Source organism: Flavobacterium sp. ZB4P23 (genome assembly GCF_003970375.1).
GTDB lineage: Bacteria > Bacteroidota > Bacteroidia > Flavobacteriales > Flavobacteriaceae > Flavobacterium.
Genome location: NZ_RYDK01000002.1, coordinates 457,453 through 515,123 on the forward strand (window position 1 = coordinate 457,453; position 57,671 = coordinate 515,123).

General features: G+C 34.9%; 51 protein-coding genes and 1 tRNA gene (2 of these 52 only partly in view). 22 read left to right on the plus strand and 30 right to left on the minus strand.

Annotated features, from left to right (window positions below):
• From pyk to EKL99_RS05235, 5 genes are all read right to left on the minus strand, one after another.
• Positions 1-1,232, minus strand: the 5' portion of a protein-coding gene (gene pyk, locus EKL99_RS05215) for a pyruvate kinase (protein ID WP_126562657.1). The gene continues 199 nt to the left of window position 1, outside the view; the window shows 1,232 of its 1,431 coding nt (coding positions 1-1,232); its start codon is at positions 1,230-1,232; its stop codon lies beyond the left edge, outside the window.
• 5 nt (positions 1,233-1,237) lie between these two features.
• Positions 1,238-1,726 carry an IPExxxVDY family protein gene (locus EKL99_RS05220; RefSeq protein ID WP_126568996.1) on the minus strand — a complete coding sequence of 163 codons (489 nt, stop codon included), beginning with the start codon at positions 1,724-1,726 and terminating at the stop codon, positions 1,238-1,240.
• A 113-nt stretch (positions 1,727-1,839) separates the two neighbouring features.
• Positions 1,840-2,580 (minus strand): ribonuclease III family protein, encoded by a 741-nt coding sequence (locus tag EKL99_RS05225; protein WP_126461796.1) that lies wholly within the window; start codon positions 2,578-2,580, stop codon positions 1,840-1,842.
• Positions 2,581-2,586: 6 nt separating this feature from the next.
• Positions 2,587-3,840, minus strand: a complete 1,254-nt coding sequence (fabF, locus tag EKL99_RS05230; RefSeq protein WP_126461793.1) for a beta-ketoacyl-ACP synthase II — start codon at positions 3,838-3,840, stop codon at positions 2,587-2,589.
• A gap of 178 nt (positions 3,841-4,018) precedes the next feature.
• A complete protein-coding gene (locus tag EKL99_RS05235; protein ID WP_007137004.1) occupies positions 4,019-4,255 on the minus strand; it encodes an acyl carrier protein in 237 nt (78 codons plus the stop codon).
• A 176-nt stretch (positions 4,256-4,431) separates the two neighbouring features.
• On the opposite strand from EKL99_RS05235, the gene EKL99_RS05240 reads away from it, so the two are divergent.
• Together EKL99_RS05240 and rnhA are read left to right on the plus strand one after the other, a co-directional pair.
• Positions 4,432-5,001: a phosphoribosylglycinamide formyltransferase gene (locus EKL99_RS05240; protein ID WP_126568997.1), complete on the plus strand. Its 570-nt coding sequence runs from the start codon at positions 4,432-4,434 to the stop codon at positions 4,999-5,001.
• Positions 5,002-5,003: 2 nt separating this feature from the next.
• Positions 5,004-5,477, plus strand: a complete 474-nt coding sequence (gene rnhA / locus EKL99_RS05245) for a ribonuclease HI (RefSeq protein WP_126461787.1) — start codon at positions 5,004-5,006, stop codon at positions 5,475-5,477.
• A 3-nt stretch (positions 5,478-5,480) separates the two neighbouring features.
• Here the strand turns inward: rnhA and EKL99_RS05250 are convergent, their stop codons facing one another.
• The gene (locus EKL99_RS05250) at positions 5,481-6,419 is read right to left on the minus strand and encodes a hydrogen peroxide-inducible genes activator (protein ID WP_126563800.1); all 939 of its coding nucleotides are present in this window, start codon (positions 6,417-6,419) and stop codon (positions 5,481-5,483) included.
• A gap of 96 nt (positions 6,420-6,515) precedes the next feature.
• On the opposite strand from EKL99_RS05250, the gene EKL99_RS05255 reads away from it, so the two are divergent.
• The 4 genes from EKL99_RS05255 to EKL99_RS05270 all read left to right on the plus strand — a co-directional run bounded on the left by EKL99_RS05255 (position 6,516) and on the right by EKL99_RS05270 (position 11,737).
• The gene (locus EKL99_RS05255; protein ID WP_126563799.1) at positions 6,516-8,039 is read left to right on the plus strand and encodes a catalase; all 1,524 of its coding nucleotides are present in this window, start codon (positions 6,516-6,518) and stop codon (positions 8,037-8,039) included.
• A gap of 62 nt (positions 8,040-8,101) precedes the next feature.
• Positions 8,102-8,638, plus strand: coding sequence for an ankyrin repeat domain-containing protein (locus tag EKL99_RS05260; protein ID WP_126461781.1), 537 nt, complete (start codon positions 8,102-8,104; stop codon positions 8,636-8,638).
• A 144-nt stretch (positions 8,639-8,782) separates the two neighbouring features.
• Positions 8,783-9,706 carry a PfkB family carbohydrate kinase gene (locus EKL99_RS05265; protein WP_126461778.1) on the plus strand — a complete coding sequence of 308 codons (924 nt, stop codon included), beginning with the start codon at positions 8,783-8,785 and terminating at the stop codon, positions 9,704-9,706.
• 132 nt (positions 9,707-9,838) lie between these two features.
• Entirely contained in the window at positions 9,839-11,737 is a 1,899-nt protein-coding gene (locus EKL99_RS05270; RefSeq protein ID WP_126452719.1) for an amidophosphoribosyltransferase, read from the plus strand.
• 304 nt (positions 11,738-12,041) lie between these two features.
• Here EKL99_RS05270 and EKL99_RS05275 read toward each other — a convergent pair whose 3' ends face one another.
• Both EKL99_RS05275 and EKL99_RS05280 read right to left on the minus strand, forming a co-directional pair.
• Positions 12,042-12,650 carry a superoxide dismutase gene (locus EKL99_RS05275; RefSeq protein ID WP_126461769.1) on the minus strand — a complete coding sequence of 203 codons (609 nt, stop codon included), beginning with the start codon at positions 12,648-12,650 and terminating at the stop codon, positions 12,042-12,044.
• A 330-nt stretch (positions 12,651-12,980) separates the two neighbouring features.
• A complete protein-coding gene (locus tag EKL99_RS05280; protein ID WP_126461765.1) occupies positions 12,981-13,664 on the minus strand; it encodes a ComF family protein in 684 nt (227 codons plus the stop codon).
• Between the two features lie 97 nt (positions 13,665-13,761).
• Here EKL99_RS05280 and EKL99_RS05285 point away from each other — a divergent pair, with 97 nt between their 5' ends.
• Positions 13,762-15,303: a glycine--tRNA ligase gene (locus tag EKL99_RS05285; RefSeq protein WP_126576519.1), complete on the plus strand. Its 1,542-nt coding sequence runs from the start codon at positions 13,762-13,764 to the stop codon at positions 15,301-15,303.
• A 52-nt stretch (positions 15,304-15,355) separates the two neighbouring features.
• Here the strand turns inward: EKL99_RS05285 and EKL99_RS05290 are convergent, their stop codons facing one another.
• The gene (locus EKL99_RS05290; protein WP_126569000.1) at positions 15,356-15,892 is read right to left on the minus strand and encodes a DUF3575 domain-containing protein; all 537 of its coding nucleotides are present in this window, start codon (positions 15,890-15,892) and stop codon (positions 15,356-15,358) included.
• A 472-nt stretch (positions 15,893-16,364) separates the two neighbouring features.
• On the opposite strand from EKL99_RS05290, the gene EKL99_RS05295 reads away from it, so the two are divergent.
• From EKL99_RS05295 to EKL99_RS05310, 4 genes are all read left to right on the plus strand, one after another.
• Positions 16,365-17,177: a LytTR family DNA-binding domain-containing protein gene (locus tag EKL99_RS05295; RefSeq protein ID WP_126461756.1), complete on the plus strand. Its 813-nt coding sequence runs from the start codon at positions 16,365-16,367 to the stop codon at positions 17,175-17,177.
• 174 nt (positions 17,178-17,351) lie between these two features.
• A complete protein-coding gene (locus EKL99_RS05300; protein WP_126563796.1) occupies positions 17,352-17,537 on the plus strand; it encodes a hypothetical protein in 186 nt (61 codons plus the stop codon).
• Positions 17,538-17,641: 104 nt separating this feature from the next.
• Positions 17,642-19,666, plus strand: a complete 2,025-nt coding sequence (locus EKL99_RS05305) for a tetratricopeptide repeat-containing sensor histidine kinase (protein ID WP_231507375.1) — start codon at positions 17,642-17,644, stop codon at positions 19,664-19,666.
• A 24-nt stretch (positions 19,667-19,690) separates the two neighbouring features.
• The gene (locus tag EKL99_RS05310; protein WP_126461750.1) at positions 19,691-20,386 is read left to right on the plus strand and encodes a response regulator; all 696 of its coding nucleotides are present in this window, start codon (positions 19,691-19,693) and stop codon (positions 20,384-20,386) included.
• Positions 20,387-20,447: 61 nt separating this feature from the next.
• Here the strand turns inward: EKL99_RS05310 and thiL are convergent, their stop codons facing one another.
• The 16 genes from thiL to mraZ all read right to left on the minus strand — a co-directional run bounded on the left by thiL (position 20,448) and on the right by mraZ (position 38,797).
• Entirely contained in the window at positions 20,448-21,494 is a 1,047-nt protein-coding gene (gene thiL, locus EKL99_RS05315) for a thiamine-phosphate kinase (protein WP_126461746.1), read from the minus strand.
• A gap of 508 nt (positions 21,495-22,002) precedes the next feature.
• Positions 22,003-22,076: transfer RNA gene (locus EKL99_RS05320), tRNA-Arg, on the minus strand.
• 71 nt (positions 22,077-22,147) lie between these two features.
• The gene (locus EKL99_RS05325) at positions 22,148-22,597 is read right to left on the minus strand and encodes a GatB/YqeY domain-containing protein (protein ID WP_126461743.1); all 450 of its coding nucleotides are present in this window, start codon (positions 22,595-22,597) and stop codon (positions 22,148-22,150) included.
• Positions 22,598-22,865: 268 nt separating this feature from the next.
• A complete protein-coding gene (gene ftsZ / locus EKL99_RS05330) occupies positions 22,866-24,809 on the minus strand; it encodes a cell division protein FtsZ (RefSeq protein WP_126461740.1) in 1,944 nt (647 codons plus the stop codon).
• Positions 24,810-24,860: 51 nt separating this feature from the next.
• Positions 24,861-26,249: a cell division protein FtsA gene (ftsA, locus tag EKL99_RS05335; protein WP_126554666.1), complete on the minus strand. Its 1,389-nt coding sequence runs from the start codon at positions 26,247-26,249 to the stop codon at positions 24,861-24,863.
• Between the two features lie 6 nt (positions 26,250-26,255).
• On the minus strand, positions 26,256-26,978 hold the full coding sequence (locus tag EKL99_RS05340) for a cell division protein FtsQ/DivIB (protein WP_126569002.1): 723 nt from the start codon (positions 26,976-26,978) through the stop codon (positions 26,256-26,258).
• The gene (gene murC, locus EKL99_RS05345) at positions 26,965-28,314 is read right to left on the minus strand and encodes a UDP-N-acetylmuramate--L-alanine ligase (protein ID WP_126562848.1); all 1,350 of its coding nucleotides are present in this window, start codon (positions 28,312-28,314) and stop codon (positions 26,965-26,967) included. Before murC ends, EKL99_RS05340 begins: the two co-directional genes overlap by 14 nt.
• A 51-nt stretch (positions 28,315-28,365) precedes the next feature.
• Positions 28,366-29,469: an undecaprenyldiphospho-muramoylpentapeptide beta-N-acetylglucosaminyltransferase gene (gene murG / locus EKL99_RS05350; protein ID WP_126461729.1), complete on the minus strand. Its 1,104-nt coding sequence runs from the start codon at positions 29,467-29,469 to the stop codon at positions 28,366-28,368.
• Positions 29,470-29,510: 41 nt separating this feature from the next.
• A complete protein-coding gene (locus EKL99_RS05355) occupies positions 29,511-30,800 on the minus strand; it encodes an FtsW/RodA/SpoVE family cell cycle protein (protein WP_126461726.1) in 1,290 nt (429 codons plus the stop codon).
• A 72-nt stretch (positions 30,801-30,872) separates the two neighbouring features.
• Entirely contained in the window at positions 30,873-32,204 is a 1,332-nt protein-coding gene (gene murD / locus EKL99_RS05360) for a UDP-N-acetylmuramoyl-L-alanine--D-glutamate ligase (protein ID WP_126461723.1), read from the minus strand.
• A 1-nt stretch (position 32,205) separates the two neighbouring features.
• The gene (mraY, locus tag EKL99_RS05365; protein ID WP_126461720.1) at positions 32,206-33,435 is read right to left on the minus strand and encodes a phospho-N-acetylmuramoyl-pentapeptide-transferase; all 1,230 of its coding nucleotides are present in this window, start codon (positions 33,433-33,435) and stop codon (positions 32,206-32,208) included.
• A 98-nt stretch (positions 33,436-33,533) separates the two neighbouring features.
• On the minus strand, positions 33,534-34,997 hold the full coding sequence (locus tag EKL99_RS05370) for a UDP-N-acetylmuramoyl-L-alanyl-D-glutamate--2,6-diaminopimelate ligase (protein ID WP_126576520.1): 1,464 nt from the start codon (positions 34,995-34,997) through the stop codon (positions 33,534-33,536).
• A complete protein-coding gene (locus EKL99_RS05375) occupies positions 34,994-36,997 on the minus strand; it encodes a penicillin-binding protein 2 (protein ID WP_126576521.1) in 2,004 nt (667 codons plus the stop codon). The genes EKL99_RS05370 and EKL99_RS05375 overlap by 4 nt, the downstream gene beginning before the upstream one ends.
• Positions 36,988-37,335: an FtsL-like putative cell division protein gene (locus EKL99_RS05380; RefSeq protein WP_126452681.1), complete on the minus strand. Its 348-nt coding sequence runs from the start codon at positions 37,333-37,335 to the stop codon at positions 36,988-36,990. Before EKL99_RS05380 ends, EKL99_RS05375 begins: the two co-directional genes overlap by 10 nt.
• Before the next feature lie 105 nt (positions 37,336-37,440).
• Positions 37,441-38,349 carry a 16S rRNA (cytosine(1402)-N(4))-methyltransferase RsmH gene (gene rsmH / locus EKL99_RS05385; RefSeq protein ID WP_197037212.1) on the minus strand — a complete coding sequence of 303 codons (909 nt, stop codon included), beginning with the start codon at positions 38,347-38,349 and terminating at the stop codon, positions 37,441-37,443.
• Positions 38,324-38,797, minus strand: a complete 474-nt coding sequence (gene mraZ / locus EKL99_RS05390) for a division/cell wall cluster transcriptional repressor MraZ (protein ID WP_126562845.1) — start codon at positions 38,795-38,797, stop codon at positions 38,324-38,326. Before mraZ ends, rsmH begins: the two co-directional genes overlap by 26 nt.
• Positions 38,798-39,175: 378 nt before the next feature.
• On the opposite strand from mraZ, the gene EKL99_RS05395 reads away from it, so the two are divergent.
• Positions 39,176-39,955, plus strand: coding sequence for an alpha/beta fold hydrolase (locus tag EKL99_RS05395; RefSeq protein ID WP_126461705.1), 780 nt, complete (start codon positions 39,176-39,178; stop codon positions 39,953-39,955).
• 25 nt (positions 39,956-39,980) lie between these two features.
• Positions 39,981-40,601 carry a ribosome biogenesis GTP-binding protein YihA/YsxC gene (gene yihA / locus EKL99_RS05400; RefSeq protein ID WP_126554653.1) on the plus strand — a complete coding sequence of 207 codons (621 nt, stop codon included), beginning with the start codon at positions 39,981-39,983 and terminating at the stop codon, positions 40,599-40,601.
• A gap of 80 nt (positions 40,602-40,681) precedes the next feature.
• Here yihA and gldC read toward each other — a convergent pair whose 3' ends face one another.
• A complete protein-coding gene (gene gldC / locus EKL99_RS05405; protein WP_126554651.1) occupies positions 40,682-41,017 on the minus strand; it encodes a gliding motility protein GldC in 336 nt (111 codons plus the stop codon).
• Entirely contained in the window at positions 41,017-41,973 is a 957-nt protein-coding gene (gldB, locus tag EKL99_RS05410) for a gliding motility lipoprotein GldB (RefSeq protein WP_126461699.1), read from the minus strand. Before gldB ends, gldC begins: the two co-directional genes overlap by 1 nt.
• Before the next feature lie 100 nt (positions 41,974-42,073).
• Between gldB and nadE the strand changes: the two genes are divergently transcribed.
• The gene (nadE, locus tag EKL99_RS05415; protein ID WP_126576522.1) at positions 42,074-42,877 is read left to right on the plus strand and encodes an NAD(+) synthase; all 804 of its coding nucleotides are present in this window, start codon (positions 42,074-42,076) and stop codon (positions 42,875-42,877) included.
• A 94-nt stretch (positions 42,878-42,971) separates the two neighbouring features.
• Positions 42,972-43,601: a response regulator transcription factor gene (locus tag EKL99_RS05420; RefSeq protein WP_126461693.1), complete on the plus strand. Its 630-nt coding sequence runs from the start codon at positions 42,972-42,974 to the stop codon at positions 43,599-43,601.
• A 141-nt stretch (positions 43,602-43,742) separates the two neighbouring features.
• Here EKL99_RS05420 and dnaG read toward each other — a convergent pair whose 3' ends face one another.
• A complete protein-coding gene (dnaG, locus tag EKL99_RS05425) occupies positions 43,743-45,725 on the minus strand; it encodes a DNA primase (RefSeq protein WP_126461690.1) in 1,983 nt (660 codons plus the stop codon).
• Between the two features lie 343 nt (positions 45,726-46,068).
• On the opposite strand from dnaG, the gene EKL99_RS05430 reads away from it, so the two are divergent.
• Positions 46,069-49,620 (plus strand): PAS domain S-box protein, encoded by a 3,552-nt coding sequence (locus EKL99_RS05430; RefSeq protein WP_126576523.1) that lies wholly within the window; start codon positions 46,069-46,071, stop codon positions 49,618-49,620.
• 71 nt (positions 49,621-49,691) lie between these two features.
• On the opposite strand, the gene rsmG is transcribed toward EKL99_RS05430, so the two are convergent.
• Positions 49,692-50,321 carry a 16S rRNA (guanine(527)-N(7))-methyltransferase RsmG gene (gene rsmG / locus EKL99_RS05435; protein WP_126569159.1) on the minus strand — a complete coding sequence of 210 codons (630 nt, stop codon included), beginning with the start codon at positions 50,319-50,321 and terminating at the stop codon, positions 49,692-49,694.
• A 106-nt stretch (positions 50,322-50,427) separates the two neighbouring features.
• On the opposite strand from rsmG, the gene EKL99_RS05440 reads away from it, so the two are divergent.
• The 5 genes from EKL99_RS05440 to EKL99_RS05460 all read left to right on the plus strand — a co-directional run bounded on the left by EKL99_RS05440 (position 50,428) and on the right by EKL99_RS05460 (position 55,106).
• Positions 50,428-51,522 (plus strand): acyl-CoA desaturase, encoded by a 1,095-nt coding sequence (locus EKL99_RS05440; RefSeq protein ID WP_126461676.1) that lies wholly within the window; start codon positions 50,428-50,430, stop codon positions 51,520-51,522.
• 99 nt (positions 51,523-51,621) lie between these two features.
• The gene (locus tag EKL99_RS05445) at positions 51,622-52,824 is read left to right on the plus strand and encodes a pyridoxal phosphate-dependent aminotransferase (protein ID WP_126562842.1); all 1,203 of its coding nucleotides are present in this window, start codon (positions 51,622-51,624) and stop codon (positions 52,822-52,824) included.
• Between the two features lie 235 nt (positions 52,825-53,059).
• Positions 53,060-54,220 (plus strand): formate-dependent phosphoribosylglycinamide formyltransferase, encoded by a 1,161-nt coding sequence (gene purT, locus EKL99_RS05450; protein WP_126554641.1) that lies wholly within the window; start codon positions 53,060-53,062, stop codon positions 54,218-54,220.
• A 266-nt stretch (positions 54,221-54,486) separates the two neighbouring features.
• Positions 54,487-54,639, plus strand: a complete 153-nt coding sequence (locus EKL99_RS14630) for a hypothetical protein (RefSeq protein ID WP_231507376.1) — start codon at positions 54,487-54,489, stop codon at positions 54,637-54,639.
• Between the two features lie 143 nt (positions 54,640-54,782).
• Positions 54,783-55,106, plus strand: coding sequence for a DUF6370 family protein (locus EKL99_RS05460; protein WP_126461666.1), 324 nt, complete (start codon positions 54,783-54,785; stop codon positions 55,104-55,106).
• Between the two features lie 38 nt (positions 55,107-55,144).
• On the opposite strand, the gene EKL99_RS05465 is transcribed toward EKL99_RS05460, so the two are convergent.
• Positions 55,145-56,788, minus strand: a complete 1,644-nt coding sequence (locus EKL99_RS05465) for a hypothetical protein (protein ID WP_126576524.1) — start codon at positions 56,786-56,788, stop codon at positions 55,145-55,147.
• A gap of 174 nt (positions 56,789-56,962) precedes the next feature.
• Between EKL99_RS05465 and fabD the strand changes: the two genes are divergently transcribed.
• On the plus strand, positions 56,963-57,671 hold the 5' portion of the coding sequence (fabD, locus tag EKL99_RS05470; RefSeq protein ID WP_126576525.1) for an ACP S-malonyltransferase. It continues 167 nt past the right edge of the window; 709 of the gene's 876 nt are visible here — the first part of the coding sequence; the start codon lies at positions 56,963-56,965; the stop codon falls past the right edge of the window.

A 57,671-nucleotide genomic window follows, 5' to 3' on the forward strand; every position in this document is an offset into this window, starting at 1 on the left:
GTAAGGATTCTCTTATTTGAGGTAAACACTAAAATGTGTGCATTTGGTCTCCATGCAGAAATTTGAAATGCGGTATACCCACTATTTGTCAAAGTACAAATTGCTTTTGCTTTGATTATATTAGCCATGGAGGCAGCGTGGTGACAAATTGTTTTAGTGATAAATCGTTTTGTTTTTATCTGTGGCGTATTTTGTGGCACTTGGATTAGCGGTGAATCTTCTACAGCTTCAATGATTTGAGTCATTTTTTGAATTACCTGAACCGGATAATTTCCAGTTGCTGTTTCTCCCGAAAGCATTACGGCATCAGCACCATCCATAACGGAGTTAGCAACATCATTTACTTCGGCACGAGTTGGTGTAAGAGACGTAATCATTGTTTCCATCATTTGCGTGGCAACAATAACTGGAATTCTAGCCGTTTTGGCTCTGCGAATAAGTTCTTTTTGAACTAACGGTACTTCATGAGCAGGAAGTTCTACTCCTAAATCTCCTCTGGCAACCATCAGACCATCACAATAAGCAACAATTTTGTCAATGTTTTCTAGTGCTTCCGGCATTTCGATTTTGGCAATAATTGGAATTTTATGTTCTGAATGTTTGGCGATTAATTCTTGTAATTCTTGTAAATCTTGTGGTGTTTTCACGAAAGATAAGGCAATCCAATCTACATTTTGGCCAATGGCAAAAATGGCATCTGCAATATCTTTTTCGGTCATTGCCGGTAGGGATATTTTTGTATTAGGTAAATTTACTCCTTTTTTTGATTTCAATTCGCCACCTTGAATTACTCTTGCTATAACTTCTGATTTTTTATCCGTCTCCACGATTTCGAAAATGAGTTTACCATCATCAAGCAAAATTCTTTCTCCAGGATTTACATCATTTGGAAAGTTTTGATATTTCATGAATACTTTCTTAGCAGTTCCAAGAATATCTTCGGCAGTTGTAAATGTAATTAGATCCCCATCGTGTACGACGACACCTTCCTCCATAACTCCTACTCGAAGTTTTGGCCCTTGTAAATCGCCAAGAATAGCAGTTGTATAACCAAACTCTTCATTTAAACCTCGTATAAGGCTTATTTTTTCTTTTACATCATTGTAGTCCGCATGCGAGAAGTTTACTCGGAACACATTTACACCAGCTTCGATCATGTCTTTTATGATCTCTCTTGTACTGCATGCAGGCCCAAGTGTGGCTACAATTTTAGTTTTTTTGTTTGTAAGCATTTGTATTAAAAAATTAAATTGTTTTTAGATTTTATTTTATTTGTATCTACTATATAAACAGTAGATATGCTGTTTATGGTATTTAATAGGAGCTGCGTTTGGGACACGTTTATGGCATCTTCGTGATGTTCTATTTTTAAAAAATAATCTACTTTTTTGAATTCAGGAAGTAAAAAGACTTTTGTTGAAACTTCCATGGACACGTTAGAAAATAGATTTTGGTTATTTCCTTTATTATACTGGATGACCTCATTTTTATTTTGAATCAAATTCCAAGAAATACCGCTTTCGATGTCTTCATAATAAAATCTGGAAAAACCTGTTTCTCCTTCTTCAATATTAATTTGAATTTCACTTTTACTTTTACTTAGATTCACAGGCAGCATTTGATTAATAAAAAATGCCAATCGATAGTCCTCTAATGAAGTATGAATCGCAATAAGATAGTAATCTATTTCGTCAAATTCGCCCAGATCAAGTTTAAGAATAGCCATTTCATGAAAAAATAAGATGTAAATATAGTATTTCTATCGAAGTATTGACCGTTCAAAAGGTGATGTTTTTGTTAATTTATAAACGAAAACGATATAGTTTTATGTATATTAAATTATTTTCTGTCCATTTTTTCTTGAAATGCAAAATAAGCGCGTTGGGATGCTTTTTCTTCTGCTTTCTTTTTTGATGTGGCTCTTGCTTTAGCAATCACTTTATTGTCAATGCTAAGTTTTACACCAAACAGACGTTGCCCGTCAATGGCATTGTCCTCAAAAATATCATAATGAAATATTTTTTTTTCTTTTTGACACCATTCTATCACCAGACTTTTGTAGCTGATTACTTTTCCTTCGAGTCTTGCAATATCTACATAAGGCACTACTACTCTTTTTTGAATGAATTTTTCGCAATATACATAACCTCGGTCTAAGTAAATCGCTCCCACCAATGACTCAAAAATATTACCATGGATGTTCTCGCCAAAATGCTGAAGTGGCACTTTGCTTTCTATGTATTGCACTAAATTTAAGTCTTTCCCTAATTCGTTCAAATGCTCCCTACTCACAATTTTAGAACGCATTTTAGTCAAATATCCTTCGTCCCCAGCGGGTGCTTTATTGAATAGATGAGCCGCAATAACGGAGCTTAACATTGCGTCTCCCAAGAATTCTAACCGTTCGTAATTGATTGGATTTCCTAAAATATCAAGGCGATTAGAGGAACGATGGGTGAATGCTTTTTTATAAAAATCAAGATTTAAAGGGGCAAATCCTAAAATTTTCTGAATAGAATCAAAAAAAATCCCGTCTTCTGGAGAACGGGATTTTGAAAATATTTTTCTAATTATACGCATTTATAATTAGATTTCTAATTTTTTTACTAGTACACAAGCATTGTGACCTCCAAAACCGAAAGTATTACTCATCACTACATTCATTTCTCTTTTCTGAGCTTTGTTGAACGTAAAATTTAGTTTAGCGTCGATATTTTCATCATCTGTGAAATGATTTATTGTTGGTGGCACTAGTCCATGTTTTAAGGAAAGTATCGAAGAAATTGTTTCTACTGCTCCGGCTGCGCCAAGTAAATGGCCCGTCATAGATTTAGTCGAATTTAAATTCATCGTGTAAGCATGTTCCCCAAAAACATGAAGTATTGCTTTAGATTCTGCCATGTCACCAAGTGGCGTAGAGGTTCCGTGCATATTCACACCATCTACATCAGTTGCTTGTAAACCGGCATCTCTCAAACAGTTTAACATTACATTTTTAGCGCCTAATCCTTCAGGATGCGGTGCCGTAATATGGTAGGCATCAGCTGACATTCCGCCACCGCCAATTTCGCAGTAAATATTTGCTCCACGAGCAATAGCGTGTTCGTATTCTTCTAGGACTAATGCGCCAGCTCCTTCGCCTAAGATAAAACCATCTCGATCTTTATCCATTGGTCTTGAAGCGGTTTTAGGATCGTCATTTCTGGTAGATAAAGCATGCATGGCATTAAAGCCTCCCATTCCGGCTATTGTCACCGCAGCTTCAGAGCCTCCGGTTATCATAGCATCAGCATGACCTAATCTTATATAGTTGAAAGCATCAATAATAGCATTTGTAGAAGAAGCACAAGCAGAAACAGTGGTAAAATTTGGACCTCTGAATCCGTATTTTATAGAGATATGTCCTCCTGCGATATCCGAAATCATTTTTGGAATAAAGAAAGGATTAAATTTAGGAGTACCATCACCTGCAGCAAAGTTCAACATTTCAATTTGAAAAGTTTCTAATCCTCCAATTCCAGAGCCCCAGATAACACCTACTCTGTCTTTGTCTAATTTTTCAAAATTGAAACCGGCATCTACAACCGCTTCATCAGAGGCAACCATAGCATACTGCGCATAGCGATCCATTTTTCTGGCTTCTTTTCTGTCTAAGAAATCTTCAGCATTAAAATTTTTCAATTCGCACGCAAATTGAGTTTTAAATTTTGAAGCATCAAAATAAGTTATTGGTGCTGCTCCACTAACGCCATTAATAAGTCCATTCCAATATTCTTGAATGTTATTTCCAATAGGAGTAAGAGCACCTAAACCTGTTACAACAACTCGTCTTAATACCATAAATTCTTTATTTTTTGTTATCTTTAAACAAATAAAACCCATGCTTTCTTTACTGTATTTTTACAAAAAGAGCCATGGGTATTACAATAAATATCTTTTTGATTGAAATCCAATCTCGAATTTAATTTCAAAATAATAATAACACCCGCTTACAAGATTGTAAACGGGTGCGTATTTATTATTTTTTTGCTTCCTCGATGTAAGAGATTGCTTGACCTACAGTAGCGATGTTTTCTGCTTGATCATCTGGAATTTGAATGTCAAATTCTTTTTCGAATTCCATAATAAGCTCAACAGTGTCTAATGAGTCAGCTCCTAAATCATTAGTGAAGCTTGCTTCTGTTACAACTTCGTTTTCGTCAACACCTAATTTGTCTACGATAATCGCTTTTACTCTTGATGCAATGTCTGACATAATCTTTAATTTTAGAATTTAATTTGTTGGCAAAAATAAAAAACTTTATTTGAAAACAACTATTTAGTTAATAAATGTGACAACTAAATTATGAAATTTATTTTAACAAAGCTGCCACAATGTTATTTATTTTCATTTTTTATCCCTTTTTTTGCATCATTAAAACAAGCTAGGTTATGAAAAAAATTGTCGTTTTTGCTTCTGGATCGGGTACTAATGCTGAAAACATCATAAAGTATTTTGCAAAATCTAAACTTGCAACGGTTCAAGCAGTCTTTGCAAACAGCTCCATCGCCAAGGTGCTTGACAAAGCAAAAAACCATGGCGTTGCAACGAATATTTTTACTAAAGAACAATTTATTGAAGGGGAAGTATTACATAAAATAAATACAATTCAGCCTGATCTGATTGTTTTGGCTGGTTTTTTATTGAAATTCCCTGAAAATATCATCACATCCTATCCGGATAAGATCATAAACATACATCCTGCCTTGTTGCCAAAATATGGTGGTAAAGGAATGTACGGGATGAATATTCACCGAGCCATTGTGGAAAATAATGAAAAAGAAACCGGAATTACCATTCATTATGTTAATGAAAATTATGACGAAGGAAATATTCTTTTTCAAAAAAAAATAATTTTATCAGGGCATGAAACTCCAGAAGAAGTTGCCCAAAAAATTCATGAATTGGAACAAAAGTATTTTCCGGAAGTGATTGAAAGATTATTAACTCATAATTTATAATTTTGAATTCTCACGACGTACACATATACACAGACGGTGCTGCTAAAGGCAATCCAGGTAACGGTGGCTATGGCGTTGTTATGGAATGGGTAGGAAAACCTTATAAAAAGGAATTCTATGAAGGTTTTCGTCGAACCACTAATAACAGAATGGAGTTGTTGGCAGTAATTGTAGGTCTCGAAAAGCTAAAAAATCCTAATACTACCGTTTTGGTGATTTCGGATTCTAAATATGTGGTAGATTCAGTAGTAAAAAAATGGGTTTTGGGTTGGGAAAAAAAAGGTTTTGCAGACCGGAAAAATGCTGATTTGTGGAAACGATTTTTAATTGTATATAGAAAACACAAAGTAGATTTTAAGTGGATCAAAGGCCACAACAATCATGTCCAAAACGAAAGATGTGATGCCTTAGCTGTTATGGCTTCAATGCAAAAACAACTTTCTATAGATGCTTTTTACGAAAGTACTTGTGAGTGATTATTATATTTGAGTAATTGCTAATTCACTTTTTTTATATTTATTTGAAATCAAATCTTTGTTTATTGTGCTGTGAATGATTTTGGCTAGCGCTTCAATGGTTCTGATTTTTGCATAAGGACGGTGGTAAATAATACTCATTTCACGAACCGGAATAGGAGCGTTAAAAAAACTGACTTGTTTTTTTCTTTCGGTAGAAAGGGTGTTGTAATATAATTCGGGAATCAAAGTTAATCCGCCAAATTCGTCAATCATATTCAATAAAGTATCAAAAGAACTTGCTTCAAGTTTTAAATTTTCAACCATTTTTTCTTTTTTCTTTAAAGAACATAATTTAATAAATTGTTCTCTAAGGCAATGACCTTCTTCCAAAAGCCAGATTTTATGATTTCTAATTTCATCGGGTAAAATATAGTTCTGTACCGGGTCAATGTCGCCATACACCATTAAAGTTTCATAAAATAACACGATATCTTCAATTTCAGTGTCATGTAAAGGTGTCGCAACAATTCCCATGTCAAGTTGCCCTTCTTTCAGCTGTTTTGTAATGGAGTTGGTTGTTTGTTCTAAAATTTCTAGTTTTAAGTCAGGAAAGTTTTCTAAAATAGGTTTTAAAATTTTTGGAAGTAAAGAGTTTGCTATTGTCGGGATGATTCCAATTCTAATTTTTCCTTCAATTTTTCCAATACTCTTTTTGGCGTTGTCTTTTAAAAGCTGGCTATGAAGAACTACTTTTTTTGCATTTTCAATAGTTTCTATTCCAATTTCGGTTGTTTCAGTTGGATTTTTCTTTCGGTCAAAAATCACTATTCCAAGCTCTTGCTCTAATTTCTTGACCATTGCGCTCAATGTTGCTTGAGTTACATTGCAATACTCTGCGGCCTTAGTGAAATTTTTTAAGCGATCTACTGCAATTATATATTCTAATTGTTGGATATTCATATATAGATATTGTCTATAACAAAGATATAAAATTTCAGTTATGTCAATATTATTTTTGTCGATATTTTTGCATGAATTAAATAAAAAAATAATCTTATGAAACAAAAAGCATTAGTCTTATCAATAGCGATATTGATAACTCAGCTAACATTAGGTCAAACGTTGACAACAAATTCCGGAGCTCCAGTAGGAGACAATCAAAATTCAAAAACAATTGGACAAGATGGACAAGTCCTGCTTGAAGACATTCATTTGATTGAAAAACTAGCTACATTTGACCGCGAACGTATCCCGGAAAGAGTGGTTCATGCTCGAGGAACTGGTGCATTTGGAGAATTTGTTGCTGCCTCTGATTTTTCGGATGTTACGATGGCAGATTTCTTAAATAAAGCGGGTAAAAAAACACCATTATTGGTTCGGTTCTCAATGGTAATACATCAGGCAGGTTCTCCGGAAACGTACCGTGATCCTCGAGGTTTTGCAGTTAAATTTTATACTGAACAAGGAAATTATGATTTAGTAGGAAACAATTTGCCCGTTTTCTTTATCCGTGACGCAATGAAGTTTCCAGACATGGTTCATGCCTTTAAACCGTCCCCAATAACAAATGGCGCATCAGATCCGAACAGAGCATTCGATTTCTTTTCCAATGTACCAGAATCAACGCACATGTTTACTTGGGTATTTTCTGATTATGGAATCCCTGCTAATTTTCGCCAAATGGAAGGAAATGGAGTACATGCTTACAAATGGGTAAATGCGAAAGGCGAAGTAACCTACGTAAAATACAAATGGGTTCCGCAACAAGAAGTACGTAATTTATCGCAAGCCGAAGCTAATGCAATTCAATCCACACAAATTGAGCATGCTACTTTGGATTTGCGCAATGAAATTGAAAAAGGAAATTTTCCAAAATGGGATTTGTATGTTCAAATGTTGAAGAAAGAAGATTTTTTGGCTTTGGATTTTAATGCTGTTGATCCTACTAAAATTTGGCCTGAAAAAATTGCTAAACTGATAAAAGTAGGAACGATGACTTTGAATCAAAATCCATCAAATTATTTTCAACAAATAGAGCAAGCCGCTTTTTCGCCAGCAATTTTAGTTCCAGGTATTGAGCCTTCAGAAGATAAATTATTACAAGGGAGATTGTTCTCATATACTGATACACAACGCCATCGTTTAGGAGGGAATTTTCAACAAATTCCAGTAAACATGCCTAAAAACGGAGTGAACACCTACAATGAAAATGGGTATATGTCGTTGCGCCCTCAAACTGGTGATGTAAATTATCAGCCTTCAACAAATAAACCGGAGGTAAAGGATGATGCAAAATTCAAGTATTCAAAATCAGAATTTGCAAACGTAACTACTGCACAGTCAAAAATTTCGAAACCAAATGATTTTACACAAGCGGGAGATTTGTACCGTTCTTTTTCTAAGAAAGATCAAGATGCATTAATTTTTAATTTATCAGGTGCTTTAAAACAAGTAAAAAACAAAGTAATTGTTGCTAAGATGATTGCTCATTTTTATCAAGCGGATAGAGAATACGGAATGCGTTTAGCAAAAGAGCTTAAAATGGATCGTAAAGAATTAGAATCTTTAATGATGCAATAATTGTAAGGAAACTTGATAAAGGAGCGTTTTTAGCGCTCCTTTACTATTTAAATTTTAAAAAAATGAAAAAAATAATTTTCACCTTATTGATTTTAATTTCTGGTTTTTTGAATGCGCAAAACAGAGATGTTTTTGAGGCGGCAAGGACCAATGATCTAAAAACGATTGAAAAATTTGTACAGGAAGGGAATGATATAAATTTATTAAATTCCTCTGGTTATAGTTTGCTTATTCTGTCGGTTTACAATAATAATTATGAGGTTGCAACGTATTTGATTTCGCAAAAAGCAAATTTAGATATTCAGGATTCCTCCGGCAATTCCGCTTTGATGGGTGCGTGCTTTAAAGGGTATTCTTCCTTAGCAGAATTGTTATTGGCACACAAAGCAAGTCCAGACATAATAAATTACAATAAGGCAAATGCGTTATTTTTTGCTGCCACTTTTGGTCAGGAAAAATGTGTGGAAATTTTGTTGAACTATAAAATTAATACGCATCAAACAGACATTTTTGGAAAAACAGCTTTGGATTATGCGGTGAACCAAGAAAATGAGGCTATTATTGACTTATTAAATAAAAATATTTTGGTTAAATCATAAATTCAAATAAGGATAACAACTCTAATAATTATGGCGTAAATTAGTCTAAAACTACCTCTTAATTTGGCAAAATTTTACACCTCAGACTCTTTGCAACTTCACAAGTTATACCCTATCTTTGCGCCTTAATTTGAAACTACATAAATGAATAAATTATTGATTGTTGGAAGCGTTGCTTTTGATGCTATAGAAACGCCTTTTGGCAAAACGGATAAAATTTTAGGTGGAGCTGCACCTTATATAGGACTTTCGGCTTCTTTTTTTAATTTACAATCTGCCATAGTTTCTGTCGTTGGCGATGATTTTCCACAAGAATATTTAGATTTATTGACAGCAAGAAACATTGATATTTCTGGACTTGAAGTAGTAAAAGGTGGAAAAACGTTTTTTTGGAGCGGTCTTTACCATAACGATTTGAATTCAAGAGATACATTAGCAACGGAACTTAATGTTTTGGGTGATTTTCAACCGAAAGTCCCTCAGAATTTTAAAAATGCCGATATAGTAATGTTAGGAAATTTACATCCATTAGTACAAAGTAGCGTAATTGACCAAATGGAAACTAAACCAAAATTAGTGGTGCTCGACACTATGAATTTTTGGATGGATTGTGCTTTGCCTGAATTATTGGATGTGATGAAACGTGTTGATGTGATTACAATCAATGACGAAGAAGCAAGACAACTTTCGGGAGAATATTCTTTAGTGAAAGCGGCCGCTAAGATCCATAATATGGGGCCTAAATATGTAGTAATTAAAAAAGGTGAACACGGAGCACTTTTGTTTCACAATAAAGAAGTTTTCTTTGCGCCAGCACTGCCATTAGAAGAAGTTTTTGATCCAACAGGAGCAGGAGATACTTTTGCAGGAGGTTTTGCAGGATATTTAACACAGAGTGAAAACATCTCTTTTGAGAATATGAAAAATGCGGTTATATACGGTTCTAATTTAGCCTCATTTAGTGTGGAGAAATTTGGAACGGAACGGATGGTTAATTTAGATAAAGAGGAAGTTGTGTCCAGATTAAAACAATTTAAATCATTGACACAGTTTGACATAGAATTATAATACATGGAAACCTCGGAAACGGGGTTTTTTTGTTAAAAAAATATAAGAGATACCAAACTGGTTTGATTATTGCCCACATATAAATCAGTCCAATTCATTTTTTAGAATAACACAACAACAAACAACAACACAATGAGCGACGCTTTACAACACGAATGTGGAATAGCACTAGTTAGACTACTCAAACCGCTTGAATTTTACAAAGAGAAATACGGAACGGCTTTTTACGGAATACAAAAAATGTATCTCCTTATGGAAAAGCAGCACAATCGCGGGCAAGACGGAGCAGGTTTTGCAAGTATTAAAATGGATGTTGAACCTGGTGAGCGATACATAAGTCGCGTGCGATCAAACCATTCGCAGCCTATTCAAGATGTATTTAAACAAATAAATGAAAGAATAAATGAAGAGATGGCAGCTCATCCTGAATATGCGGATGATGTAGCGCTTCAAAAAGAGAATATTCCTTACCTAGGCGAATTGTTTTTGGGTCATGTGCGTTATGGAACTTTTGGGAAAAATAGTATCGAAAGCGTTCATCCATTTCTGCGTCAAAGCAATTGGATGCATCGAAATCTGATATTGGCCGGGAATTTCAATATGACCAATGTGAAAGAACTTTTTCAAAATTTGGTAGAATTGGGTCAGCATCCAAAAGAAATGGCAGATACGGTTACGGTTATGGAAAAAATCGGACATTTTCTGGACAAAGAAGTGATGCAGTTGTATCAGGATTGTAAAGAAGAAGGTTTGTCTAAAAGAGAAGCTTCTCCTGTAATTGCCGAACGCTTGGATATTGCTAAAATTTTGAGACGTTCTTCTAAAAATTTAGATGGAGGATATGCTATGGCTGGACTTTTAGGTCACGGTGATTCATTTGTCTTTAGAGATCCTGCCGGGATACGTCCAGCTTATTTTTATCAAGATGACGAAGTAGTTGTTGTTGCTTCTGAAAGACCGGTTATACAAACCGTTTTCAATGTGCCTTTCGAAAAAGTTCAAGAAATAGAACCTGGAACTGCATTAATAATTAAGAAAAACGGTACGGTTTCCATGGAAGAGATTCTTCCTCCAACAGTAAAAAAAGCCTGTTCTTTTGAACGAATTTATTTCTCAAGAGGAAGTGATGCTGAAATATATCAGGAAAGAAAAACATTAGGAAGATTGATACTTCCGGCGGTGTTAAAATCAATTGATCAAGACACAGACAATACGGTTTTCTCTTATATTCCAAATACTGCCGAGACGTCTTTCTACGGATTGGTGGAAGCAGCTCAAGATTTTCTAAATCAAAGAAAGAACAATTATATTCTTCAAAATAGAAATACCTTAACTAAGGAATCATTACAAGAACTCCTTTCTGTCAAAATTCGTACGGAGAAAGTAGCGATTAAAGATGCAAAACTTAGAACGTTTATTACAGAGGACAGCAGCCGTGATGATTTGGTTGCCCATGTGTATGATGTTACGTACGGCGTCATAAAGCCAACGGATAATTTAGTAATTATCGATGATAGTATTGTTCGAGGTACAACCCTGAAAATGAGTATCATCAAAATGATGGATCGTTTGAATCCAAAAAGAATTGTAATCGTATCCTCTGCACCGCAAATACGGTATCCGGATTGTTACGGTATTGATATGGCAAAACTAGAAGGATTAGTAGCTTTTAAAGCCGCTTTAGAATTGCTAAAAGAAAGAAACATGTATCATATTGTTGATGAGGTATATGTGAAATGTAAAGCACAGGAAAACTTCAATGACACCGAAGTTATCAATTATGTAACAGCAATATATGCGCCTTTTCAACCGCAAGAGGTTTCGGATAAAATTGCACAAATGTTAAGCTCACCGGAGATAAAGGCCGAGGTAAAAATCATTTTCCAAACGGTAGAAGATTTGCATATTGCCTGTCCTAAAAATTTAGGGGATTGGTATTTTACGGGTGATTATCCAACGCCAGGAGGAAATAGAGTCGTTAATAGGGCTTTTATGAATTTTTATGAGGGGAAAGATGCTAGAGCATACTAATAATTGGTGCTGATAAGGTTTTAATCGGTTTTCCATGTTATTCATCTAATTTATTTGTAAGGGTAGTAACAACTAGTATAAATTTGAATCACCATAACATTAGTAGGTTAAGGTTATGGTAAATTTGGGGCAAAAAAGGTGGAAGAGATTCCACCTTTTTTATTGGAATGAAGTCAAAGCCTCTAACCCCTAAAGGGAAATCAAAGCAGAGATAAAAAATATTTTCGCAGGAAACAAAAGAGGCTAGAAAAAAAATTTTTTTCTAGCCTCTTTTGTTAATTCCCCCCTTCGGGTGTTAGGGAGCTTATTTCTCTAAAGCAAATCTTCTCGCCACTTCCGTCCAGTTAATTACATTGAAAAAGGCTTCGATATAATCTGGTCTTCTGTTTTGATAATGCAAATAATAAGCATGTTCCCAAACATCCATTCCTAAAATTGGAGTTCCGCCACAACCTATGCCTGGCATTAATGGATTGTCTTGGTTAGGAGTTCCGCAAACCTCAACTTTACCTCCTTTATGAACACAAAGCCACGCCCATCCAGAACCAAATTGAGTTGCTCCAGCTTTGCTGAACGATGCTTTAAATTCTTCAAAAGTTCCAAAAGCAGCTTCAATTGCAGCCAATAAATCTCCAGTTGGAAGTCCGCCACCATTTGGCGTCATTACCGTCCAAAACAAATTATGATTGTAAAAACCACCACCGTTATTACGAGCAGGCATGTTTTTCATGTCAAGATTAATCAAAATATTTTCGATCGTCTTTCCTTCCATATCCGTTCCTGCGATAGCAGCATTAAGATTGGTAGTATACGCATTGTGATGTTTCGAGTGATGAATTTCCATCGTGCGGGCATCAATATAAGGTTCTAATGCGTCATACGCATAAGGTAATTGTGGTAATTCAAAAGCCATAATATGATTGTTTAATGATTTATAAATATTTTATCCAAATTTAATCATTTAACTTTGGAAATGGAAATTCTATTTCGTTATAATTTCATTAAATTAATTAATAGTGCGCTCTTTAGAGTTGTAACATACTTGTTTTCAATAGCTATTTACTTCGTCTGTTCCAATCTTTTATCCACCGAAAAGGCGCATAAAAAGGATTTTTACTTCAAACAAAGTTCACCGAACTCCTATAAGAGTAAAAGTTAGGTGAAGTAATCAGGGCTAAAAAACGACTGTGCTTTAAGGTATCATTCTGTTTTAAATACATGTTTTGGAACCGAAATATCCAAATTACGACTGCGCCATCGCCATACAAACAATACTGATTTTTGCACCCGGTATTTTAAGTATAGCCCGGGAACAAGCTTCTAAGGTGGCTCCGGTTGTAATAACATCATCAATTAAAAGGAAATGTTTGTTGTGATTTTTTTCAGTAAAGGAAACATCAAAAATAGATTCGATTCCTTCCGTTCTGCCTAGTAAATTTTTCTTGGATTGCGTTTTTGAATACACATTCCGAATCAAAAGTGAGTCATTGTAAGCTACATTTAAACGAGTGGAAAGTGCTTTTCCAAAAGCAGTAACTTGGTTGTATCCCCTTTCTTTTAGTTTCCTTCGATGCAATGGAACTGGAATAATTTCATTTACAGTTGTTAATAATTCAATGTTTTTCAAATCCTCGGCGTACCATTCCCCAAGAATTGTTCCTATTTCTTCGTGTCCTTTGTATTTCAAATTATGAATAAGCACTTGGACAATTCCCTTTTTATGAAAATAAAACAAAGCAGAAGTATGCACGACAGGAATTCGTCCGTAAAATTTTTTGAAAGCATCATTCTCTGGATTCAAATGATGATTAGTCAACGGAATATCGTGTCTGCAAACCGTACAAATCACATTTTCGTTCGCAATTAAAAAGGCGTTGCAACCGGAACAGACCTTTGGAAAAAAAAGATTAATAATGCTTTCAAACATGTAATCAGGGATTTGTTTATAAAAATAGACAAAACAATGCTTCAATCTTTAACAATTTCCTTTTTTTTAAGTTCACTTTTTATATTTTTGCAGTATTATGGCAAAACAAGAAGATTTATTTAAGAATGTAATTTCGCATGCAAAAGAATACGGATTTATTTTTCCGTCAAGCGAAATTTACGATGGTTTAAGTGCAGTCTATGATTATGCACAAAACGGAGTAGAATTAAAAAAGAACATACGCGAATATTGGTGGCGCGCCATGGTTCAAATGAACGATAACATTGTAGGTCTTGATGCCTCTATATTGATGCACCCAACTACCTGGAAAGCATCGGGTCACGTAGACGCGTTCAACGATCCATTGATAGACAACAAAGATTCAAAAAAAAGATATAGAGCCGATGTTTTGATTGAAGATTATGCTGAAAAACTCAACATAAAAGCAATCAAGGAAATCGAAAAGGCAAGAGTGCGTTTTGGTGACACCTTCAATGAACAGGAATTTGCGACTACAAATCCTCGCGTTATAGAGTATAAATCCAAAGAGAGAGAAATTCTGGAACGATTGGGACGTTCTTTAGGAAATGAAGATTTGGAAGATGTAAAAGCATTAATCGAAGAACTGGAGATTGCTTGTCCGGAAACGGGTTCCAGAAACTGGACCGAAGTGCGTCAGTTTAACTTAATGTTTGGCACCAAATTAGGCGCATCCGCAGATACAGCAATGGATTTATATTTGCGTCCGGAAACGGCACAAGGTATTTTTGTCAATTTCCTAAATGTTCAAAAATCAGGACGAATGAAAATTCCTTTTGGGATTGCACAAACTGGAAAAGCGTTTAGAAATGAAATCGTAGCCCGACAGTTTATTTTTCGTATGCGGGAGTTTGAACAAATGGAAATGCAATTTTTTGTGCGTCCAGGCGATGAAATGAAGCATTATGAATTCTGGAAAGAAGCCCGCTTGAAATGGCATTTATCACTTGGTTTAGGAAGAGAAAATTATCGTTTTCACGATCATGAAAAATTAGCCCATTATGCCAATGCAGCGGCTGATATTGAGTTTAATTTCCCGTTTGGATTCAAAGAGTTAGAAGGAATTCACTCCAGAACTGATTTTGATTTGAAAGCACACGAGCAGTTTTCCGGCAGAAAATTACAATATTTTGATGCTGAATTAAATCAGAATTACGTTCCTTATGTAGTGGAAACTTCAGTTGGATTAGACAGAATGTTTTTGGCTGTTTTTGCCACTTCATTAAAAGAAGAAACATTAGAAGATGGCTCCACAAGAACTGTTTTGAAATTACCTTCGGTTCTGGCTCCAACTAAAGCAGCAATTTTGCCATTGGTAAAAAAAGACGGATTGCCAGAAATCGCACATAAAATCATTGACGATTTGCGTTGGGATTTTAATGTGACGTATGATGAAAAAGATGCCGTAGGAAGACGCTACAGAAGACAAGATGCGCTTGGAACGCCGTTTTGTATCACAGTAGATCATCAAACTATCGAAGATCAAACGGTTACTATTCGTCACAGAGACACGATGAAACAAGACCGTGTGGCTATTGCAGATTTGAAATCAATTATTGAAAATGAAGTTTCAATGAAAAACTGGCTGATGAAAATATAATTATTTGTAGTCTATATTCAAAAAAAGCTTCTCGATTGAGAAGCTTTTTTGTTTAAAATCGGTATCCTAACGTTATTCCGCCACGTCCTACTATCTCTGGACTATTATCACTAAATAAATTGCGTCCTATTCCAGCATTAAATTCAAAGACGAATCCTTTTCTATGAATCCATTTGGATCCTAGACCAAAACCAAGTGCGAAATCAGCTCCTACTTCATCTGCTACAAAATTAGTTATTGTCGTTCCATTATCGTAATAGTATGTTGTGTAGCCGTGATCTATATATGAATTTAACATTGCAAAACCTTCTACAAAAAATCCAGCAGCTGGTTTTTTTCCAAAATAAGCACGGTAGTATGGAGTAAGACTAAAGTTAGTGTCAAATTCATCTTCAGCCACAAAAAAGAGTGAAATTCCTAATCCAGTATCCTCATTAATTAGTCGTTCATAAGTTAATTCTACCGCTCCTAGAACTAAAAATAGCGCATTCCCTTTTAATTCATTTCTTCGAAAATCAATTGTTTCTTTTTCTTGGCTAAAACCAAATAAAGAAGAAGTTAAGCAAATTAAGACAAATAATTTTTTCATAGTTTTTGTTTTTTGGAATAAAAGTAAGATAAATTTTTAAAAAAAATATTTTTAACAGTTACTTTTTGGTGGTTAATTCGGACAAAGTTATTATCAATCGACATTCTTACTCTTTGAATCATCAGCACAACAAGTAACAGCTTCACTTTAGGAAAGTTTTTATGCTGACAACTAGAGGTGTTTACGAAATGAATTTAAATTCAAACGTCTATTAAAACAGTAATCATGTTCTTAATCGGATAAATCTGCATTTCATCTTAATGTATCAACATTTGTTAAAAACATATTAACAAGACCTATAAAAAAATAGTTAAATGCTTATTTTTAGAATGTTAAACACAAGTATTTTAGTCATTTTTTGATGTTATTGTTTCATTAAATTGCTAAAACACCCCACCTAATTTAATAAACCAAAGTATATTTTGCTTTGGAAATCGGATGTAATGCTTAACAATCCCAGGAAAAGCAATTGATGAATTATTCGTACATTATTATTGACGACAATCAAGAAAGTGTTTTGAAAACAAAAGGCATTGCTGATGGTTTTTCAGAACTAACTTTTGTGGCCTCCGCAAATAATTATACTGATGGACTACATCTAATTTTAGAACATACGCCACAATTAGTTTTTCTTGAAATCGATCCTGTTGATACAACTAGCAATTTGTCTTTGGCATTGATCAATGAATTGCACCGTTACCTAAAAATAATCCCTAAAATTATTATTACCACCCGTAAAAAAGAGTTGGCTTTTGAAGCAATACAATATGAAGTGATGGATTATTTATTAAAGCCACTGGTACCAATCGATGTAATAAAATTGATTTTAAAATTAAATAAATCGGAAGTAGAAAGCGAGGTTGCTTTAAATGAATCGATCATCCTTGAAGAAAAGCCAACGTTCCTGCCACAACCTGAAACAGTACATCAGGGCCAGTCACTCACTTTGTGCATTAAATCATATGGGGATTATCGCTATATTGATGCAAAAGACATCTGTTACCTTAGAGCCGATAATAATTCAACGGACATTCATTTAAATAACGGGGAAATGATTACGGCTTTTAAAACATTGAAACATTTTGAAGGGGTATTGTCATATCCCTTTATTAGGATTCACAACAGTTATATTGTAAATAGGAACTATATTTCCAGAATTCACAGCGGAAATTCTGTGTGTTACATAAAAAATAGTACCGTAAAACTTCCTTTTTCTAAGTCTTACAAGACAAACATCGACCTTATTATCTCTGAATTTGCTAACGGAAATTATTTAGAAATCTAAAATTGTCCGTTCACCCGGATTTAATACCCATTCACTATCATTCGGGCAGGTTCTACCATATACCCTTTTTTTTGTAGGAAAAAATTAAGTTGTCTGTGTAGATTTACAAAAGAATTCCACGCTAATGTGGTTCTAGAAAAGTAAAATCAAACAACAATATAAAATTCCCAAATTATGAAAAAAGCAATTTTAACAATCGGATTATTTTCTTTAGTAATGGTATTAACTTCATTTACTTCAAATGAAGAAATTACTTCAACAACAAAAAATGATAACAAAGCAGAAGTTTTCAAAATTGAAAACGTACAACTAAATCTTGTTGGAAATGGTTCTGCTGGTGGAAACAAAAAAATGGACTAACCACATATATTTTTTTTTAAATTATAAAAGCTGTCGAATTTTTGGCAGCTTTTTTTATGCTAATACGTTTATTTTCTTATTTTTGATGGTAAAACTTTTTACTATTGAAACATCCTATATATACAACACTTTTATTTATTTTTTTATTTTGTGGATGTACTCAAAAAAACACTCCAAATAAAATTACTTTAGATTCTAAAGATAGCCTTTCTACATATTTTTTATTGTCCAACGATTTTGATTTACCGTCTGAGCAACGAGAAAAATACGTAAAAAAAGCACTTCAAGTCATAACTCCACAAGAAAATGATTCTTTATATCGTGTAAACCTCTTCAAGATTGCTAATCGCTATTATAACTTAGCAAATTGGAAGGAGTATATAAGAACAGTGCGATTGGTACTTGAAAAAGCTGAAATGAAGCAAGATGCATTTAGTATGGCAAAAGGGAATAATTATTTAGGAGATTATTATGACTCTCAAGGCATTCCGGATAGTTCATTCTTTTATTATAATAAAGCAGAAAAAATGTATTTTGAGTTAAACGACAATTATAACGTCGCAAAAACTATAATAATAAAAGCTAATTTACAATTTAATCAAAATGACTTATTAGGGTCTGAAAAAGCAGCTTCTAAAGCTTTAAAAATCATAAAGAATACTGACCAAAGCGACATCTTGTATGAAGCTTATAATTTATTAGGATTAATTTATAATGAACTAGAGGATTATAAAAATGCCATGAGGTATCACAATAGAGCTTTAGCCAGTATTGATGACGAGTTAATGGCCTCTTTTTATCAGCCAAAAGCGACTTCTTACAATAACATTGGTTACCTCCACCTTAAGACGCAAGACTACAAGCAGGCGAAAATATATTTTCAAAAAGGACTAGATCAAAAAAATGTATTTAAAGATAAGCCATCATTATACGCCATGTTATTGAATAATTTAGCGTATTCTAAATTCAAGCTTAATGAAAAGGAAGGGTTGCCAGGTTTGTTCTTTCGGTCATTAAAAATAAGAGATGGTTTACAACTTACTACGGGTGTCATAGCCAGTAAAATAAATTTATCCGAATATTTCATTTCAAAGAATGAAACTTTACGAGCAAGTCAGTTTGCCAAACAAGCCCTTGAATTATCCAAAAAAACAAACAATTATCGTAACGTTTTAAATTCGCTGAAGCAATTATCAATTATAGAGCCACAAAACGCTGTGGTTTATGGAAACGAATACATTCAAGTTAGCGAGAAATTACAAAAATCAGAACGTAAAATGGGTAATAAATTTACCCGTATCGAATACGAAACAGAGGAAATAAAAAACGAGAATAAGGACTTAGTACAACAAAACAGGAATTTAGTTTATATTTTTAGTGGTTTAGCAATGCTTGGTTTATTTTCCTTTGTCATAAGAACCCAAAAAGCAAAAAACAGAGAATTGTTATTCAAGCAACAACAGCAAATGGCCAATGAAGAGATCTATAATTTAATGATCACACAACAAAACACGATTGAAATAAATAGAATTAAGGAAAAGAAAAGAGTAGCACGCGAATTACACGACGGCGTTTTAGGCAGGATGTTTGGAGTGCGAATTAACTTGGACAGCTTGAATAAGATTGTTGACGGGACTGCTGTGGAGAAGAGAAATAATTATTTAATAGAATTAAAAAATATTGAGCAGGATATTCGAGAAATTTCACATGACTTGAATAGAGAAAAATCAGAATTAATTAATAACTTCGTCGCCATAGTTAATAATTTATTTGAAGACCAAAAAAAGACTCATAAATCAAAATTAATTTCAAGTATTGATCCAGCTATAAAATGGGAACTAGTAAGTAACTCACTAAAAATCAATTTATACCGTATTCTGCAGGAAGCACTCCAAAACAGTAATAAATATGCTAATGCTAACACCATTAAAATAGAACTAAGAAAAGAAGAAGATCATTTGATTTTAAAAATTAGTGACAATGGTGTTGGTTTTAATATAAAAACAGCTAAAAAAGGCATTGGTCTGCAAAACATACTTTTTCGGACCAAAGAATGCGATGGTATCTTTGACATACAATCCTCAAAAAAAGGAGGAACAATTATAACGGTTACCACCCCAATAGAATAAAAACAATCTTACAACTTATACAAAATGGCTAATGATTCCGTTGATACAGTAAAAACAAAGAATGAAATATTAATAGTTGACGACCATCCTTTTATAATAGAAGGATATAAAAATGCAATTACGAGGTATAATCCGGAGGAATTCGAGTTTCTTATAACTAAAGCAAAAGATTGCGAATCAGCCTACCATATTATTACCAATCCAGCTGTTGTGCCATTTGACATTGCTTTTTTAGATATTAGTATGCCGCCTTATGAAGAAAAAAATATTTATTCCGGCGAGGATTTGGCAAAATTAATATTAGAATACATGCCAAACTGCAAAATTATATTACTAACCATGTATACCGAATTGTTGAAGATAAAAACCATTATCAAAACAATAAATCCAAGTGGACTGGTTATAAAAAACGATTTAACTTTTGATGAATTAATTTTTGCTTTCGATAAGGTTATAAAAAACGAAAAATATTACAGCCAGTCCGTTTTAAAAATGTTGAATCAGGCAGAGGAAAATACAATAGAAATTGATCAATTTGATAAAGATATTTTGTTTCATATATCAAAAGGAACCAAGCTGAATGACATTCCACAATATATTCCAATTTCACTTGGAGCAATTGAGCAACGCAAACTGAATTTAAAAGAATTATTAAAAATAGAACATGGAAGCGATATTGATTTAGTCCAGGAAGCTAAAAACAAAGGATTGCTATTTTAATTTTATCAAATAAAAAACGACACTTAATAGGTGTCGTTTTTTATTTGTTTTAAAGAGATTTCTATTCACTCAAAGCATCCCAACCACGAGCTTTCAATGCTATTTTCGTGTTGGCACGAGTCACTAAATGAATGCCTTCGCTTTCTTGTGTCATGTGCCCAATGATTGTAAAGTTTGGATTCCCTTTGATTTTTTCAAAATCGTCCATGGCAATAGTGAAAAGCAATTCATAATCTTCGCCTCCGTTTATGGCAACAGTGGTACTGTCGATATCGAATTCTTCACAAACATTAATAAATGTTGGATCAATTGGTAGTTTGTCTTCGTATAAATTACACCCTACCTTAGATTGTTTGCACAAATGCATAATCTCAGACGATAATCCATCTGAAATATCAATCATTGAAGTTGGTCTTATTTCTAAAGCGTGCAATAGAGTACGAACATCTTTGCGTGCTTCCGGTTTCAATTGTCGTTCAATTAAATATGTGTACGCATCTAAATCCGGTTGTGAATTTGGATTCACCTGAAACACTTGCTTTTCGCGTTCCAAAACTTGCAACCCCATATAAGCAGCCCCAATATCGCCAGTTACGACTAATAAATCTGTTTGTTTGGCACCATTTCTATACACGATTTCATTTTCATCTGCTTCGCCAATGGCAGTTATACTGATGATTAACCCTTTCTGGGAGGAAGTCGTATCCCCACCGATAACATCTACATTGTATTCATTTGCAGCATGCGTAATTCCTGCAAACAATTCATCCAAAGCTTCTAAAGGAAAACGATTAGAGACTGCTACTGAAACCGTGATTTGCGTGGGTTTAGCATTCATGGCGCAAATATCAGAAACATTGACCACTACCGCTTTGTAGCCCAAATGTTTTAAGGGCATGTATGCCAAATCAAAATGCACACCTTCTATCAATAAATCCGTCGAAACTACTACTCTTTTATCTTTGAAATCCAAAACAGCGGCGTCATCGCCAATTCCTTTTAAAGTTGAAGGCTGATTGATTTTGAAGTTTTTTGTCAAATGGGCAATCAATCCAAATTCGCCTAACTGAGCAATACTTGTGCGTTGTGGGTTTTTATCTTCGATCATTATTTAAATTATTTTTGAGGTTGCAAATATACAAAGAAATATTCGCCTTGATTTGTTCCAATTTTCATTAATTTCATTCGAACTTTCAAATACTTAAATCGGACAAAATGAAATTATTTGATATCGTTACCCGTTGGGCATAATTGAAAATTTACTTATGATGTAAAAACAACCGTTCAGAGATGAGCGATTTTTTTGCATTACCTAATTAAATTCAAATTAAACAAGCGTAAAAATAAAGGTTTGCACCTATCTGTTACGCGTGTATAAAATCAATCAATTGAATTATATTGAATATTGCATTATCTGTTACGTGCGTGTAAACATTATTTAATTAAATTCTATTAATAGTTGATTAATCAGATTTTTTTTAATATTAGAGGGGAATTTTAATTTATTTCAGTTACTTATATAAACTTAAAAAACACCCAAAAAATGAGTGTTTTGAAAATGGTTAAGTAAATGTTAAGTAAAACCTTTGCTAAGCCTTATAAACAGGGTATTAAAGTGACCACGGCAGGGTTCGAACCTGCAACCCTCAGAGTCGAAATCTGATATTCTATCCAGTTGAACTACGCAGTCAATATTATTTCAGATTATTCAGCAACAGTTTTATATCCTATATATAAAACTGTTGCTCTTAAATCATAAATCTATGTCAATAATTTTTTAACTATAGTAGAGATCGTTTTCCCCTCAGCAGTTCCACCTAATTGTGCTGCGGCCAATCCCATTACTTTTCCCATTGCTGCAATGCCTGCGGCACCAGTTTCGGCAATGATTTTTGCTACTACAGCTTCTACTTCTGCTTCGCTTAATTGTGCTGGCAAGAATTTTTCTATTACTGCTATTTGTGCTAATTCTGGTTCAGCCAAATCCAAACGATTTTGTTCTGTAAAAATTTTAGCGCTATCCTTACGGGTTTTTACTAATTTTTGAAGCAATTTTATTTCATCATCCTCTGAGATTTCTTCTTTTGATCCTGTAGCGGTTTGCGCTAGTAAAATTTCAGATTTAATAGCTCTTAAGGCTTCTAGAGCAACTGTGTCTTTGGCTCTCATGGCGGTTTTAATTTCGTCCATGATGTGTATTGATAAACTCATAATATTTAGTGTTTATTTATTAATCGATTATTTATCAAATCGATTATTGAAATGCTCATTATAAAACCACTACTTTTCTGAATGTTCAAAAGGGTAGTAAAGGCTCCTGCTTTTTTTTGCGGGACTTGAAACAACCGCTTTTTTAATGCCCGACAAATTTAAAAAAATTTACTGGAATTAACAACAAATTGCCTTGTTCAGATTACACAAAAAAAGTAACCCGAAAATCAAATTAAATTTTCGGGTTACTTAGTTTATTTTGAGTTCATTAATCCACGTTATCGTGTAAGTATGAATTATTTGAACGCAGCTGCAAATCATTATTACTATCCGTTCCTACAGAAATTCTAGAATTCGTATTATTAGCTTGATGGTTTGAAATGTCTATTCCTAATCTTTTGTAGGCCGGTTCTTTTTCATATTCTTCAATTTTAGAGACATTGTTATGAAACTTATAATTGAATTCTTTTAATTTTTTCCTTCTTTCATCCGCTCTCATTCGCAATGATTCTTCGATAGTCATTTCAGTAGGCGAAATTGCTTGAAAGTCAACTGGAACCAGCGCTGCGCTGTCAACTTGTTTCATGGTAATATTTAATTCCTCCGGAATTACAACCTCTGGAGTTTTCGCTACTGGTTTTGCCATGAAATCATTTTCTGGCTCCATATATTCTTCAAGAGAATATTTAATGATTCCGTTATCTGTCAATTCCGTTACCGGAACAAATTGAACGGCTTCATTTACTCTTATATCACTCGTTTCTGGAGTCAATTCAAATAAAATTTTACTGGCCTCTACCGGAACTACAGGCGCTGTTTTAAAAAGTGGCAGATCAAAGGAGAATGTAGTTTGTTCCTGTCTTTCTACTGCTTTTGGCTGAATAGTCTTTAGCTCTTTAACCTCGGCCACAGGTGATGTGATTGTAAAATCAATATCTGTTATTGGAGAAACAATTTCAAAAGTCACATCTAAATTTTTGATAAATTCAGACATAACGATTAGTTCTTCGTTATTAATGACTGGCACCGTTACCACTGGCTCAGGAGCAGCTACTGTATCTTCTAATAAATCAAAAATAACTCTCTCATTTGAATTAGTCGATGGTGATTCCATATTCAAATCAAATGCAGCAACTGTCTTGTTGGTTAGATTATGAACACTTCGCTGTTCGTCCCCTAGTGTATGTATTATTTTTTTTGGTTCTGTATTTACAATTTCGTTTTGTTGTTCGATATCAAATCCTGTGGCAATAATGGTCACAGCAATAGCGTCTCCCAGAGATTCATCTTCACCAACTCCCATGATAATGTTAGCGTTATGGCCTGCTTCCACTTGTATGTGATCATTAATCTCTCCTATTTCGTCAATGGTAATTTCATTAGTTCCAGAAACGATAAGCAACAATACGTTTTTGGCACCTGTAATTTTATTGTCATTCAACAAAGGAGAATCTAAAGCGGCGATAATCGCTTCCTTAGCTCTGTTTTCACCTGAAGAAACAGAAGATCCCATAATAGCCGTTCCGCTATTAAACAATACTGTTTTCGCATCTCTTAAATCGATATTCTGGGTGTAGTGATGCGTAATTACTTCGGCAATACCTCTTGAGGCTGTCGCCAAAACTTCATCTGCTTTTGAAAACCCTGCTTTGAAACCAAGATTTCCATATACTTCTCTTAATTTATTATTATTGATAACAATTAAAGAATCGACTTGTTTGCGTAATTTTTCGATACCAATTAAGGCTTGTTCCTGACGCACTTTCCCTTCAAACAAGAAAGGCAAAGTCACAATACCCACCGTAAGAATGTCTCTTTCTTTAGCCAATTGTGCAATTACTGGTGCAGCACCCGTACCAGTACCACCACCCATTCCGGCTGTGATAAATACCATTTTAGTATTGCGATCCAACATTTTTTCAATCTCGGAAATGCTTTCAATAGCTGATTGCTGTCCAACATCCGGGTTTGCTCCTGCACCAAGTCCTTCGGTTAAGTGTACTCCTAGCTGAATTTTATTAGGCACAGAACTACTCTGTAAAGCTTGAGAATCCGTATTACATACGATAAAATCTACGCCTTTGATCCCTTGTTTAAACATGTGATTGATAGCGTTACTTCCGCCTCCACCTACACCAATAACTTTGATTACATTTGATTGGTTTTTTGGTAAATCAAATGAAATACTTCCAAATTCTGAGTTGCTCATCATTTTATTTGGTTTTTGATATTTATTATTAATTCTTGTGAATGTTTTTACTGTCTATTCTGCATTATCCAGAAAGTCTTTAATCTTATCAACATAACGATCAAAGAAATTTTTCTGTATTCTGTTTACGGTAGAATTCTGTTTTTCTTTTGAATTCTGACCTTCTTCCTCTTCCTCTTCCTCTTTTTCAGGAATTTCATACACTAGATTTTCAGCCGCGGCTGCCCTGTAAGCCAATGTTCTTGGTTGCTCTACAGCATCTTTTCTAACTGCACTCTGTGATTTATTCTCAATACTTTTCATTACTAACCCAACAGCTGTTGCGTACAAAGGACTTGAAATCTCCTCGTCAGAATTCCCTGCCAGATGTTCATTTGGATATCCAATTCTGGTATCCATCCCAGTAATGTATTCTACTAATTGCTTGATGTGTTTCAATTGAGCACCTCCGCCAGTAAGCACTATCCCTGCAATTAGCTTTTTGCGAGGATCTTCATGACCGTATGCTTTTACCTCTGTAAATACTTGATCTACGATCTCAACAACACGCGCATGAATTATTTTGGAAAGATTCTTTAACGAAATTTCTTTTGGTTCTCTGCCTCTTAATCCCGGAATGGAAACAATTTCGTTGTCTCTGTTTTCTCCTGGCCAAGCAGAACCAAATTTAACTTTCAACAATTCAGCTTGTTTTTCAATAATCGAGCATCCTTCTTTGATATCTTCCGTAATGACATTACCACCAAAAGGAATTACCGCTGTGTGACGAATAATACCATCTTTAAAAATAGCCAAATCTGTTGTTCCTCCACCAATATCGATCAATGCAACTCCAGCTTCTTTTTCTTCCTGACTCAAAACGGCATCTGCTGAAGCCAATGGTTCTAATGTTAAACCTGATAATTCGATTCCGGAACTTTGAATGCATCTGCCTACATTACGTATCGATGAAGCTTGCCCCACTACAACATGAAAACTAGACTCTAATCGTCCGCCATACATTCCTATAGGCTCTTTGATTTCGGATTGTCCGTCAATTTTAAATTCTTGCGGCAAAACATGTATGATTTCTTCCCCTGGCAACATGGCCAATTTATTTACTTGATCAATCAAAAGCTGAATGTCATTCCCTCCAATTACTTCTTCGGGATTGCTTCTACTGATATAATCAGTATGCTGAATACTGCGGATGTGTTGTCCCGCGATTCCTACCACTACATCTTTTATTTTATAACCTGAATTATTTTCGGCTTCTTGAATCGCTTGCTGTATTGACTGTATGGTTTGAGTAATATTATTTACCACGCCTCTTGCTACACCTAAACTTTTAGATTTTCCTACACCTAAAATTTCTAGTTTGCCATATTCATTCTTCTTGCCTATCATGGCAACTATTTTAGTTGTCCCAATATCTAGACCTACTGCAATATTCTCTTTTTCCATTATCTATTATTTAGTGCAAACTACTTGTTCCGTAAATCGGAGGTCAATTTTCTTATATTTATACAACGAACTGTCTAAAACCGCTTTTTGAAAAAAAGCTTTATAATTTTTAAATTTATGCGCTACATGTATCAATTTACCAAAATCTATTTGATAGTCAAAATTTCTGTTTAACATTTTTAAGCTTCCATTTGGCATAATTTGAACTCCAATGATGTTTTTTTTCAAAAAATCATCTTCATAAATCATGCGAAGTAAACTAGTTAAATCTTCGTTGTTATTTTTATTTATTCTCCCTGAAACAAGCGGAACTCTTGCTGTAAAATTAGTTGATAACGGCATTCTATTCCCTTCGTAATCAATATAAAAAGAACCTTCATCACCAAAAACTCTAGCAATAGGTTTTTTTTGTTTGACTACTGCTTTTAACACCCCGTCAATGGTTACAAATACGTGTGATTTTTCAATCATCGCATGTGCATCGAGAGTGGATTCCAACTTATTCAAATCTAAATTAACTTTTTGAATGCTTGATGCCTCTTTTTTATTTTCTATTAACAATTTATCAACCGTTTCTTGCCGCACAAAAGGAGCGTTATCCCCTACAAAAACAACGACAGATTTAGTCAGTTTTCTATTTTTATTTCGATCTGATGTAAACGAAAAAAGAAAAATCACTACCACAACCATGAGCAATAATCTAATATTGGTCCAATTAAATACTTTCATGTATCGCTTTTTTTATGATTGGTACTAATTCTCCAATATCTCCTGCTCCAATTGTTACTATTACAGTAGCACCGCTTGCTAAAATTGTTGGAATTAAATCCTCTTTAGAAACTATTTTTTTATGGTTATTAGTCATTTTACTCATCAACCATTGTGCGTTAACACCCTCCATTGGCAATTCACGAGCCGGATAAATATCTAATAAAACAACCTCATCAAAGGCGGATAAACTTTTAGCAAAATCATCCACAAAATCTCTGGTTCTACTAAACAAATGAGGTTGAAAAACAGCCAATACTTTTTGATTTGGATACAATTCGCTGACTGCCTGATGCACGGCATTTATCTCTGTAGGATGATGCGCATAATCATCTATATATACTTTTCTATCCGTTTTTATTTGGTACGAAAATCTTCTTTTTATTCCTTTGAATGATGCAATGCCTTTTGCAATGGCATCGGTTGGGGTGCCGAATAAGTTAGCCATTGCAATAGCCATTAATGCATTCATTAAATTATGTCTTCCCGGTAAACCAAAATGTAAATCTCTAATTATTTCGGTAGGCGTTTGCACATCAAAAACGTAACTGCCGTTTCCTACTCTAACATTAAATGCCTTGTAAACAGCCGCTTCGTTTACTGCACAAGTGATGCCTTCTAATGGCAATTCTTTTGTTATGAAAAGATTGTTTTTATCTTCTATTTTAGAAGCAAATTCAATGAAAGAAGCTTCTATTGCTTCACTGGTTCCATAAATATCTAAATGATCCGCATCCATTGAGGTAATACATGCAATATTAGGATGCAAATGCAAAAAGGAACGGTCAAATTCATCCGCTTCAACTACAGTCACGGTTGAACCGCTTCCTATTAAATTTGAATTATAATTTTCGACTATTCCACCAATAAACGCGGTAACATCAGCACCACTTTCATACAAAAGATGGCCTAAAATCCCTGATGTAGTTGTTTTACCATGTGTTCCGGCAACCGCAAAACAAAAGGTGTCTTTTGTAATTAACCCTAAAACTTCGGCTCTTTTTTTGATTTGGTAATTTCTTTCTACAAAAAAATTCCACTCAGAATGCGTCTTAGGAACAGCCGGAGTAATAATTACCAGTGTATTGTCTAGATAAAAATCTTTTGGAATCAAATCAATACTGTCTTCGAAATGAATTGAAATTCCACTTTCAATTAACTCCGTAGTAAGAATAGAAGGCGTTTTATCATAACCCGAAACTTGCTTTCCCAAATTGCGAAAATAACGAGCCAGATTACTCATCCCGATTCCTCCAATCCCTATAAAATAGACGTTATGTATTTGATTTAAGTTCATTTTTTTATGTCTTAAAGTCTTAAAGCCTTAAAGTTTTAAAGTCATTTGACTTTATGCCTTTCGGATTTGGACTAATTTAATTATTTCATCTACAATTTGTTTTGTTGCTTCTGGCAGAGCCAACTGTTTTATGTTTTCACTAAGTTCTTTCTGTTTTTCCGGATCATTGACCAAGGACTCAAAAACAACACTAAATTGTGTGTCCAGTTGATTTTCTTTAAGCAGAATTGCTCCATTTTTATCTACTACAGCTTGCGCATTTTTAGTTTGATGGTCCTCTGCAACATTAGGCGAAGGGATAAAAATCACCGGTTTACCAACAATGCATAATTCCGAAACAGAAGATGCTCCTGCCCGGGAAATCACAAAATCTGCTGCTGCATATACTAAATCCATCCGGTCAATAAAAGAATGAATTTGTATGTTTTCATTTTCTTGACAATATTTATACTCCTCAAAATACAATTTCCCACATTGCCAGATCACTTGTACATTATGGGCTGAAAAAGTTAGAATTTCTTTAGCAATCAACTGATTTACTCTTCTTGCACCAAGACTTCCTCCTAATACCAAAAGCGTTTTTTTATTGGGATCTAAATCAAAATAGCGAATTGCCTCCGCTCTTTTACTGTCAATATCAATTAAATCCTGACGCACTGGATTTCCAGTCAAAATCATTTTTTCTTTCGGAAAAAATCGCTGTAAATTCTCGTAAGCCACACAAATCTTATTGGCTCTTTTGCTTAACAATTTATTGGTAATTCCTGGAAAGGAATTTTGTTCCTGAATCAGTGTTGGAATTCCGCAAAGCGCTGCTATCTGTAACAACGGTCCACTGGCAAAACCACCTGTTCCTATTACTACATCTGGTTTAAATTGTTTGATTATAGTACGTGATTTCAATAAACTACTAATCAGTTTTATCGGAAAAAGAGTGTTATCAAAGGTGAATCGTCTTTGTAATCCTGCAATCCATAACCCTATTATTTTGTAGCCTGCCTGAGGTACTTTTTGCATTTCCATTTTATCTTTGGCCCCTACAAAAAGGAAATCAGCGTCCGGAAAACGAGTTTTCAATTCATTAGCAATAGCAATTGCCGGATAGATATGCCCACCCGTTCCACCTCCACTTAATATGAATTTATACTGTTTCATTTTCAATCAATTACTGCGTTATTGTGTTTTTATAAAACAACTTATTTATTTAAAACTGCCTGCAATGGATTTTTCGCTTTATCTTCAATAGAATAGGATTCCTCAACCACTGTTTCTTCTTCTAGTTCCCTATCGATTAATTTCTGAAGTGCTTCTTCCCTTTTGGCTGCTTCTTTCAATTCTTGTACGATCTCTTCTTCTTTTTTGGTCACACTAATAATGATTCCAAGGGCAAAACACGTCATCCAGATAGAACTTCCTCCGCTGCTAATCAAGGGTAATGTTTGTCCAGTGACCGGCAATAATTCTACAGCAACAGCCATGTTGACCATGGCCTGGAATATCATTGGAAAACCCAAGCCTATGACGACTAATTTCCCAAAGAGCGTGGTGGCTTTGTGTGAGGCAATAACAAATCGGAACAACAACAATAAGTATAGTGTAAGCACGCCTAAACCTCCAATGAGCCCATATTCTTCTACAATAATTGCAAAAATAAAATCAGAAGAAGATTGTGGCAAAAAGTTCTTTTGAATGCTTTTCCCCGGACCTAATCCGTATATTTTTCCGGATGCAATTGCAATTTTCGCTTTTTCAATTTGGTAATCGTCTTCCTCTGGTTTATCTGTGGTAAAACTTTCAATTCTGTTTCCCCAAGTTCCTACCCTACTAAAAAATTTCGAATCAGGGAACGCTTTTGAAAGCAGAATAAAAAAGGCCAGAAATACAATTCCTGAACCCAGAATGACTGCAATGTATTTGATAGGATATTTTCCAATAAAAACCAACATCAATACCATCGAAAAAATCAATGCCGTTGTTGAGAAATTAGCTGGCAAAATAAACATTAAGGTAATGAATACCGGCGTCCAAAGCTCCCAAATAGAAGACTTAAAAGTAATAGGGACTTCCCTGGTTTTAGACAAGTACCGCGCTACAAAAATAAACAACACTATTGAGGCCAATGTTGACGTTTGGAACGTGACCCCAATAAACGGAACCTGAATCCATCGACTGGCATTAGCGCCGGCAATAACTGTTCCTTTGATCAAGGTGTAGGCTAATAAAACCCAAACAACGGGCAATCCTACTTTAGAAATAGCCCGAAAATAATGATACGGTACTTTATGAACCCAGTAAATAATTAAAAAACCAATACAAATATGAGCCAAATGTTTGACTAAATAGCCCAATGTATTTCCGGTTCCCCGACCAAGATAGGCCAAGTTACTACTCGCACTAAAAACAGGCATAAAGGAAAACAAAGCCAATAAAGCCACGAATGACCAAATTACTCTATCTCCTTTCAAATTGTTTATTAGTTGCTTCATTTTTGGTTTTGGCTTTTTTTGGTTTTGGATTTTGGCGCTAAAACCTAGCACCTAGAACCTAAAACCTTTTTTCTATAAATTTCTAACGGCTAGTTTAAACTGATTTCCTCTGTCCTCATAATTTTCAAATAAATCAAAACTGGCACATGCCGGGGACAATAACACTACGTCTCCTTTTTCTGATACTCGTTGTGCCATTCTCACCGCATCATCCATACTGGACACTTCAATCATCATGTCAACCACATTCCCAAAAACATCAATTATCTTTTTATTATCCACACCAAGGCAGATAATCGCTTTAACTTTTTCACGCACTAAGGACATCAATTCATTGTAATCATTTCCTTTATCAACCCCGCCCACAATCCATACCGTAGGAGCATTCATACTGTCTAATGCAAAAAAAGTAGCGTTCACATTCGTTGCTTTAGAATCATTAATATACTGCACGTTTTGGATTTTAAAAACTTTTTCTAAACGGTGTTCTACTCCTTGAAAATTAGAAAGACTCTCCCGAATTGTAGCTTTTCTTATTTGCATTAATTTTGCCACAGAAGTTGCTGCCATTGCGTTTTTCATGTTATGTTTCCCTTCTAAAGCAATGTGTTCAGTGTCCATTGTAAACTCTTCCTGATTAATCTTTATTTCCATTTTGTTGTTTTGTATATAAGCTCCTTCGTTGAATGTTTTAGTCAATGAAAAAGGAATTAATTTCGCCTTTGTTGTGTGTGTTTTGAACCATTCATTGATGGCTTCGTCGTCCGCATCATAAATGAGGTAATCCTCCTGAGTCTGATTCATCGTAATCCTGAATTTTGCGTCAATATAATTTTCATATTTATAATTGTATCGATCCAGATGATCCGGGCTTATATTGGTAATTATGGCAATATGCGGTTTGAAATTTTCAATCCCGTCCAGCTGAAAACTACTCAATTCAAGCACATACAAATCATATTTATTATCAGCAACTTGCCAGGCAAAACTCTTTCCTATATTGCCCCCCAATCCTACATTTAGCCCTGCTGCTTTTAGCAAATGATGTGTCAGCATTGTAGTGGTGGTCTTTCCGTTACTCCCAGTTATCCCTATAATGGTAGCCTCAGTGTAAGGAGCAGCAAACTCAATTTCAGAAATTACCGAGATTCCTTTCTCCTTTAATTTTTTTACAATTGGAGAATTATCCGAAATTCCGGGACTTTTCATCACCACATCAGCATTCAAAATCAATTCTTCCGTATGCAGCTGCTCTTCCCAGGTTATTTCATTAATAAGAAGAACCTCTTTGTAATTCTCTTTTATCTTTCCAAAATCAGACACAAAAACATCATATCCTTTTTTCTTACCCAGAATAGCAGTGCCAACACCGCTTTCGCCTCCACCTAAAATTACTAGCCTCATGTTATCTTAATTTTAAAGTAACGATTGACAAAATGGCCAGCATGATGGCAACAATCCAAAACCGGGTCACAATTTTACTTTCGTGATAGCCCTTTTTCTGATAATGGTGATGCAAAGGCGACATTAAAAATATTCTTCGGCCTTCGCCAAAGCGTTTCTTGGTATACTTGAAATAACTGACCTGAAGAATCACAGATAAATTTTCGACAAGAAAAATTCCGCACAATAAAGGAATCAGCATTTCTTTACGGACTGCAATTGCCAGAACTGCAATAATTCCGCCTATTGTTAAACTTCCTGTATCACCCATAAAAACAGATGCCGGATACGAATTGTACCAAAGAAACCCGATTAACGATCCAACAAAAGCCGCAATAAAGACTGTCATTTCCCCTGAATTAGGGATATACATGATGTTCAGATAATTAGAGAAAATAATGTTTCCCGAAACAAACGTAAATATTCCCAGTGCCAATACTGAAATCGCGGATGTTCCTGCTGCCAAACCATCTATTCCATCAGTCAAATTAGCTCCATTAGAAACAGCGGTGATAATAAAAATAACAACCGGAATAAAAATCAACCAAGCCCATTTTTCATATCCTTCCCCAGTCCATGCTAATAGTTCCGCATAATCGAATTCATTATTTTTAAAAAAAGGAATCGTTGTTGCAGTTGATTTTTCTTCGAGCGGCGCTTGAAAAACTACATTTTCAGTAGAAGCCTTGAAAACATTGGCTTTACCAATATCCGTTCTCACTGTAACCCCGGCATGAAAATACAAGACGGTTCCCACAATGAGACCTAAACCCACTTGACCAACAACCTTAAATATTCCTTTTAATCCTTGTTTGTCTCTTTTAAAAATTTTAATATAATCATCTATAAAACCAATAGTCCCCATCCAAAGCGTGGTAACAATCAATAACACAATGTAGATATTATGCAATTTTGCAAATAATAATACCGGTACCAGCGTAGCAAAAATAATGATTAATCCACCCATGGTCGGCGTTCCCGCTTTTTCGTTCTGACCAGCTAAACCAAGCTCTCGCACGGTTTCACCCACTTGCTGTCTTTGCAAAAAGCGAATTATAATTTTTCCGTAAATTGTTGATAACAACAACGAAAGCATCAATGCTAATGCAGATCTAAAAGTGATGTACTGAAAAACACCGGTTCCCGGAACGTCAAGTGTTTTGTCTAAATATTCAAATAAATAGTATAGCATATCTCTTTGTTTATTTGGTTTATCTTTTTTTGGTTATTTGGTTAATCGGTTATTTGGATATTCCCATAAACAAATAAACAGTTACTCCGGTTAAACTTTTATTTTCCCAGTTGGCCTAGTGTTTTTTTAACTATTTCCATGTCATCAAAATCAAGGCGAATTCCATTTATTTCCTGATACGTCTCATGCCCTTTCCCAGCAATTAAAATAATATCGTTGGGCTGTGCCAATTGACATGCGGTTTTTATGGCTTGCTTTCTATCGGTTATTGACAGCACTTTTTTATAGTTTTGAGCGGCTACACCGTGTTCCATTTCGGTGATAATCACTTCCGGATTTTCATTTCTTGGATTATCCGAAGTGAAAATTGCTGTATCACTCCATTCAGCGGCAATTCCGGCCATAATAGGGCGCTTGCTTTTGTCTCTATTACCACCGCACCCCACAACGGTGATCAACTGTTCATTTTTGGTGCGAATGTCATTGATGGTTTTTAGTACATTTTCTAAAGCATCCGGCGTATGGGCATAATCTACAATAGCGGTAATATTTGAAGCAGAAACAATAAATTGGAAACGTCCCGAAACACTTTCTAAATCCGACAATAAACGAAGTACTTCCAGACTTTCCATTCCTAATTCGACTGCCGCTCCATAAATAGCTACTAAATTATACGCATTAAATGTTCCTATCAGCTTAACCCAAACTTCATTTCCGTTTATTTTCAACAACAAACCGGACAATTGATTTTCCAGGATTTGCGCTTTATAATCCGCATACGATTTTAAGGCATACGTACATTTTTTGGCTTTTGTATTTTGTAACATTACTTGCCCATTTTTATCATCAATATTCGATAATGCGAAGGCAGTTTTAGGCAAATTATCAAAGAAGGCCTTTTTTACATCTCTATATTCTGCAAACGTTGGATGATAATCCAAATGATCATGAGACAAATTAGTAAAAATACCCCCTACAAAATGCAAGGCTTCGGTTCTTTTTTGGTGAATACCATGAGAACTGACTTCCATAAAACAATAGTCGACTCCATTTTTGACCATTTCATTCAAATAGTAATTTATAGTAATCGAATCCGGAGTCGTGTGTGTGGCTTTATATTCAATATCATCAACTAAAATTTTAACTGTTGAGAGCAATCCCACTTTAAACCCTGCCTTTTTAAACAATTGATACAACAAAGAAGCAATTGTGGTTTTCCCGTTTGTTCCTGTAATTCCAACCAATTTCAGGTTCTTAGAAGGATCCCCAAAATAATTAGAGGCCATAAATGCCAAGGCTGAATTCGTATCTTTTACCTGAACGTACGTAATTCCTTTTTCAATAATTTCCGGAAATGTGTCACAAATCACCGCAACTGCTCCTAATGCGATTGCTTTTCCTATAAAATCATGACCGTCTGATATTGACCCACGAATTGCTACAAAAACATCGTTAGACTCAATTTTTCTAGAATCGAAATCTATTTTGTTTACAGCAATATCCGTCGAACCCATTACGGCTTCAATGGCTACTTTGTATAATATGTCTTTTAGTATACTCATGATAATTCCAATAGTATCGTTGTGTTTTTTAGAATATTTTGACCTGCTTCAAGCGACTGTTTTTTCACTTTTCCAACTCCTACGACCTTTACTTTGACTCCCAAATTTCCTAATAAAGCAACAGCATCCATTCCTGGCATTCCTTTTACATTGGGTATAAACTGTTGTTTGTTCTGAGATTTCACAAAATAAGAATCATAATTATTTTCTTGTTTTGGTATCTTTCTATCTAAATTTTTAATTTCATTTGTCGAAGGGGCATCGGTAAATATTTTTTGTGCGATTCTCTTAAAAACGGGCCCAGCCACATCCGCACCGTAATAATTATTTAGCACTGTACTTGGTTTATGCACCACAACTATACAAGAATACATTGGTTTGTCTGCCGGGAAGTAGCCCACAAAAGACGACGCATAATATTTTCCAGTTCCTCCAGCCTTTCCGTAGTTCACCGCCGCTGTTCCTGTTTTTCCTGCCATCGAAAAATCTTTTGAATATAATTTAGAAGCCGTTCCTTTTTTGACAACATTTGCCAGAACTGCCCTTAATTTGGAAATAGTTTGTGGGGAACAAATTCTTGGATTCAAAACTTCTTTCTCATATTTTTTGATGGTTCTGTTCCATTCTTTTATTTCAGAAACAAATTGAGGTTTTACCATTTCCCCATCATTGGCAACCGCATTATAAAATGCCAGTGTCTGCATGGGAGTTATGTGGACTCCATATCCAAAAGCCATCCAAGGAAGCGAAATATTTGACCAGTTTTTATCGCCTGGCTGAGGGATATAAGGCACGCCCTCCCCTTTGATGGAGAGTCCTAAAGTTTTGTTTAATCCAAAATCATTAAGATGATTGACAAATTGCGACGGGTTATTTTTGTACGCTTCATACACCGCCTGAACCATGATGGTATTAGACGAAAGTTCAAAACCTCTTGCTAAAGAAATTTTTCCATAACCGCCTTTGTGGGAATCACGCACTTTTTTACCTGAATATACAACGACTCCTCCTTTGCTGTCATAAACAGAACTGGTATCCGCTTTTTTATCTTCCAGAAGTGCCATCAAATCCGCTAATTTATAGGTAGAACCCGGTTCATGAGACTCCGCTACTGCGTAATTAGTGGTTTCGTAGTACGTTCCGTCTTTTGCTCTTCCTAAATTAGAAATTGCTTTCACATGACCCGTTTTAGTTTCCATAACCACTACAGAACCATGATCTGCCTGATACAATTCCAACTGTTTAAGCAAAGCATGATGTGCGATATCCTGAATATAAACATCAATTGTTGATATAACATCATAGCCGTCCTGAGGGTCTACTTCATTAACATCACGTATGGGTTTCCACTGTCCCTTGGCTATTTTCTGTTTTAATATTTTACCGTCTTTACCATTTAGATAGTTCCTAAAAGCCCATTCGATTCCTTTTCCATCCAGCGATTGCCCGTTTGATGTTCGCTCATACCCTACAGTACGTTCTGCAATTTTTCCAATAGGATGCTCTCTTATGGTTTCCTGTTCTACAATAATTCCTCCTTTATAAGCACCAAGATTAAATAAAGGAAACCCTTTGATTCTAACATATTCTGTATAACTTAAATCTCGGGCCACTAAATAATATCTGTTTTTATTGCCCCGGGCTTTTCTTAATTCATTTTCAAAATAATTTGCTGATTTCCCTAACAATAGAGCCAAAGAGTCTGATAATGGTTTCACATTCTTCTCAAATAATTCTGTTTTTGAAGCAAGTGCATCAAAGCGTATTTCATAATTTGGAATTGATGTAGCCAAAAGACTTCCATCGGCAGAATAAATATTCCCCTTATTGGCCGGAATAATAAAATTTTTAACGGTTCTTTGTTTGGCTAATTTTCTATAATAATCACCCTCTACCCATTGAATATTTGTTAATTTTACGGCTATCGCGATCGCCATCAGGAAAATTCCAAATGCGACCAGATAAATTCTGTAGGATATGTATTTATCTTCTACTGCCATAATTTTTTAAAGAAGCTTTTATCTTCCTCTTTTTTAACTTTTATTTTAATTGGCGGAACTGTTGAAGGAAAGATTTCTTTTTCTATCATTTTTTCAGAAACCGTTGATTCCATTTTTAATTTCATTAACTCAGACCGCCGATCTACAAATTCGGAACGCAACTCTTTAACCCGTCCGGTGAGCTCCGTAATTTTAAATACTTTTTGCTCAAATCGCTGAGTATTTGCAATCATAACAATAGCTAACAAAAGGATAAAAACAATGAACCGCCAGTTTTTGACAGCATCATCATCAATAAGAAACTTCGCTTTCAATATGCTATACACTCCGTTTTTCATTTGTCCTCTCCCCGACCCTCTCCAAAGGAGAGGGAGCTGAGATATTAAAAGTTAATATTTATTTTTCCTGTTTGGCTCCTCCCTTTTGGGGAGGCCGGGTGGGGATTATATTTTTTCAGCAATTCTTAATTTTGCGCTTCGCGCTCTGTTATTTGCTTTTATTTCTTCGGCATTCGGAACTGTTAGTTTACCAATGGTTTTAAAAGGAACAGAAAAGTTACCAAAAAAATCTCTTTCCGGCTCTCCTTCAAACATTCCGTTTTTGATAAATCTTTTTACCAATCTGTCTTCTAAGGAATGATAGGATATTACACTTAATCTCCCTGCTGGATTTAATATTTCCAGAGATTGCTCTAAAAACTCTTTCAAAACATCCATTTCCTGATTTACCTCAATTCGAATGGCCTGATATATTTGGGCTAATATTTTATTTCGAACTCTTTCCGGTAAATATCGCGCCAAAACGGCTTTCAACTCATCTGTTGTTTTGATTGGCTGCAGCTCTCTTGCCTCTACAATTGTTCTTGCCAAAACAGGAGCATTTTTCAATTCGCCATAATCCAAAAACACTCTTTTTAGATTTGCTTCATCATATTCATTGACCACTTTATAGGCATTCAAATCATTTTTTTGACTCATTCGCATATCCAGATCGGCATCAAAACGAGTCGAAAACCCTCTTTCCGGAACATCAAACTGATGCGATGAAACACCTAAATCTGCTAAGATACCATCCACACTTTTCACACCGTAAAAACGCAAGAACCGCTTTACAAAACGAAAATTCTCGTTAATCAGCGTAAATCTTTCGTCCGGCAAAGCATTTGCTAATGCATCTTCGTCCTGATCAAAAGCAAACAACTTTCCATCCGGCCCTAGCCTTTTCAAAATTTCTTTTGAATGACCGCCACCCCCAAAAGTGACATCAACATAAATGCCATCTGGCTTAATATTTAAACCATCTACTGATGCCTGAAGCAAAACCGGATTATGATATTCCATCGTCGTTGTCATTTATATTTCCCATTACTTCCTCTGCTAAATCTGCAAAATCAACATCTTCCCCATTTATTGATTTTTCATACCATTCTTTATCCCAAATTTCCACAATGTTTACGGCTGACGAAAACACTACCTCTTTTGTAATACTGGCAAAAACTACTAAATCTTTAGGTACCAATAATCGTCCTAATGCATCGATCTCAACCACTTTTACGCCTGCAGTAAACCTGCGGATGAAGTCATTGTTTTTCTTTACAAATCGATTGAGTTTATTGATTTTTTGCATCATTACATTCCACTCCTCCATGGGATATAACTCCAGACAGGGCTGAAAAACGGAACGCTTCAAAACAAATCCGTTTTGAAGTGAAGGTGCCAATTGCTTTTTCAAAGGCGCCGGCAACAGCACCCTTCCTTTAGCATCAACTTTACATTCATATGTTCCAATAATTGTATCCAAGAAAAAATATTAAATGATGTTGAGCAAAAATATAAAAAATATTACCACTATCTACCACTATACCCCACTTTGTTAATAAGTTTAACCACTTTCAAACAAAAACCCTTACTTTTTGGACAATCAGGCCATTAACCCATTCTGCTTAATTTGTAAGAAAGAGATCGTTATAGAAAAAAGACTGCCAAAACTAATGAAATTTGATTTTTTTAATGTAAAAATAAAAGGCATTTACATAGAAATTTGTTGCTAAATCCTAAAAAAAAACAACTAAATTTTATCTAAAGTGGGATAATTTTACAATTAAAAATTGTTCTAAAAATCCATTTTTATTTATTAAATCCTATATTTGTCAAAATTGAAAATCCGCATTTACAAAAAATGGAAAAACACTACAAAAAAGAAGGCAGATACAGCTATTATGAAGCTGGTGAAGGAACTCCAATCGTAATCTTACACGGACTTATGGGGGGACTTAGCAACTTTGATACCGTTGCCAGCTACTTTTCTACAAGAGGATATAAAATAATTATTCCAGATTTACCGATATATACTCAAAATATTTTAAAAACTAACGTGAAAAGTTTTGCAAAATATGTCAAGGATTTCATCACTTTTAAAGGATTAGATCGTGTTATCCTTTTAGGAAATTCACTTGGTGGCCATATTGCATTGTACCACACTAAAATGTATCCTGAAAAAGTAGCTGGTCTTGTAATAACCGGAAGTTCAGGTCTTTATGAAAGCGCCATGGGCGATAGCTACCCAAAAAGGGGGGACTATGAATACATTAAGAAAAAAGCAGAAGATGTATTTTATGATCCAAAAGTTGCGACTAAAGAACTTATAGACGAAGTGTACGAGTCTGTTAACGACCGCATGAAATTGATCAAAACACTGACTATTGCAAAAAGTGCCATTCGCCATAATATGGCAAAAGATTTACCTAAAATGCATGTTCAAACCTGTCTTATTTGGGGGAAAAATGACAAAGTCACCCCTCCAGATGTAGCAGAAGAGTTCAATAAATTATTACCTAATTCTACTTTATATTGGATCGATAACTGTGGTCATGCGGCCATGATGGAACATCCGGAGGAATTCAATCGCTTACTTGAGGAGTGGCTTACAAACACTCATTTATCCGTACACAAATCGTAAAAGGAGAATTTTATACCTAGCAAAAATGAAAATTAATACCGCCGAATTTGTTATTAGCAACTCTGATGTGGCAAAATGTCCAAAAGACTTTTTACCGGAATATGCTTTTATAGGTCGATCAAATGTAGGAAAATCCTCTTTGATAAATATGCTGACCAACCAAAAAAAATTAGCTAAAACATCCGGCAGACCAGGAAAAACCCAATTGATTAATCATTTTTTAATTAACAACAATTGGTTTCTTGTCGATCTACCCGGTTATGGATATGCTAAAGTTTCTAAAAAAACAAAATCTATTTTTCAAGAATTCATCACTGATTATTTTGAGACCAGAGAGCAACTTGTTTGTGCTTTTGTTTTGATTGATATTCGTCACGAAGCACAAACTATCGACATTGAATTCATGTCGTATATGGGTGAAAGCGAAATTCCTTTTTGTATAGTTTTCACGAAAGCGGACAAAATCAGCAAGGTAAAAATAGACTCTCACGTAGCCGCTTATAAAAAGAAAATGTTTGCGAATAACTGGGCCGAAATGCCGCATTACTTTGTCACATCAGCGACTGAATCTACCGGAAAAGAGGACGTATTAAATTACATTGAAGAAGTAAATCAGGAAGTTTTTAAAAACAACAGCCAGTTTTAGAAAACAATCTAAGAGCATTGCAATAAAATCCCAAAACTACACTTTAGTCTTGGGATTTTTTTGCAAAACAATACAAAAATTTACTTTGTGAGCTCCAATTTTTCAGCAAAATAATCGCAAAAATCTTTCATCGTATCCGCCATTTTTTCATCATCAGTAGCACGCTTGAAAGTTTCAGACATTGCCACTAAAGTCTGGTGAAAGAAAATTTTCATTTCATCTACCGGCATTTCCTTCGTCCACAAATCAATGCGCATACTTTCTTTTGCTTTGCTATCCCAAATAGACAACATTATTGCTTTGGCTTCCTCCAGCTCTACTCCGCCATCTTTAGCGGTCCACATTAATTTTTCCGGAACCTTATTTTCATCTAATTCAATTAGAAACTTAATTTCTGAGGTATGTGTATTTGCCATTACTTTTTAGGTTTGTATTTTGATTGTTTAAATATTTCTTTCGCATCTTTTTTTAACAGATCTGCAATACCTGCATCCTTATTATTCATATAGGATCGCACTATTTGCCAACCGATCCAGGCACCAACCCGACCTGGAGATTCATTGTCTATTTCCAGATAAAACTTAGAAAATGGTGCTGGATTTATAAATCGTGGAATTAACTTTTGATCGTTACTGTAAAGTAATTCTTTCTCAATAAAATAACGCCACATGTAACTTTCATTTTCTTGACACCATAATAATTGCTCTGGCGTATACCCTATTTTTTCGGCTTCTGTATACTTTGGCAAAAGCAAGTCTTTTAAATACAATTGTTTTCCACAATAAATCATCTGACTCAGCAAATCCTTATCTAAAACAGGAGGAATTTTACGTGTTGAAAAACTCGAAACTACATCTGGTGCAATCTGTCTTTGTTCAAAATTTTGTTTTAAATAATTGGGAAACTGATAAAATTTATGGTCTTTCCCTAAATACAATTCAAGTGAGATAATAACCAGACTGTCTGCATAAATGGCTTTATTATTATAGTCCATCTCAGCAATTACGGTAATCACTTTTGGTATTTTTGTTTCAGGAAAATAGTATTTAATATGCTTAAGCACACCTTCTAATTCTTCTTTTACCGGTTCAATATCAGCATATTTTTTTTGTACTTCCGTATATAATTCTCTCCAGATTGGATCCTGCATTTTATTCAGCCAAACGCTGTTGTCATTTCCTGGAGGAAAAAAGAAAGGAAACTCTTTTTTTATTTTCTCTAAGTCTTTTGGTGGCGTTTCAAAAAATATTATATCAAATCGTTCTAATTTTACTTGTACAGGAATTGCAGCAATAGTATTCTCTACTTTACTTTTCTTATCACATGACAAAAAAAAGAGGCAAAAGACGAGGGACAACAGATCTATTTTCATAATTATTAATTAAATTTGTTACCACAGAATTTAAGGAAACCCATCTGCAACTAATTTAGTGTGCAAATATACATTCCTACTTTTTAAAACGTAAACTATTATGACTAAAAAAAGGGCACTACCCGTCGAAAAAATAAATACTCTTATTGTAAATTGGTTAAAAACATATGCTGAAAATGCTAAAGTGAACGGATTTGTTATTGGGATTTCAGGGGGAGTTGATTCAGCGGTAACCTCTACACTATGCGCCCAGACCGGACTGCAGGTTTTATGTGTTGAAATGCCCATCCATCAAGCGCAAAGCCATGTAACAAGAGGCCGGGAACATATCGAACAATTAAAAAAAAGATTCCCTAACGTAACTAGCGTGGAAGCTGATTTGACATCTGTTTTTGAGAGTTTCAAAAAAATAGTGCCCGGTAATCATTCAGATATTTCTAAAGTAAACCTATCCCTGGCTAACACCCGAGCTCGCTTAAGAATGACCACATTGTATTATTTTGCAGGCATTCATTGTTTATTAGTTGCCGGAACGGGAAATAAAGTAGAGGATTTTGGCGTTGGTTTTTATACTAAATATGGCGATGGAGGTGTTGATTTAAGCCCTATTGCCGACTTAATGAAGTCAGAAGTCTATCTTTTAGGCAACTATTTAAAAATTCCAGATTCTATTTTGAAAGCACCACCCACCGACGGATTATTTGGAGATGAAAGAACCGATGAAGATCAATTAGGCGCCAGCTATAATGAGCTAGAGTGGGCAATGGCAGAAGATCACGCTGGAAAATCAATCGAAAATTTTACCGGAAGAGACAAAATTGTTTTTGAAATCTACAAACGATTAAACACTAATAATCAACATAAAATGACCGCAATACCAGTTTGTTTTATCCCAAAAGATTAAAGAAATGATATTTTATATTGATTTACAATTAATTACAGAATTTATTTATTAATTTTACATTTCCAATAATAAATAATTCTAAAAAACTAAAATCATGATTAAAGTATGTATAGCCGATAATTACCCCGTTGTGCATTTTGGAGTAAAATCTTACTTTAAAGACAATGCCGAGATATCAATAGTAGCCAATGTTGGTAACTTTTTGATGGTACGGGATATACTTTTAACAAAAGACATTGATGTATTGATATTAGACTTGGAACTGGAAGGTCTTTCCAGTATTTTTGAAGTGAAAGCACTTTTGAAAAATTTTCCAAAAACTAAAATCATTATCTTCAGTGGTCTTTCAGAACAGATTTATGCGCCAAATGCCATTAAAGCCGGAGTATCTGGCTTTGTGCACAAATCTGAAAAACTAGAAACCTTAGGTCAGTCGATTGTTAAAGTCCACCAAGGAAAAATAATCATGAATGAGACTGTAAAGAAAAATTTAGCCTTAATTGCAAAACAAAGCAAGAGTGAAAGATTGTATCGTAAGCTTTCCAACCGGGAAGTGGAGGTTTTGCGTTATCTAAGTGATGGAAAGAAAAACCACGAGATCGCGACTATTCTTAAACTAAATGAAAAAACGATTAGTACGTACAAATTGCGATTGTTAACAAAACTAAATGTTACTAATCTAGTAGATTTAGTAAACAAAGCAAAAACGTTAGAAATCGTTTAGTACCATTGAGGCCTAACCACGTCTAGGCAATTTAAAAAAAAGAATGGATTACATGTGATTCATTACAATTAATAAAAGCGCTGTATCTCTGTATCAAATTTCAGAGATACAGCGCTTTTTGATTTATAGATTGTGTAGCCTTTAATGGTATCGTACCACAACTCGCCCTAATTTTTTTGAAAACTTACCTCGCAACTCTATATAACTCATTGCTAAAGACAATGACTCCATATTATCTGATTCCGGATCGTTAGAAACGGAGTTTTTCAACTCTTCAATAATCTCACTAAGCAGAAACCATCGTAAAGTAAGCAATGTGTCCGAAACATCCTGATTTAACATTTCTTCTTTACTTTTAGGGAAAATATTTTGACCAGTCCAATTGTGCAAAACATTTTTTTCCTCTTCCATTATAATATTAGTTACTTCATCAGGAACACCTGACTGGTAGTGATTTATATATTTATCAAGCCCAGAGTCCTCATTTTGCAAATAATAATCGATTAAATTTTTGTATATATCTCTAAATATAGGACTTGCAAATTCTACTTCATCATCTTGCAAACTCAAATATATTTTCTGAAAAACTTTTAATTCTTTTATTTCGGTAACGTCCACAATTTCTCCGTCGCTATTTGACTTTAATAAAACTTCTTCAAATTTTTCCGTCTTGTTACCATAAAGCAATAGGATTTCAATTATTTTACGTTCAAATCGATACAGTGAATCTACTTTATCAGTCTGGACAGTATCGTCATTTTTAACATAGTCAAAGGCATTCTGCAATTGCTTTTGTTTGTGTTTTTTTTCAATTTCGATACCGTCTTTTTGGACTAATTGCGCCAAAGTGCTTAGTAAAACCTGCTCTGAAATATCCATTATTCTGGAACATTCCTGGATATAAATTTCTCGTTGAATCCTGTCCGGAATTTTCGAAATGCTGACGACCATGTCCCGTATAAGATCTGCTTTTTTGACGGGATCATTTTTCGCTTCATTCATCAAAAGAGAGGCTTTGAACTGAATAAAATCTTTTGCATTATTCTCTAAGTATAAAACTAACGCTTCATAAGATGTTTTTTTTGCAAAACTGTCCGGATCTTCCCCATCAGGAAACGTACACACTTTTACATTCATTCCTTCCTCTAAAATTAGATCAATTCCACGCACAGAAGCCCGTAAACCTGCGGCATCACCATCAAAAAGCACTGTGATATTTTTTGTCAATCTGTTTATTAAACGGATTTGATCTGGTGTAAGCGCCGTGCCTGAGGAAGCAACCACATTTTCAATTCCGGATTGGTTGAACTGAATTACATCAGTATATCCTTCGACTAAATAACAATTATTTAATTTGGCTATTGATTGTTTGGCCTGAAAAATACCATACAGCACTTTACTTTTATGGTAAATTTCACTTTCCGGTGAATTCAAGTATTTTGCCGCTTTTTTATCGTTGGTAAGAATTCTGCCTCCAAAACCAAGTACTCGACCTGACATACTTTCTATAGGAAACATAACGCGACCTTTGAACCTGTCAAAAGGCCTGTCATCTCTGGGAATTGTGAGTCCGGTATTTTCTAGAAACTCTAATTTATAACCTTTCCCTAAGGCTTCTTTGGTAAAGGCATCCCAACTTTCAGGGGAATATCCCAAACTAAATTTCTTAATTGTATCAGCAGTAAATCCTCTTTCTTTAAAATAAGAATACCCTATTGCTTTGCCTTCTTCAGAATTGAACAGGGTGTTATGAAAATAACTTTTTGCAAACTCCGATACCAAATACATACTTTCCCGTACATCCGTAATGGCTTTTTCTTGATCCGTTTGCTCGGTTTCCTCAATTTCTATATTGTATTTTTTGGCTAAATACCGTATGGCTTCCGGGTAAGTGAAATGGGAGTGTTCCATTAAGAAAGCAACTGAATTCCCTCCTTTTCCAGAACTAAAATCTTTCCAGATTCCCTTTGCTGGGGAAACCATAAACGATGGAGAACGCTCTTCCGAAAAAGGACTAAGCCCTTTAAAGTTACTCCCTGCGCGTTTTAATTGCACAAAATCACCGATAACCTCCTCTACCCGAGCAGTTTCGAAAACAGTATCTATAGTAGCTTTTGTGATCAAATCTATTATTTTTTGAAATCCAAAGTTACAAAGTTTAACCTGAAAAATTATTGTTAGTACAAATAAAATCAACTCCTAGTTAAACTCATAAATCATTCCATTTGATAATTTAAGAAGTTATTAATGTTTTACAAATCAAAGAAACGCGCTAAATCATCATTTTAAATCAGTTAAAAAAGTTATTAGTTTTTAACATTCTTTTATATTTAATAAATTAGACGTTATTTTGTAATTGATTCCCCCCAATCTACATTACAACTTATTGATAAAGAAACAATTACTTTAAAAAACCTATATCTATGATGCAAAATAATTGTTAATTAATCAATTACACCAAGAACCTATGCCTGTATTTGACAAGAAAAAAATAAGCGAATTATTTGAAAACAGAACTATTCAAGAGGAATTCAATACGGTTTTATTATTTGCATCCGAGGTATGCGAGATGTCTCTTGCATTTATTTCATTAACAGACTCTATTAGTCCCATAATAGTTACAAAAATAGGTTTTGATTATATTCCCATCTCTCCTACTATTATTGCACTTAATGAGAATACCATCCAGCAAAATAAAATTAAAATTATCTCAGACATTAATAAAGACATTGATGCTCCTCCCGAAAATTTAAATTTAATAGCTTTTTTTGCGGGTTTCCCTATATGTTTTAATGAAAATCTAGTCATTGGAACTCTTTGTATTATGGATACTAGCCCTAGAGAGCTTTCTGTAATGCAGTTAAAACATCTAAAATATACTGTGCTACAAATCCAATCTTTATTAAAATTACATATTGAAAACCAGAGCTTACAAAAAACAATCAAAGAACAGGACACTCAATTTCAATTATTTATTGACAATTCAAAAGAAATTACTTACGAGCTTAACCTAGAAGGAATAATCACCTATGCTTCAGACAACTGGACTAAATACCTAGGCTATGAGAATAAAGATATTTTAGACAAAAGCAATACTTTTTTTTTACATCCTGACGATTTAGAAAATTGCAAAACTTATTTAAGTGAAGCAATTGAAACCGGAAAAAATGAAGGTGAATTTACCTATAGAATTCTTCATCAGGAAGGTTATTATGTTTGGCATTCCACACGTTTAAAATTATCTCAAAAAAATGGTCTGCCAATTTTTATAGGAAACTGTAGAGACATTACGGAGTATATTGAAATTCAACAAAAGCTAGTATTACAAAAAGAATTTTATGAAAAAATATTGGACAGGCTCCCAACGGATGTCGCCGTTTTTGACAGCAGTCATACCTACACGTATTTAAATCCAGCCGCTATAAAAAAAGAGGAGCTACGAAAATTCATTATAGGAAAAAACGATTTTGAATATGCAAAACATACTGGCAGAGATGATGCCTTTGCAAAAACAAGACGCATCCATTTTCTAGAAGCCATAGAATCCAGGAATACAATTGAGTGGGAGGATACTATAGAACATCTTGATGGCACAAAAACCTATCATACCCGAAAACTAACTCCTGTTTTTCATGAAGATGAAACCCTAGAAATGATGATAGGATTTGGTGTAGATATCACTGAAAGTAAAAAAACCCAGCAAGAAATTATTAAAAGCAGACAGCTTACTAAAAGTATAATCTACAATATAGCTGTGGGAATTATAGTCCAAGGCCCTGACTCAGAAATATTAGAAAACAACAAAGCAGCCTGCGAAATGCTAGGACTCACAGAAGACCAATTACTTGGAAAAACATCCTACGACGAGCACTGGAAGACAATTCATCTTGACGGTACTTTATTTAAAGCGGAGGATCATGCAGTCCCTCAAGCAATCCAGACACTAAAACCAATAAACAATGTCATTATGGGAGTCTATAATCCCACACTTAAAAATTTAGTATGGTTGTTGGTTGATGCCGTACCCGTACTTGGAAAACACAATGAATTACTTTTCGTAATATGTTCCTTTATTGACATATCGGCACAGAAAAAAGCAGAAGATGCTTTAAAAGAAAGTAACGAGCGCTTTTCTTATTTTAGCAAGGCTACTTTTGATGCCATTTGGGATTGGGATTTGACCACTGACAAAATTTATGTCGGAGATGGGTTTAAAACGCTTTTTGGTTATACATTTAAGAAAAATGTACTAGCAGCTAGTTTGCTTAATAATTTTTTACATCCGGATGAGAAAAAAGCTGTTTTTGAAAGTCTAGATGTGGCTGTTAAAAGTCAAAATAATGTGTGGTCCCATGAGTATCGTTATAAAAAAACAGATACTTCCTATGGATTCGTAAATGACAAGGCCATAATCATTCGAAACAATGAAGGTAAAGCCATACGGATGATTGGTGCAATGCAAGAGATCACTAAGGAGAAGATACTCAAAGATGAATTACAACAAAGCCAAGAACAGTTTAAAGATGCTTTTGAATATTCGGCAGCAGGAATGGCGTTAATAGACATTGATGATAATTTTGTAGAAGTCAATGAAAAACTTTGTGAAATATTAGGCTATTCTAAAAAGGAATTTGCGTCCTTAACCTCTCAAGAAATAACTTATCCAAAAGATTTAAAAAATGATTTTATTTTGAAAGAGCAATTAAATTCCGGAAAAATCTCTAATTTCAATTTAGAAAAAAGATTTATTCATAAAAATAAATCTGTCATTTGGATGTATATATCTGCTTCAATAATTAAAAGCAGTCGAAACAAAACGAAACGTCATATTTTCCAGATGATCAATATAACAGATCGGAAAAGGATTGAAAAACAAAACAAAATATTATCCGAAGAAAATAACAGGATCAAAACCATTCAGCTCAACAAAGCTAAAAATTTATACCGTCTTTTAGCTGATAACACCGTTGATTTAGTTTGCTTGCATAATACAGACACCTCTTTCAAATACGTTTCTCCTTCTATTGAAAAACTATTAGGATACACCCCACAATCTTTAATAGGGAAATTTCCTGTAGATTATGCCCATCCTGACGATATTGAGGAACTTCAAAGTCACATCATAGGCTTTCTAACAGAAATGGAAGACATAGCAATTCAGATCCGGTTTAGAAACATAAGCGGCGATTATATTTGGTTTGAAATTAAGGCCAATTTAGTTAAAGAAAATGGTGTTACAATTAGCTTTCATTCCTCAAACAGAGAAATTACCACCCAAAAAGAAGCCGAAGAAAAAATTGAAAAAGCATTACTGAAAGAACGCGATTTAAATGATCTTCGCACGAATTTAGTATCCACAATTTCACATGAGTTCAGAACGCCTATGACAACCATCAGAACTAGTGCTGAACTAATAAGTCTTTACTTAGAACATGAAAAAATAGAAAATGCTCCCCGTTTGCAAAAAAGAATTGATTGTATTATTGAAGAAATTGATCGCATTGTTCAATTGATGAATGCCGTGCTAACGATCTCAAAAGAGGACTCCGGAAAAACGAATTTCGATCCTACCGAATTTGATTTAAAACAAATTTGCCTGGATGTGATCGAAATAAGTTATCCCGATCAATTAATTGGAAGAAAAGTTCAAACCTCCATCAAAGGCGATAATTTTCGAGTTATGGCAGATCAAAAACTGATGGAATATACTATTTTCAACTTATTAAACAATGCCTTTAAATATTCAGAAGGCTTTGGTGATATTGAGCTAAATTTATGTGTCATCGAAAAAACTATTTGTTTAGAGATTATTGATTTAGGTATTGGAATTCCAGCCGAAGATCAACCAAAATTATTCAATACTTTTTTTAGGGCCAGTAATACCGATGGAATCCAAGGAACTGGATTAGGCCTCTATATCGTAAAAACATTTACAGAAAAAAACTCAGGAACAATTCAACTTGAAAGTAAATTAGGAAAAGGAACTAAGGTAACCCTTGAATTTCCAGTACACAATTAGAAGGAATCTCAACCAGCAGAGATTCCTATTTCCTGAAAAAAAGCCGTTTGAGACAAAATTATTCTATGTTTCTAAACCACAAACTTCAACGGCACGTGGACTACTTTCTTTGTTTCAAAGAATTCATCTTCAAAAAAATCAGCTAAATTGTATTCAGTCGCTTTAGGGAAACCCTTTAATTCTTCAGTTAAATCGCCTCCTTTTAAGTACAGAATTCCGTTTTTCAATTCGTGTTTGTTGTTCTTTTTGATTTTGGTTTTCACCCAAGAAACAAAATCCGGCATATTGGTCACGGCACGACTCACAATAAAATCAAAATCTCCTTTTACATTCTCTGCTCGCATTTGCTCAGCTTTAACATTTTTTAATTCCAATCCCTCGGCAACAGCCTGAACCACTTTTATTTTTTTTGCAATAATATCTATCAAATAAAAACGCGTTTCCGGAAAAAGAATCGCCAATGGAATTCCAGGGAATCCACCTCCTGTTCCCACATCAAGGACATACGTTCCCGGTTCAAATTGTATGATTTTGGCAATCCCCAACGAATGCAAGATATGTTTGGTGTATAAGGCATCAATATCTTTTCTGGAAATAACATTTATTTTTTCGTTCCAATCATGGTATAAAAAATCCAATTTTTCAAACTGTTCTTTTTGAATATCCGTTAAATTAGGAAAATGCTTCAGAATCTCATTCATCTTTTAATTTTTTAACAAAAGTAATACTTTAGAGTTAAAATATTTATCTCAATTTTGTATATCCAAAAATTTATAATAATTACCTTTGACCTTTATTGATTTTTTTATGACAGATACGCTACCAACATTTGCAAAACAAGATAGCCTGAAATTTTTCAGAACACTTAACTCACGGGTAAATACTTACTTTAAAGAAAACAACATCCAAAAGACTGGAAACTGGAAACTTTATTTAAAAACTATCATTTTGATTACGGTTTTCCTGGCGCCTTATTTTTTAATTCTGACATTAGGTATGCCTTTTTGGGCACATCTTCTATTAACAATTGTTATGGGAATTGGAATGGCTGGAGTGGGAATGAATGTCATGCATGATGGAAATCATGGCTCCTATTCCAATAAACACTGGGTCAATAAATTTATGGGAGGAACTATTTATGTTCTGGCAGGAAATGTCTACAACTGGCAAGTTCAACATAATGTTTTGCACCATACGTACACAAACATTCCAGGTCACGATGAGGATTTAGATGCCGGACGTGTGATTCGTTTTACAAAAGAAGCAACATGGTATAATTTTCACCGTTTTCAGCAATATTATTCGGTATTTTTATATGGATTATTAACGTTCAACTGGGCTATTACAACTGATTTCAAGCAGATGAAAAGCTATTTAAAGCGAAAATTATCTTACGGAGAAGCAAAAAGCCCAAAAATACTTTGGACCACTTTAATTATCACTAAAATAATTTACGTTTCTATTTGGATCGTGTTACCAATCGTTATTGGAATCACATGGTGGAAAGTTCTTATTGGATTCTTCCTCATGCATTATACCGCAGGACTCATATTAAGTGTTGTATTCCAATTAGCACACGTTGTCGAAGAAACGACCAATCCTTCTCCTAATGAATTAGGAGAAATGGATAACACTTGGGCGATTCACCAATTGTTTACCACCACCAATTTTGCACCAAAAAATGCCATTGTCAACTGGTACACCGGTGGATTAAACCACCAAATAGAGCACCATATTTTCCCAAATATCAGTCACGTGCATTATGGGAAAATTGCGAGTATCGTAAAGCAAACCGCCCAAGAATGCAACTTGCCGTATTACGAATACAAAACGATGCGAAGTGCTGTTATTGCTCATTTTAAGCATTTGAAAGAATTGGGAATGAAACCAGAACTTACATAATCATTCAAAATCACAACATCTAGAGATGCTCTGCAGTGCATCTCTACATTGCATCTTTACAGTGTATATATACTAATAAACTAACTACAACCTATTACAATGAATCCATTATCCGATAGAATAAACAATTTATCTACATCTCAAACATTAGCAATGGCAGCTTTGGCCAGAGAATTAAAAGCACAAGGAAGAGACATTATCAGTTTAAGCTTAGGCGAACCAGATTTCAATACGCCAGACTTCATCAAAGAAGCGGCAAAAAAAGCGATTGACGAAAATTATAGCACCTACTCTCCAGTAGAAGGATATGCTGAATTAAAAGAAGCCATTTGCAGAAAATTCAAAAGAGACAATAATTTAGAGTACAAACCCTCTCAAATTGTAGTGTCAACCGGAGCAAAACAATCGTTATACAACATTGCTCAAGTAATGCTAAACGACGGTGACGAAGTAATTTTACCGGCTCCTTACTGGGTTTCGTATTTCGAAATCGTAAAATTATCAGGCGGAGTTCCTGTAGAAGTACCCACTTCTGTAGATACGGATTTCAAAATCACACCAGAACAATTAGAAGCAGCAATTACACCAAAAACAAAAATGATGTGGTTTAGTTCCCCTTGTAACCCAAGCGGATCGGTGTACAACAGAGACGAATTAACGGCTCTTGCCAAAGTGTTGGAAAAACACCCACATGTATATGTTGTTGCTGACGAAATCTACGAGCACATTAATTTCTCCGGAACTTTTTGCAGCATCGCATCCATCCCGGGAATGTTAGAACGAACAATTACCGTGAATGGAGTAGCCAAAGCTTTCGCTATGACAGGTTGGAGAATTGGATATATTGGCGCACCAGAATTCATTGCAAAAGCGTGTACAAAAATTCAAGGTCAAGTAACAAGCGGTGCCAATAGTATTGCACAACGTGCTACCATTACTGCTGTTGATGCTGATCCAAGTGTTCTAAAACACATGGTGGACGCTTTCCATAGCCGTAGAGATTTAGTCGTTGGATTATTAAAAGACATTCCAGGAGTAAAAATCAACGTTCCCGAAGGTGCTTTTTATGTATTCCCAGACGTTTCTTCTTTTTTCGGAAAAACATTAAAAGGAACGTTTATCAAAGACGCCAATGATTTCTCTATGTATCTTTTGGGCGAAGCCAATGTAGCAACCGTAACCGGTGACGCTTTTGGAAACCCAAACTGTATCCGTTTTTCTTACGCAACAAGCGAAGAATTGCTAATTGAAGCCTTACGCCGAATCAAAGAAGCTGTAGCTCTTACTGAGGTTCCTGCATAATATAAAATTTGTTTCAAGTTTAAAATAGTTTAAGGTTTAAAGTTTTAACGCTTTAAATTTTAAACTATTTTTTTTTGGGGCATGCCCCGCAGAAAAGGCGGGTCGGGCTATCCGTTGCAATCTTTTTTATTACCTTCGCTATCGCTGCGGGAATACAAAGGATTTCCACTACTATCCCTCATGCAGTAAGAACAGCTCGCGAGATGTCCCTAGCTATACCTAACACAATAAAAACATGAAAATACTACTTCTCGGCTCAGGCGAATTAGGAAAAGAATTTACAATCGCTGCACAACGCATAGGGCAAATCGTAATTGCGGTGGACAGTTACGAAAATGCACCCGCCATGCAAGTTGCCCATGATTTTGAAGTCATCAATATGCTCGACGGAGAAGCCCTAGACCGCGTCGTCGCCAAACATAAACCTGATTTTATTGTTCCCGAAATAGAAGCCATCAGAACCGAGCGTTTTTATGACTATGAAAACCAAGGAATTACCGTAGTTCCTTCTGCGAAAGCGGCAAACTTCACGATGAACCGTAAAGCGATTCGAGATTTAGCATGTAAAGAATTAGGATTAAAAACCGCAAATTACCGCTACGCCACTACTGCCGCGGAATTACAAAAAGGCGTTGAAGCCGTTGGAATGCCGTGTGTCGTCAAACCATTAATGTCTTCGTCCGGAAAAGGACAATCCACCATAAAAACCGAAGCCGATATCGAAAAAGCATGGAAGTATGCCGTGGAGGGTTCCCGTGGCGATGTCGTAGAAGTGATTGTAGAAGCATTTGTCAAATTCAATTCGGAGATTACTTTATTAACGGTGGTACAAAACAATAATCCAACACTTTTTTGTGCGCCAATTGGCCATAGACAAGAACGTGGCGATTATCAGGAAAGCTGGCAACCCGCCAGAATTTCCGACAAGGATTTGTACGAAGCGCAAGACATGGCCGAAAAAGTAACCGAAGCTTTAGGTGGTGCAGGACTTTTTGGAGTCGAATTTTTCTTGACTGATGACGGCGTTTATTTCTCGGAATTATCGCCTCGTCCGCATGATACCGGAATGGTAACATTAGCCGGAACACAAAACTTCAACGAATTCGAATTGCATTTACGCGCTATTTTAAGTTTGCCTATTTTTGAAATCACATTAGAAAAAGCGGGAGCCAGTGCAGTCATTTTAGCTTCGGAAAACTCCACAAATCCAACGTACTCTGGCACCGAAAAAATTGCGGCTTTACCTAAAACTGATTTCAGAATCTTTGGCAAACCAACTTCAAGACCGTACCGCAGAATGGCAGTGGCTTTAGTAAGTGATACCGTAGAAACTCCAATTGAAGAAGTGGTAGAAAAAGCAAAAAATGCAGCAAGGTTGATTACCGTGCATTCGTAATTACATTTAATAAACTTCCAATATTATACCGAAAACAAGATGAAAAAAAAATTCGCTAAATCAGTGTTATCAGCGTTCCTTTTTATCATCTTGTGAATTATCACCTAACCATTCGAAAGTTCTTCTGGAACCTTTAAATACCTTTGATAAAAAAATACCGATGTCTAATTCTATCGTAGACATCCTGAATAATGATTACCCACACTGCCTTCAAGGGAAAGTTTTCAAAGAAAAAAAATATTTGCTTACACATAGGATTTCCAAAAATGAATGAATATTGCCTCCATGGTCACAATAAATTCGAGAAAGAACCGGGTTATTTTCATGGTGCAATGTATGTTAATTATGGTCTGACGGTAGCACAAGGTATTGCCACATTTGGCCTTGCTCAATTCTTTTTTGCCGAAAGTTTTGATTGACGAATCATTCCAATTATTGCAGTTGTCATTATTGAAATGGCTTCTATTAACATTCCTCTTTCCAGATTAATATGAATTTACATGTTTAAAAATTATTCGATGTAAAAAACGAGTATCTTAGCTAAAGCAAAAAACAATCAATTATGAAAAAGTTATTATACTTAACCCTTTTGTTCGTTGTAACATTAGCAAGTGCTCAGGATAAAGATAAAAAAGAAGAACCAAAACCACAAATTGTTGAGGCTGCTTGTGGTCAATGCCAGTTTGGAATGGAAGGACACGGTTGTGAATTAGCCGTTCGTGTGGATGGAAAATCTTATTTTGTTGACGGTAGTTCAATCGATTCGCACGGAGATGCACACGCCAATGACGGTTTTTGTACAACAATACGAAAAGCCGAAATTGTTGGTAAAATTGTAGACAATCGATTCAAAGTAACTTCTTTTAAATTACTGCCAAAAAAATAAAAAAAGGGCTAAAAGAAAATTCTTTAGCCCTTTTTTAATTACTTCGATTTCATACTCGCTTCCAAATTGATATTCTCAAAACTTGAAACATCAATAACTTCTTCCATGTCTACATCAAAAGAAATTTTCACACTGTCACCCACAATTGTTACTGGCAATTGATTGGATATTTGTGACGAACCCACAAAAATATTAGGGTAATCTTTCACCTTAAAATAATAAAAGCTATTCCCGTTTTTCACATCATTCTGAATTCGCGTTACTACTGATTTTACTAATTTTTTATTAGAAACACTATTTGGGTTTATTTTATTATCAGACATATTGTAGACATTTTTAAACGAAGTCAAGGTTTCTCGCATTGTATTGCCGACGCCCACAATCGTATAATCTGAAATGGCCACCATCGCAAACATTTTAACTAATCCGCCGTTATCTTTAAGCGTCATCGCATACGTGGGAATGTTATTGATATTATACGGAATAGGCAACGACGCTTTATATCCTTTCTCCTGAACTTTCCCTTGTGCCGAACTTTGAGCCGCATATTCCGTCGCGCCACTTTGTTTGTAAAAAGTAGTTTCTTTGGTTCTGGTATCTACCAATACAAAACCTACTGCAGATTCTTCTTTCCCGACTGAAGTTAATCCTGTGTACCAATAGGATTTATTGTCTTTTCCATATACCAATGTCATTCCTTCTGTAATTTGCAGTTTATCCTGATTAGAAAAATTCCAATAGCCGTGAACATATTCACCCCAATCATTCAACTGATTTTCTATAAAATCCAAAGGCTGAATTCGATCCACCCATTTTGGCGTTTTAGCAATTGAATATTCATTTATAACTCCAGATTGTGCATCAACCACAATAACTCCCGTAGCTTCTTTTCCTAAAAAACCAATTTTTTTCACATATTTAGTGACAATCCAAAACGGATTTCCAGCATCGTCAATTTCAAAACTAAAATCAGCCAGACCAACAGTAGCATTTCCATTAAAATAAACGTGTCTGTGAATGTCACTTTGGAAGTAAGCGCCTTGCTGGTATTTAATCTTAATGTTCTTCCCTCCTACACTCTGAACTAATTTCACATCACGTTCATTGGTTGCAGAAACCATAACATATCCCGCAGTTCCCTCTTGATTGTTAAACCATTTCAAAAAACCAGAATGTAATAATGGAGCAACCCAGTACAAGTTATTGTTCACCTTTTGGATACAAAAATCCCCCAATTCTACCTGACTTCCCAAAGCGGGTTGAGAACCTAGAATTTTCTCTCCCAAAAGATGGGCTAGTTCCTCATCGACCACACGGATTTTATCAATTGAAATTGGAGCAATATGATTCGTAATTTTTTGTCCGTTTTTAACCTCGCCTATTAATTTTTGATACGAATCGCTTCGGAACATTTTTAGGCTGGTTATAAAAGGAAGCGCAACACAATACGCTAAAAGCAATCCTACCAAAACAAACAAAATCTTGTTAGGTTTGGAAACAATCTTGACTTGCTTTGTTTGCTGAGAAATAGTCAAACCAACAGAAAATAAGATCCCTATTACTAACAACAGTAATAAAATAAAAGCAAAACCAGTAAATCCATAATTGATTACCGGAAGGTTGCCATAAAACAATAAAAAACTAAAAAGGAGTAAGAAAGCTATTGATAAAATCTTTTTCATAAAACTAAGTTTTAAATATTAGTCTTTAATACTCCTAAATGTTACACTAATAAAAGTGTCAATTTTAAAGAAAACAATAACCCTATTTACAATACCGCAAAAAACAGTATTTTTGCATTCTGATTGGAATTCATTTTTCAGTCTTTAATTTTTTTCAATCTTTAAAATAAAAACATGAAAGCATACGTATTTCCAGGTCAAGGCGCGCAATTCACAGGAATGGGTAAAGACTTGTGTGAAAATTCTGCTCTCGCAAAAGAATTATTCGAAAAAGCCAATGCAATTTTAGGTTTCCGCATCACAGACATCATGTTTGAAGGAACAGCCGAGGAATTGAAAGAAACCAAAGTGACACAACCAGCCGTTTTCCTGCATTCGGTGATTTTAGCAAAAACATTAGGGGAGAATTTCAAACCAGAAATGGTAGCGGGACATTCATTGGGTGAGTTTTCAGCTTTAGTAGCTAATGGTACTTTATCTTTTGAAGACGGCTTGAAACTGGTTTCTCAAAGAGCTTTAGCTATGCAAAAAGCCTGCGAAATAAAACCATCGACTATGGCGGCCGTTTTAGGATTGGCTGACAACATTGTAGAAGAAGTTTGTGCTTCGATTGACGGAATTGTAGTCCCTGCAAATTACAACTGCCCAGGACAATTAGTGATTTCAGGAGAAACATCAGCAGTGGAAAAAGCGTGTGAAGCGATGAAAGACGCTGGTGCAAAACGTGCATTATTGTTGCCTGTTGGAGGTGCTTTTCACTCTCCAATGATGGAACCGGCTCGTGAAGAACTGGCCGCAGCTATTGAAGCAACAACGTTCTCAACTCCTATTTGTCCGGTATATCAAAATACAACAGCCAGTGCAGTATCAGACCCCGCAGAAA

Excerpts from the sequence above, each read along its gene's own strand:
- EKL99_RS05220 (WP_126568996.1), bottom strand. The coding sequence starts at position 1,726 with ATGGCTATTCTTAAACTTGATCTGGGCGAATTTGACGAAATAGATTAC.
- EKL99_RS05225 (WP_126461796.1), bottom strand. The coding sequence starts at position 2,580 with ATGCGTATAATTAGAAAAATATTTTCAAAATCCCGTTCTCCAGAAGAC.
- fabF (WP_126461793.1), bottom strand. The coding sequence starts at position 3,840 with ATGGTATTAAGACGAGTTGTTGTAACAGGTTTAGGTGCTCTTACTCCT.
- EKL99_RS05235 (WP_007137004.1), bottom strand. The coding sequence starts at position 4,255 with ATGTCAGACATTGCATCAAGAGTAAAAGCGATTATCGTAGACAAATTA.
- EKL99_RS05240 (WP_126568997.1), top strand. The coding sequence starts at position 4,432 with ATGAAAAAAATTGTCGTTTTTGCTTCTGGATCGGGTACTAATGCTGAA.
- EKL99_RS05250 (WP_126563800.1), bottom strand. The coding sequence starts at position 6,419 with ATGAATATCCAACAATTAGAATATATAATTGCAGTAGATCGCTTAAAA.
- EKL99_RS05255 (WP_126563799.1), top strand. The coding sequence starts at position 6,516 with ATGAAACAAAAAGCATTAGTCTTATCAATAGCGATATTGATAACTCAG.
- EKL99_RS05260 (WP_126461781.1), top strand. The coding sequence starts at position 8,102 with ATGAAAAAAATAATTTTCACCTTATTGATTTTAATTTCTGGTTTTTTG.
- EKL99_RS05265 (WP_126461778.1), top strand. The coding sequence starts at position 8,783 with ATGAATAAATTATTGATTGTTGGAAGCGTTGCTTTTGATGCTATAGAA.
- EKL99_RS05270 (WP_126452719.1), top strand. The coding sequence starts at position 9,839 with ATGAGCGACGCTTTACAACACGAATGTGGAATAGCACTAGTTAGACTA.
- EKL99_RS05275 (WP_126461769.1), bottom strand. The coding sequence starts at position 12,650 with ATGGCTTTTGAATTACCACAATTACCTTATGCGTATGACGCATTAGAA.
- EKL99_RS05280 (WP_126461765.1), bottom strand. The coding sequence starts at position 13,664 with ATGTTTGAAAGCATTATTAATCTTTTTTTTCCAAAGGTCTGTTCCGGT.
- EKL99_RS05285 (WP_126576519.1), top strand. The coding sequence starts at position 13,762 with ATGGCAAAACAAGAAGATTTATTTAAGAATGTAATTTCGCATGCAAAA.
- EKL99_RS05290 (WP_126569000.1), bottom strand. The coding sequence starts at position 15,892 with ATGAAAAAATTATTTGTCTTAATTTGCTTAACTTCTTCTTTATTTGGT.
- EKL99_RS05295 (WP_126461756.1), top strand. The coding sequence starts at position 16,365 with ATGAATTATTCGTACATTATTATTGACGACAATCAAGAAAGTGTTTTG.
- EKL99_RS05300 (WP_126563796.1), top strand. The coding sequence starts at position 17,352 with ATGAAAAAAGCAATTTTAACAATCGGATTATTTTCTTTAGTAATGGTA.
- EKL99_RS05310 (WP_126461750.1), top strand. The coding sequence starts at position 19,691 with ATGGCTAATGATTCCGTTGATACAGTAAAAACAAAGAATGAAATATTA.
- thiL (WP_126461746.1), bottom strand. The coding sequence starts at position 21,494 with ATGATCGAAGATAAAAACCCACAACGCACAAGTATTGCTCAGTTAGGC.
- EKL99_RS05325 (WP_126461743.1), bottom strand. The coding sequence starts at position 22,597 with ATGAGTTTATCAATACACATCATGGACGAAATTAAAACCGCCATGAGA.
- ftsZ (WP_126461740.1), bottom strand. The coding sequence starts at position 24,809 with ATGATGAGCAACTCAGAATTTGGAAGTATTTCATTTGATTTACCAAAA.
- ftsA (WP_126554666.1), bottom strand. The coding sequence starts at position 26,249 with ATGGAAAAAGAGAATATTGCAGTAGGTCTAGATATTGGGACAACTAAA.
- EKL99_RS05340 (WP_126569002.1), bottom strand. The coding sequence starts at position 26,978 with ATGAAAGTATTTAATTGGACCAATATTAGATTATTGCTCATGGTTGTG.
- murC (WP_126562848.1), bottom strand. The coding sequence starts at position 28,314 with ATGAACTTAAATCAAATACATAACGTCTATTTTATAGGGATTGGAGGA.
- murG (WP_126461729.1), bottom strand. The coding sequence starts at position 29,469 with ATGAAACAGTATAAATTCATATTAAGTGGAGGTGGAACGGGTGGGCAT.
- EKL99_RS05355 (WP_126461726.1), bottom strand. The coding sequence starts at position 30,800 with ATGAAGCAACTAATAAACAATTTGAAAGGAGATAGAGTAATTTGGTCA.
- murD (WP_126461723.1), bottom strand. The coding sequence starts at position 32,204 with ATGAGGCTAGTAATTTTAGGTGGAGGCGAAAGCGGTGTTGGCACTGCT.
- mraY (WP_126461720.1), bottom strand. The coding sequence starts at position 33,435 with ATGCTATACTATTTATTTGAATATTTAGACAAAACACTTGACGTTCCG.
- EKL99_RS05370 (WP_126576520.1), bottom strand. The coding sequence starts at position 34,997 with ATGAGTATACTAAAAGACATATTATACAAAGTAGCCATTGAAGCCGTA.
- EKL99_RS05375 (WP_126576521.1), bottom strand. The coding sequence starts at position 36,997 with ATGGCAGTAGAAGATAAATACATATCCTACAGAATTTATCTGGTCGCA.
- EKL99_RS05380 (WP_126452681.1), bottom strand. The coding sequence starts at position 37,335 with ATGAAAAACGGAGTGTATAGCATATTGAAAGCGAAGTTTCTTATTGAT.
- rsmH (WP_197037212.1), bottom strand. The coding sequence starts at position 38,349 with ATGACAACGACGATGGAATATCATAATCCGGTTTTGCTTCAGGCATCA.
- EKL99_RS05395 (WP_126461705.1), top strand. The coding sequence starts at position 39,176 with ATGGAAAAACACTACAAAAAAGAAGGCAGATACAGCTATTATGAAGCT.
- yihA (WP_126554653.1), top strand. The coding sequence starts at position 39,981 with ATGAAAATTAATACCGCCGAATTTGTTATTAGCAACTCTGATGTGGCA.
- gldC (WP_126554651.1), bottom strand. The coding sequence starts at position 41,017 with ATGGCAAATACACATACCTCAGAAATTAAGTTTCTAATTGAATTAGAT.
- gldB (WP_126461699.1), bottom strand. The coding sequence starts at position 41,973 with ATGAAAATAGATCTGTTGTCCCTCGTCTTTTGCCTCTTTTTTTTGTCA.
- nadE (WP_126576522.1), top strand. The coding sequence starts at position 42,074 with ATGACTAAAAAAAGGGCACTACCCGTCGAAAAAATAAATACTCTTATT.
- EKL99_RS05420 (WP_126461693.1), top strand. The coding sequence starts at position 42,972 with ATGATTAAAGTATGTATAGCCGATAATTACCCCGTTGTGCATTTTGGA.
- EKL99_RS05430 (WP_126576523.1), top strand. The coding sequence starts at position 46,069 with ATGCCTGTATTTGACAAGAAAAAAATAAGCGAATTATTTGAAAACAGA.
- rsmG (WP_126569159.1), bottom strand. The coding sequence starts at position 50,321 with ATGAATGAGATTCTGAAGCATTTTCCTAATTTAACGGATATTCAAAAA.
- EKL99_RS05440 (WP_126461676.1), top strand. The coding sequence starts at position 50,428 with ATGACAGATACGCTACCAACATTTGCAAAACAAGATAGCCTGAAATTT.
- EKL99_RS05445 (WP_126562842.1), top strand. The coding sequence starts at position 51,622 with ATGAATCCATTATCCGATAGAATAAACAATTTATCTACATCTCAAACA.
- purT (WP_126554641.1), top strand. The coding sequence starts at position 53,060 with ATGAAAATACTACTTCTCGGCTCAGGCGAATTAGGAAAAGAATTTACA.
- EKL99_RS14630 (WP_231507376.1), top strand. The coding sequence starts at position 54,487 with ATGAATGAATATTGCCTCCATGGTCACAATAAATTCGAGAAAGAACCG.
- EKL99_RS05460 (WP_126461666.1), top strand. The coding sequence starts at position 54,783 with ATGAAAAAGTTATTATACTTAACCCTTTTGTTCGTTGTAACATTAGCA.
- EKL99_RS05465 (WP_126576524.1), bottom strand. The coding sequence starts at position 56,788 with ATGAAAAAGATTTTATCAATAGCTTTCTTACTCCTTTTTAGTTTTTTA.